Below are 42100 nucleotides of genomic sequence, written 5' to 3'. Positions count from 1 at the left end.
ATTTTAATGCAAAAGTTATCAAAGCCGGTGAAATTTTACTCGTCGTAAAATTTCACCGGCTTTTTCATGTCAGAGGTGGGTTTTGTCCCAACCTCGTTCAAATCGAGAAGTCTAGGTGGGGGATAACTGAAAGTCAAATGTCCGATTGGTTCGGGCCTACAGGATAAGGAAAGCTCCTTGAATCAACATCGCACGAAGAAAAAGTGCTCTTCTTTTTCGAGGACGTAGGTCACTCAAGTGTTGCGACAGGACGTCGCGCTTTTAGCTGGAGATCCTTTGTATGGGGGACGAGAGAAAATCCCCACTGATGGAAGTTTCACTTTATTTTAAGGGTTTTAAAAGATGATTTTGATTCTAGTGTTTTAGATAAAATTAATTTTTAAAAGTATTTTTAATGTCAGTAAAAAAAGAAGCAGAATTTTGTTTAGGGAGTATCAATCTGACGATTAATGTATATCATATGTATATACATTTTGTGAAAGGGGAGTTATAATTGGTTCAACAGAAAGGAAAGGACGTGAATATGATGACAACAGCAACAATCAGTAAATGGGGGAATAGCAGCGCAATTCGAATTCCAAGTCAATTTCTTAAACGTCTCAATCTAGAGGAAGGTGCGGAAGTGGAAATAATCGTTACTCCAGAAAATGAACTACTGCTGCGCCCGACAAAGAAGATAGAGTCAAATCAGGAGCTGCGTGCCCATTTGCAGCAGCTGCTTGCTCAAGTGAAGCCGGATACGCGTCATGAAGAAATTGACTTTGGCGTTAAAGGAGACGAATTGATTTGACCGTTCCAAAGCGCGGTGACTTGGTATGGCTTGACTTTGATCCACAAACTGGTCATGAACAAGCTGGCTGGCGTCCAGCTATTATACTGTCCGAATCAGATTTCAATAAATTAACGGGTTTTGCTGTTGTCAGTCCGATTACGAACCAAGTAAAAAATTACCCTTTTGAAGTTCCACTTCCAGAAGGACTTGCATTTTCCGGAGTTGTCCTTACTGATCAGTTCAAAAGCCTCGACGTAAAGAAGCGTAAAATAAAAATCGTGGATCATGTCAAGGTGGAATCGGAATTCATGAACGCTGTTCTTCGCAATACTCGATCTATCCTAGCATGAAACCAGATAGCCGCAATCTTAGGAATGAAGACTGCGGCGTTTCTTTTGTTGTAAGTAATTGATACCTTTAACAACCTTTCTTCCAACGTTTATTTCCTAAAAATCATTTATATTTATCTATACTTCCATTAGGGCGTAACTTTGCCGAGCGGTACTTTCCAATCGACATCATTCCTTTTTAATACCGTTGTACTCATCAAGGAAATTTGTTCAGGTATACTTTCTAAACCTTCCAAGAACAACACTTTTTGAAACTTATAATTTCCATTTGCATCCTTCTCTGGTTTCGAGAAATCCAAAAGGTCATTTTCACTTTCAGGTGAATATTGTTCTTCGTATTGTTTGTCGCCCGCTTGGACAACCCAAGACCCGTAATCAACCGTTTCTTTATCAAGCATTCCTTCCATTTCGATTAAGAGGCCTTTTTCTGAAATCAATCCTTGCCCATCGAATATTTCTTCTGGATTAAGATCTGTTTTCAAATGAACACTCTTGATTTTTAATGTTTTGCCATCCACCTCTTTTACCACCGGCTTGCTTGTCAAGCTTTTTGTATCTGCCGTCAAGTCTACTCGCATTGGTTCAGTCGTATAAAGAGCTTTTAATTCGAATGTTAAGTCTTGACCGACTTCGAAAGGTTTAAAGGAATATCCAAGGAACCTTCCCTCCGGATATATGTAATTAACAGATTCAATATCTAGCGAATCATATGCGGCTACGATCTGCCCTTGTTTGTTTTTTACCTGAAACATGCCATCAAAGAAAGAATGGTTCATATCCTCAATAAAGTCCCAGGCACGATTCCCAGGGAGCTTTCCGAATTCACGTTCCGCCTTTTCAGACAATTTCTTTAGCTCAGAATTCCATTTCTCAGTGGAAACAATATCAATAAAAAATTGCGATACTGTGCTATCCTTTTGCCAGGCTCTTAAATTCAAGATCAGTCCTTGCGGCGTCGTGAATTGTCTATTTACGTCGACTAGTTTGGCATTTTCTTTCAACTGTTTCACATTAAGTGGAGCGTTTAGTTTCCAATTGCCTTTTGTATCTCCAACCCTGTCGAACTCAAAATGGAAATTCAGCTGATCAGGAAGGTTTTTGTACTTCTCGTCATTCAGCAGGGTGCTGAATACGACTTCTACAGTTTCACCTTTTTCATTCGAAACCGATTCGTAACTATAACCGTCAAATATTTCTTTCCCGTTCTGGTCTGTGACATAGACTTTATTCGTTTCAGAACTTTGATCTTTCCCTTCACTGGACCTATCCAGCGTTACCGCTTGACCATCCTTCTCAAACCCGTATATCACAGAAATATAATACGGATTGATCGTAGCTTCCTTCACTTTCAAAGTAATGCCTCGATCCTGCGCTTCCTTTTGAATGGGCGTGGAAAACAGTGATTGAACATAAGATGCGAATGTTGGCGACGTACAATAGGCGGCTGCAGATAAGGCCAGTGTCAGGCTTGCGACGGTTACAATCACTTTTTTCTTTATACTGCTCCTCCAACATGAATTTAGGAAACGATCGAGCATTTTTCTTTTGTTATCTTCTTTACTTTCTGCAGTGCTCTGGAAGAGGGTGGACATCACTTCGTTAGTAAACGAGTCGGGCAGCGGCGGAACTTGAGACAACGTATCGAATGCCTGGAAATCTTTCTCCCAGTTTGCAAGTTTCGTACGGCAAGTTGAGCACAGTTCAAGGTGTTTGGCAACTTCAGCACGTTCCTGTTCACTATTTTCTTGATCTAAATAAGTCATCATTTGTTCAAACGTCAAGCATTTCATGCAGGCTTCCTCCTTCTTCGCTTGCCGCGATGATTTCTCGCAATTTTTTTCGAGCCCGATATAGACGAACCTGAACCGTATCGGGAGGAATATCGAGCACCTCACCGATTTGTTTGTAGCTAAGCTCCTGAGTGTGACGGAGCAGCAACACAGTTCGGTAGTTTTCTGGCAGGGTCATGACTTGTTTGTGTAGGAAAGTCGCTCGTTCTTTCGCCAGACAAATGTCTTCAGGCGATTCATCATCCGTGAACTCCATATCGTAGAGCGGGACGTGGACTGGCTTTCTGCGCCTTAGCTCGTCGATAGCGCGGTTATAAGCGATTCGATAGAGCCAGGTGGAAAATTGACTGGTGCCGTTAAATGTATTCAACTGGTAATATGCCTTAATGAATACTTCCTGTGTCAAGTCATGAGCGTCCTGCGCTTGATCAAGCATTCGCAGCAGAAAGATGTAGAGCCGGTTTTTATATTTGTTTACGAGTTCGGAGTAAGCTTCCTGTTCACCTTTCCGTACCTGTTCAATAAGCGTCAAATCTTCCTGCATAAGACATCCTCCAGTAACTTAAACATTGGAACACGGTTTCGATGTTTGACCTAGCTCCAATATAACTTTTGGTGATAAAAAAAATTCTCCGTCTTCGATTAAAAGCTGAATTTATTCTTTTTACAAAAAATAATGTGGAAAAATGGAAAACGATTTTAACTTATACGACGTAAACAATGGTAAAGTTATGCGCCATGGATAAAACGAGTATAAGCTTACGGGAAATTACTAGTTTTTCATCAAAAAGACGCGCTGCGCAGCGAAACGGCTTTTTGTTCGTTCATATAGTTAGACGGTAACTTTATGCAAATCTTACACGACAAAGAAAAAAATAGATTGCTTGGTGTTAGAAGTTTGCTAGTGAGAGGGAGAGGAGGGTCAGATTCGTTCAGATTGATTCTAGTTATTCCTCATCCAAAAGTGTACAATCGTATTACCATTTACGGGTAGAACCTATTGACAAGGAGGAAGAAAATAAATGAATATGTTGCAAACAGAAAGACTAACGTTACGTCCCCCTACGAGCGACGATGCAGAAAGCATAGAAGCGTTGGCGAGTGATGTCGATATAGCGAAAACAACATTAAACATCCCTCATCCGTATCCAAAAGGCTCAGCAAAGACGTTCGTTTCAACTGTTCTTGAAGCGGAGAAAGCGGGGAAGCTAGTAATCTATGCGATTGAAAAGAAAACAGATGGAGCGCTAATAGGCATGATCAATCTAAACATTCAATCATCTCATAAACGTGGAGAATTGGCTTATTGGATTGGGAAGCCATACTGGGGAAAAGGCTATGGAACAGAAGCGGCAGAAACCCTCATTAAATATGGTTTCGAAAAACTCCATTTAAATAAAATCTTTGCAGCGTCATTTACAAATAACCCAGGTTCATGGAAAATCATGGAGAAGATAGGGATGAAGTATGAAGGTACGCTGCGCCAACATGTGATGAAATGGGGAAGCTATGTGGACTTAGCTTATTATGGCATCTTAAAAGAAGAGTATGATCGACAAAATAGCAAGCAAAGAATTGACTGAACATCATGAGAATATAATGGCGCAGCAGTCAAGTCAGGATAAGAAGGCACAAATCATAAACTAGATCTGTCGGCTTCCCATCCATTTATCGGAATGAAATTCTTTGCTAAAGTTGCAAACGAAAAAATTACAATTCTCGTTGTAAACGCTTTGTTTCGAAATAAAAAACTTTGATAAATTTCTTTGTATTTACTCTAGGAGTGGGGGATGTTGTCCCTTTTTTTAATTCCTCCATTTTTTTGCTAACCGTTGTGAATTCAAAAAATTTGGACGCGTAGTTTTCAAACTTTAGACTTGAAAAATCGGTTAAACCGATTGAAGCTAGGTGATTAAGTGAATGATGAATGGCTCTGCGCACCCGTTGTTCAGATGCTTGGATTTCTTTAGTTAATGCTGATTCTGAGTACGTTTTCCCGCCTTTTTTTTCAGCAACTTTTCTAAAAATCGTTTTTAAAGGTGGGAATTCTTCTTCAAATGAATGCTCTTTTCTAAATTCGTCTAAGTATTCTACGATATTCAATAAATCTTTACTGCCTTTTTCACTTGCTATTCCGAGCTCTGATAATAGGAAGATTCCTGCTGTTTTTAATTTCTGTTCATGGATAGGCTGGTGATTGGATTGGCTGCTATCCAAATTTAATACATGGCTAAGTGTATGGTGAATGTCATGAATTGATTTTTCTAATTGAATTCGTTCGGTCACTTTCCGAATAACGGATAACACTTCATATTTATTAATTGGTTTTGTAATGTAGTATTCAATCCCATTTTGATACGCTTCTGCAATCATGTCTTTTGAATCTACTTGAGAAAGCATAATGATTTTTCCGTTAAATGAAGGTTTTATTTTTTTAATCGTTTCAATGCCATCTTGGTTAGGCATTAATAAATCGATAAATAATATGTCCACTTGTCTCATATTAAACGATTCATTTAAAAAGCTGCCATCTTCAGCCTCGCCAATAACCTCACCACTATCACTATCTTCAATGATTTGCGTCAACATGGAACGGATTGCTTCATCATCATCTATTATAAAAAAGTTCATCCTATCTCTCCTTTCGGACTAATGAATCTAATCGGTATTCGCATCGTAAAAATGGCACCACTTGCATCCATACGGTTTTGAAAGGATACAGTACCTCCATATTGTTCCACAACATTTTTTACATAAAACAAACCAATCCCTGTCGATGGATTGCCTGATTGATCATATTTAGAAGTGAATCCCGGTTTGAAAACCAAATCCTTTAACTTGGACGAGATGCCTGGCCCGTTGTCTTTAATTTTTATAATAACCGATTCGTGATCCCGATGAACACTCATTGTTATTTCACCTTCATCATTCACTGCTTCAATCGCATTCGCTACAATATTATTGATTAAAGAAAGGACAGAAAAAACATGGTAATCCGGATGATCACCATCAACAAAAACGTCGAACTTTATTTTTTTGTGTAGAAGCTCGGCATATTTTCGACTAGAATTGACAATAACAGTCAATAAATCGCCAATATCCATGTAGTTTGTATGACTTTCCCCTAATATAAGCTTTGAAAGACCTGCATAAATCCGTTGATTATCCTTTTTTATCTCGTGAATTTCACAGGCAATTGCTAAAGCATCCTGTTTAAAGTGTCCCATTTCTATATCTTTGTGAATGGATTCAAAGTTTTGTAATTCTTGATAGAGACTATATGCTTTTTTTGTAATGACTTCCGCATCGTGCAATGTCTTTTTTAAATGAATAGATTCTTCATATAAATTAGAAACCACCATTAACATATGCTCATTTTGCTTACGAATTTCTTTTTCTCTTAAACGGGCTTCATAAAGATTGATCATATTAAAAAAACCGACAACAAAAAAACTGCGGAAGATCGCGATAATACAAATTTTATTTAATTCAGACACTGTTATAACAGTGTCTTTTGTTATTATCTGTACACCTAGCTCCAACATATTGGAAACAATTTCAATAAACATCCCCAATAAACCCAATATCATCGTTTGTTGCTTAAAGCGCTTTACGCGCAATAGATCAAAGAGAATGCCGAACACAAGGTAAAAGATAAAAGCTGGATTGTAAAATAAGTCCCCATCAAATGCACCATATAAGAGAAAATGTACGATGATACGAAATCCATTAACAGAAAGACCAGTTAAAAATCCTGCTAAGGTTGCTGGAACATGACGAAGGAACAGAATAAAAAAGAAAAATAGCGGAGGACCTAAACTCATACGGAAGGTTCCACTAAATGGATAAAATTTCAATTCGCCCGCTAAGGGGATGATGACTACCAATAATGCAATAATATATACATCTTTTGTTAACAAACGCCTTGTTTTCAAAAGGTCCACTTCCTGATTCTATTTGAAAACAGTATACCAATTTGCAAAGATGTAATACAACTGAATGCCTAAGAGGAAGGTATTAAATTAATATTTTTACTTTTGAAAAAAAGAAATTTCGACTTTTTTTGTCTGTTTTTATCTTTTTTTGTAGATTGTCATGTAAGCTAGTAAATACGTTTTTGCGAGATTGCTATTTTTAGAAAATCCATAGCAAAAACATGACATTGTTTCCTGCTTCCCTTACTCCTTCGTTTTAACCCCCATCTTCAATTTTTTTAAAAAAATGAATGAGGTGATATATGAATGAAAAAGTTAGGCTTAGCTACACAAATATTTATAGGACTTGGTCTTGGAATTATCGTTGGTGCTCTTTTATATGGGAATCCAGCCGCTTCTACTTATCTCCAGCCAATTGGTGATATTTTTCTAAATCTAATTAAGATGATTGTCATACCTATTGTGATTTCCGCTCTTATCGTTGGTGTAGCCGGTGTTGGCGATGTGAAAAAGCTTGGAAAATTAGGCGGAAAAACGTTATTATATTTTGAGATTGTGACAACCATTGCGATTATTATAGGTCTTTTAGTAGGTAATATTTTTCAACCTGGACAAGGCGTTGATATGGGAGCTTTAGATAAGCAAGATATATCAAGCTATGTCCAATCTTCGGAAGAAGCGCAAGATCACGGCTTTATTGCAACAGTTGTGAATATTGTGCCAACAAATATTTTTGATTCTATTGTAAGAGGGGATATGCTCGCTATTATCTTTTTTTCCGTCTTTTTCGGTTTAGGAGTTGCTGCGATCGGAGAAAAAGGGAAGCCTGTATTAAGATTTTTCCAAGGCACAGCTGATGCGATGTTTTATGTAACAAATCAAATCATGAAATTTGCCCCATTTGGTGTATTTGCTTTAATAGGTGTAACGATTTCGAAATTTGGTTTGTCTTCGCTTATTCCTTTAAGCAAACTAATTTTTGTTGTATATGGAGCCATGATTGGTTTTACATTAATTGTGCTAGGGCTGATAGCTAAATTTGTAGGCGTTAACATTTTCCATTTGATTAAAATTTTAAAGGATGAATTAATCCTTGCCTATTCTACTTCAAGCTCAGAAACGGTATTGCCGAAAATCATGGAGAAAATGGAGAGATTCGGTTGCCCGAAAGCGATTACTTCTTTTGTCATTCCAACAGGATATTCGTTTAATTTAGATGGATCGACTCTTTACCAAGCAATCGCCGCCCTATTCATTGCGCAAATGTATGGCATCGATCTATCCATTGTAGATCAATTATCTCTCGTATTGGTATTAATGGTAACTTCAAAAGGGATTGCTGGAGTACCGGGGGTTTCTTTTGTCGTATTGCTAGCAACACTAGGAACAGTAGGAATCCCTGTCGAAGGCCTTGCTTTCATTGTTGGAATTGACAGGATTCTAGATATGATGCGTACAGTTGTCAATGTAATGGGCAATTCTTTAGCTGCAATTGTCATATCGAAATGGGAAGGACAATATGATGAGGAACAAGCCAAAAATTATTATGAGTCTATTGTTCTTGAAAAAGCCGCAGCGTAGCTATTGAATAGAGCAAAAAAAGAAATCAGTCAGTCAGCTGATTTCTTTTTTTGTTTCCCATCCATATATATCAGCAACATTATGGCTTGATTCGTATGCTCAAGCTATAGAAAATCATAAACTTTGTATGCAAGTTTTTACCCCACATCTAACTACTCTAGAGGTGAGTGATAAGAAGTGAGAAGTGGGAAGGGAACTCCTTTATCTCCTCTTCCTTCTATTTTAGTAAATGTCCGATTGGTTCGGGCCGACAGGATAAGGAAAGCTACTTGATTCAGCATCGCACGAAGAAAAGCGGTTTCCTTTTCGAGGACGTTGCGTCCTTAGCCTTTGTTCTACTTCCCATCAGTAGGGGATGATAGAAAACCCCCACTGATGGAAGTTTCACTTTATTTAATATTCAACTTTCTATAGTATTTCTCATGTAAATTGGAAAAAATGTCCAAGCAAAAGAAGCCTTGCTTTTTAATGGCTTGAAGACTTCTTATTTTTTTACATAAAACTTTATTATGTAAATCGCTTCTTTATATTTTGCATTACCCTTGATTATTACGGTTATTTGTACTAAAATAAGGTTAAAATAACAAAGGCGCAAGTGGTCGATACTTACGCCTTCGATAGTCGCTCGCTTGATAAGCGGCCAGCTTCTATGAATGATAAAAGTAATCACCCATTAGCCGGTACAGCTTACGGGGTGATTACTTTTTTATTTGAACAATCATGATTACAACCATGACTAGTGTTAAGACAAAAATGCCGAACCCTAGAATGACGTTTGCTACGTCTACTGTAATCATTGGCCTCACCTCCTTCCCTCTCCGGTCAGAAGGATCGGCCGCTCACCCCATTGCATGCAACTATACTTGTAATTATATCATTTTTTAGCAGATTTTTCATCATATTAATAGTCAATATTAATATTCGAAAAGAAAAATATGTCAATTCTTTCTGTCCATTTCGCAATGACTACTATTCAACATGCTTCCATGTTCTGTAAGAAAAAGCATCAGACACAATACTTCTGGACACTCCATACTCTTTAGCCAGTTTTCTCTGAGCATCGCTCTTCTTTTTTTCTTCTTCAATCAATAACGTATATTTCCTTCGTATCTCAATTACTTTTAAATCATTCAGTATCGCCTGAGCTGTTATAAACACGCCATTTTATAAATCTTAATCTGATGGTATTTTTCCTAGCGAAACGAATGAAATTCTTAACCAAAATCAATTTTAAAAGGAACAATTGCACCCTTGTTGATATTGGAAATAAAGTAATTTTTTTCTATAATTAGAACGACAAGAAAAATTTTACATAATTGTAACAAAAAACAGAAATAAGCTGAGGGAAAGAGTGGTATAAATGAGTGTAGAGGTTATAACAAAAGAAGACATCACGAAGCTGCTAAATGATTGGTATGTCGAAATGTGTTCACATCATGTGATTAAGGCAAGAAAATTGAAGGAGGAAATTGATAAAAAGATAAATAATATCGAACCAGATCAAGAAATCCTTATTTACTATTCTTTGTTAGAATTTCGATACAAAATCTTAATAGAGGATTTTGAACATCATTTAAACGAAGACTTAATTATTTCAGAGGAAACTGATAAATTTTTACAATTTTATTATCATTTTTTTAAATTCATCTATGCTATGGAGATTGGCAATTATAGTAACGCTAAAAAACATTGTGAATGTGCTGACAAACTATTAGAGTTCATTCCAGACGAAGCAGAAAAAGCAGAATTCAACTATAGAATTTCAGTATTTTATTACCACATTGGGCAGCGCGTGGAAGCTGTAAACTTCGCATCAAAAGCCAAACAATTTTTTTCTAAAAATCCTGGTTATGAAGTAAAGTTAGCTGCTTCTGAAAATATCTTAGGAATGGCGTATACTAGATTAAGAAAGTTCGAACTTGCAGAAAAACACCTCATTGCCTCCCTCAACATTTTCCAAGAACTAGATGAAAAATCATTAATTTTAAAAGTTAATCACAATTTAGGCATGTTATATGCAGATCAAAATTTCTCAGAACTAGCGATCCGATATCTCTCTGAGTCATTCAATGTAGGAGAAAAATATAAAACGTCGTTTTTACTTGCCCGAGAGCATTATAAAATAGGGAACAAAAAAGAAGCGACAACATATATTGAAAAAGGATTAAAAGCTTGCAATAAAGAATATATACATCATTTCAACATTCTGAAGGCGTTAAATGATCAGATACCTATTGATCAGTTAGAAGAAGTAATAAAAAATGCCATCGAGTATTTCAAAAGTGAAGACTTATGGAGTTTTGTAAAGGATTATGCGCAGGAATTGGCTATTCGACTTTTTGACATAAATAATTATAAAAAATCTAGTGAATACTTTATCCTTAGCTATAAAGCAGGGGAAAAATTATTAGAATGGGGGAAATTAAAACGATGAAAAAGGTAAAATTAATGCTAGTAGGATTCGTAGCTATAGGTGCTTTGGTTTTTGGAGTAGACGCAAAAGAAGCTTCTTTTAATATGGCATACACTGAATACAAAACTGGTAACATTTATATTGGATTCGATCACGGAATGCATATATAATTAGTAAGAAAATGGCTTCGGTAAACGAAGTCATTTTCTTATTTGTAGAGACTTTCTATCTTGTTGCATCACAGCAAATTCTTTTCAGAAAAAACTTTTCTTAAGCATCATTCACCAAAATTGATTTTGCTCCTTTCCCGCCTTTTTAGCTAATTTATAGATTAGCTGAATACTGCCTTGTAGTTATTTGTGAAAACCAATAAACATAGCTCGATAAACGTTCAATTGTGAAAAGTAAACCACTAGTTAAAAGAAATATAGAACTTAAGTAACCTTTTTTAAAATGTAATGTATATTTTGAATATTTAATGTATAATGTTTATAGTTGTTCAAATATCATTAGAAAAGAGAAGATTACAATTAAAAAAAGTTGTTTCAAAAATTATTAGGTAATTTAGCGTTAGTATTGCTGTTTTTAACACGCCTTCTATCAGCTCTGCGAACACACCATCACAACCTACAGAAGTTACACCTTCACATCCTACAGAAGAAGCAATACCATCACAGCCTATTTCAATAGACTAAAACAATCGTAAGCAACCACAACAATTATGGGAATATGGTTGGCTCGTAGATTCAACATCAGTATCTGGAAGTAAATGCTGAAAAAGACAGGGATAGTTAAAGTAATGGAAAGGAGAGCAATTTAGCTATTAGGAAAAAAATAAGTTTGGGATTTTTAACATTTTTATCAGCGATACTATTGTTCGGTAATTTTTCAGAGGTTCTTGCTTCATATAACCAGATTGACGCAAAGGAAAAAATAGCTTTATACAAACTTGATTTAATGCAAGACTTTTTAGAAGTCGGAGATAACGAAGTTACATATCATTGGAAGGACTCAGATGGTGTTGAACAAAGTGTAGACTTAATCGTTACTTTGGGTGATGTTGGAACTATTTCTTCTGCGAAGGAAAAAAACGTTTTCTCAGATAAACAACTAGAAGAGATACAAACATCTATTGAACAGAAGGATATGGGGAAATTCACAACAATGGCAGCTGATGTACCATATAAATTAAATGGTGGAATGACTTCATCTCAATTTGTAAATACACATGCTTATGATAGACATAAATATGAAAAAGGCGCTTCCTCTACTTGTAGCAGAACCAGATATGCTAAGGATGTAGGAGTGAAAAGTTTAAGAATATATACGATAAGAGATTATGATGATAAGTTTTCTAGAAGAGAAGGAGATAATTCTACATCAACATATTATCATAAGCAATATAAAAGCTCTATATCTCAGTCGGTAAGCCGTGATTATGTTAGTACTCAATGGCATCGTGTATTAAAAATTGATGGTGTTGAAACAACTCACCATCCACTCTGTATATAAAAGGAGTGTAGAATAATTCATATGCGTTTACAAAACCAGATTATTGTTGAATGGACAATTCGGAATTATTATAGCGATTTCTCCTTTGAAAAACGTCTTGCAGACGTAATAAAAGAACCTTACACACTTAAAAAAGGGGAAGCACTGGAAATTCATCAAGTCGTCTATGTGGGTGAATTTAATAATGATAAAGTATATTTAATTATTTTAAATATTGTACCCGAAAAAAATTGAGTAAATAGATTGGAGTATAACAAAGTAAAGCACCATTACATTGTGAAGTGATTGGCTTACAATGCGGGGTGTTAGCTTAATAAGACAAATTTTAAAAATCGGTTCCTTAACGTAAATGGAATCGATTTTTTAATGCTGTAATTTTTTCTTAATATACCTTTTCGGGGGATGGGCAAAATACAACTGTGTATTATGCAACACATTTGTTTATTGTTTTTAAAGGCTGATTGATTGATCTAAATCTACTTGATGAGCAAAAAACGCTGTATACTCTGGGGTCAATCCGAGAAACATTACTTCTGTCTCCTCAAGGCTTTTTCCTTCCAGCTCGCTAGACAGCTGTTTTGCCATATCCCTTGTCTGTTTGAAGCTACTTTCACGCATCGTACTTAACCAAACGGCATCCGTTATGTATATATGTGCCAATGTTTTAGAAATAGAAGGGAAGACATTTTGCATTTCTTGTTCGTATATGCTTTGCGGCAACGTTTTAAGATGCTGACATATTTTTGTGTTTGCCCAGACATGGTAGTCATATAATTGCAATGCGTGATGTTTCATTATTCATTCCTCCTCGTGACTTTTCGAATTTTTCATAAAATTGATTTTTTTATCTTAACATGAAATCCCTGTAAAAGGAATTCAATGGTGAAATAACGAATATAAAGGAAAGATTTAAAAAAGGCAGGTGGCATGTAAATGAAAAACGTACTAGGGGAAGAAGCAATTAAAAGATGGGAGATGCATGCAGAAACATTTACAGCAGGATATGGCGATCAAGGCGACCTTCATAGGGAAGTGGTACTAAATCCGACCTTATTCAAACTAATCGGTTCAGTACAACAAAAACACATTTTAGATGCTGGATGTGGAGAAGGATATTTAAGCAGAATGTTAGCCAAGTCTGGAGCGTCAGTCGTAGCAGTTGATTATTCTAAAAAAATGCTGGAATTGGCTAAAGAAAGAACACCAGAAGATGCAAGGATTCAGTATGAATATGGGAGTTGTGACAACCTTCATTTTCTAGATGAGAAAAGCTTCGACCTTATCATTTCGAATATGGTCATCCAAGACCTCGAAAATTATCAACAAGCCATTAAAGAGATGCACCGTCTATTAGTTGATGGCGGCTATTTTATTTTCTCCATTTTACATCCTTGTTTTATCACACCAGAGAGTGGTTGGGAAAGAACAAAAGATGGTGAAAGACTACATTGGAAAGTAGACAAATATCATCATGAAGGTGTTTATGAACAGGCATTACCCCCAGAACAGCCAAATAAATTACTCTTTTTCCATCGCACACTCACAAGCTATTTCAGCGCAATAACAGAAGCAGGCTTTATGATAGAAGAGTTGGTTGAACCAAAGCCCTCAGAAGACATGCTAAGCAAATACCCTTCATTTAGAGAGGATTTTAGAAAGAGTGACTTTATTGTATTTAAATTGAGGAAATAAGAATATGTGATTCTGATTCCTTCAATCAAGCTTGTGTGCACCATATACTAAATCCACTCACCTGGAAGAAATACGTAAAATAATGAATTAATTTAAACTTTTGTCGATCTTCTATAGTGTCAAAAATCTGAGATCGACGATTTTTTAAAGCAAAAAAATTGAACACCAATATGAGCATTAAATACGTTCGTGTTTGTATTGGTCTATGAGGGATTGGAAACTTTCTTGATTACAGTTTACATTTTTTAAAAACCAGATTCCCATGCTGTTCAAATAAATTCGTTTACCACGTCAAGATCAAGGTCTTGGCGTTTTTTTATTGAGAAAAAATCCGTCAAGGCGTTAATCTATCCGTCTACTGGTAGTAAGAAAAGGAAGAGAGAGGGTATCATGTCTTTTAAGTGAAATGACGTTGCTCTAACTAAAAAATATAGGTGAACGGTGCAGTTCATAAAATAAAAAGCAGAAAGGGGAATGAAAGTGCAGGCACAATCTGCAAAAACGCAGCATTTTGGTTTGTTTATTTTAACTGGCATGTTTCTTATTATTACCACGACTGGTTTTGCTCGAATGGCATATGGAATCGTGCTTCCTTTTATGCAGGAAGGATTGTCTCTTTCTACATCAAAGTCAGGATTATTAGGGACGATTTTATTTCTTGGTTATTTGTTGACAGTAGGAATGTCTGGTGTTTTCACTTTGCGTTTAGGAGCGAAGAGGGTTTTGCTTATTGGTGGTTTGTTCGTTTTCGTTGGGTTATTTGGGCTTGTCTTCGTACCTTCGTTTTGGTGGGCGGCGTTCTGTATGCTATTTGCAGGGGGCGGCAGTGCCTTGGTTTACACGCCTTTAATGTCTATTGCCATCAGCTGGTTTCCGGATAAAAAGGGGACAGTGATGGGGCTTTTATTAAGTGGAGCAGGAATTGGCATGCTTTTAAGCGGCTTTTTCGTCCCTTTCATGATTCAACAATTTCCAGCATATAGCTGGCGGGCAGTTTGGCTGCTTTTTTCTCTGATCACGCTAGCAGTTCTTTTACTAGCACTCGTCGCTTTGGTTGATCCTCATGAAAGCTCTGATCATCATAAAAAAGAAAAGACGTCAGTATGGAAAAACAAAACGTTATATTTGATCGCATGGCTTTATTTTGCTGTAGGTATAGTGTACTTAATCCCAAACATTTATCAAACAAGCTATATGATTTCTAATGGTATTTCCAGTGCTTTAGCTGGAACCGTTTATGCGGTTGCTGGTATCTTTTCGATTTGCGGCGGACCAGTATGGGGAATGGTCTCTGACCGCATTGGAGCAAAAAAGGCATTGATTGCGGCGCTATTGTTATCTGTTATTGGAGATATCATTCCGATTATATTCGGGAACGTCACAGGATTTATCCTATCGGCAATCATCTGGGGCTCTTCATTAGGAGGAGTGCTACTCTTAATTCAAGTGAAAGCTTCGCAGCAAGTGTCGCCAAAATATGTCTCCATGGCGATCGGCTTTATCTCTATCTTCTATGCGATCGGGCAAATGTTAGGTCCTGGATTGGCCGGCTGGCTTATTGAATATGCAGGAGGCTATGCAACTGCATATGGTTTTGGAGCGCTTGTCTTTTTAGTTTGTTTGTTTCTAGGACTCGGCTTGCAGTCAGATAAACAAACAGCTGTTAACGCACAGGCTGGAGCTAATTCTTAAAGGGGATCTATAGATCATATTCATGAAGGCGTATTGTCAGAAGAACGAATTGCAACGTCAAATCTAAGCAAGACGAGCATTTTGTTATCGTCAGCCATTTAACATACGTCCGAGTCGGAAAAAAGTGGCATTATGTATGCTTATTTGTCGACCTTTTCAATCGCGAAATCATTGGTATCAATTTTTCCTATATATAATTTGACGGAATAAATTGTCAAGGGGACCCCTTTTCCCGCTATTTTCCAGAATTGTTGCTAGTCCTAAAGATAAAATCCAGATTAAAATAGAGATTATTGCAGTACTTGTAACAGATGAGGAACCCCCTAATCCAATTGCTACAGGCGAAAATAGTATAACGAGTATTGCTTCATTAAACATAAAGAACGTAAGTGATCTTTTTCCTAGTGCAGTCATAGAATATGTCAGGAAATTCATATTTCCATCATTTACATAAATACCAATAATGCCAAACATAGCCGCATACGCTAACCCACCTGCTATACCAGTAAAAAGGTGTAAAGTTGAAAGTAAGCCTTCCATAATTGATGTAGGTTGCCATAGTGAAACACCCACTAATGTTAATGGAAGAGCACCTATTATAGAGATAACCATACCAATTATTGCAGTTCGTATTAAAAGCCTTTGGTGATGTTGGGGTTTGATCATTAATTCTTTTCGTGAAGCCCAAATTCCAATTAATATTGGTAACAGGATTGGTGTGGCTACATGCATCATAAAGGTTCCTGGGTATTTAATAAGACTTTCCTTCATTTGAGTTAAATATGTTATATCAGGAGAAATCGTTGGAAACCCAATACCTATTGCCATCGCCATCATGATATTCATGAATGGCACAATAATTAGGTATACACTAAAGATTATAAGAATAGTTCTCGTTAAAACTTGGTTTGACTTGAGTAAAACCCATCCAATTAGAATAGTGGAAGAACCATATATAGATAGTATATCTTGGCCACCAATAAAAATATTAAGAACAAAACCAAATAACATTAGAGTTAATGCACGACGTATTAGTGAACGTTTTATTTCTTTGTTTGGAATTGATTTTTTTATCTGGTTTTCAACGACCATACTTAAACCGTAACCAAATAAAAAAGCAAACAAAACTCTAGCACGATTATCTACAAACAATATTCCGAGAAAATTGATAATGTTATCCATCATATTTAATCCTTCTGGTCTATTCATCACTAAGGATTCTTGGTTAAACATTAAAATAGGTGCATGTGCAAGAACAATGAGTAATAGCATAAAACCTCTTGCTAGGTCAGGAGCAATGGAACGTTTATTTATAGAAACAGGACCAATGTTGGGTACTCTTTTAGTCATATAAATTACCTACTCTCTCCTTTTGTGCAACAAGTATAACTTGTTAAACTTATAGCATTTATGTTACTTAATTATTTCACGGCTGTCAATTAGAAATTGATGTTATATAATATTGTTTTTCGCTTATATAACTATTAGGATTGCTATATTCTAATAAAGGTCTTTCTGAATTAGAAATTAAATATCTATCTGATTCTTGCGAAGATAAAGAAAAAGATTATAAAACAATGTTTTTATTGGCGAGAGAGCATTTTAAATTGGGGAATATAAAAGATGCACAAGCTTACATTCAAAAGGGATTAAAAGTTTGTGATACAGAATATAGGCACCATTTCACAATCTAAAGCGGGAACCTTTGTATTTGGAGATATAAAAGAAGTTGATTCTTTTTCAAACTTTGATGTGAAACCGAATACTATCGTTGTATGTGATCATGGAATACTTTTTTAAACAATAAGTAAATGACTTCGGTAAAACCGAAGTCATTTTCTCTAATCTTAGGCTCTTCATTAGGAGGAGTGTTGCTCTTCATTCAATTGAAAGCTTCGCAGCAAGTATCGCAAAATATGTTTCCATGGCCATCTTAAAAAGCAGGGTTATCCTTAAAAACCCTGCTTTTTTGTCGAATAATTATGAAGCTTTTGTTGAAAGTTTCCATGCCGGGATCAGAGAGTGGAAACGAAATAGAGAACTCGCTGCTACATGTAAAATAACATAAACGACTAACGTTAAAGCATAAGTAAAAAACCAATGACTCAAGTTTACATTTAAAAACAAAAATAACAGTACCATGCCAACTGGGAATGGAGTAAGGATGATAAGCCACATCGGTGAATGTAACTTTTCTATAATCGCACCTAAAATAACGACACTAGCTCCAATAACAAGAGGATGCCACGCTAATAATCCATTCGTTAGGAACAAATCTCCTAAATAATAAGCAAGACTTGTAAGAAAGATTGCTGTAACTAAACTAATAAAATAATTCAATGTTCGTACTTCACTCCTTCCATGATCACTTTCTTTATCACATACGTAATCAATTCCAATATTCTACAACATACTCCTGCTTGGGTTTTTTAGTCTTTAATCATTCTAGGTCTTATAGTAGAAGTATTCTGTCTGTATAAAAAATATATCCCTAATTTTATTTTAATCATCTTGTTATTTAATCGGTATTCGAGTGCCATTAATAATGATAGCTGTAACTTTGGTAACATCTAGAGGTTCTTTCGTATCCCAACTTGATTCAAAGGTATGTTCATCAGAGTTTCGGCTTCCTCCACCACCTTCCAATGGGATAATACCGTCTACAGTTTCAACTTCAAGTAACATATCATCGACCATGCAATTCTCTCCTTTATAGGTACCGATTACTTGTAATCCTAAAGGACTGAGGGTTATATATTCAAATAAATGACCTTCAACGGAAACCTCATTTTTCCAAGTACGCAAATTGGACGTTGTATCACTTAAATTTGCCGCCACCTTCCAGTTGCCTTCAACCCCAGAAGAAACCGAACCAGTATAATGAAGGGTATATTTACTAAGATCTTCAAGGTTTACAGAAAATACGCTTTCTTCATATTTATATAGAACATCATCATAATCGATATTTTCATGATCAAGTATGCTATTTTCCCCATCACTGAGGAATGCCAAACTATAATCGTGAGATACGAAATTACCGTCTGGACCCTTTAGAGAAAGCGCGGCATCACTAGGGCCAAACTCTTTATTAAAAACTTGGCCTATCTGCACATGCAATTTTCCATCAATTATACCTATAGCTGAAACCCATTGATCTTTTTCACCGTGAGGCATATCAGCATAATTCCCTGGCGTAAGTATCTCTGTTAATGGATTTAGATCATCTGGCCTATTGGTGCCTCCCCACATCCAAATCTGTTCTTTCTTAACAGGTATCGTTTCTACTCCTTCAATTCCTGTAAGGGATACGGAAATGGGTTCGTCTGCATATTCTTTTCTGTCAAAAGATATAAGGAAACTGCCAAGCTCCAACGGATCTGCTAATGGTGAGTCTGGATCAGCCGTTATATTAAACTCATAATAAATGGTATTCGTATCTTTATCAAAATAAAGCATTTTTTGTTTCCATGACATGCTGGCCACTGAAGCCTCGTCTTCACCTCTGGCCCCCTCTTTTGTTCCTGAATGCACTTTCACACCGAATCCGTCTTTAAAATCAGTCTGTTCCGTCAACCTGTTTTGACCTGTTATATCCTGAAGAGATAGGTAAATAATTGCCCGATTATTATATTTCTGTGCACCTATAACCTCCATTCGGATTCCTTTGTCTTCACTATGGGCTTCAACTGGCTCAATAATATTACCAAAAGAAGGATTAAATCTCTCTATAAACCAATCGAAATTTCCTATAGCTGCAGCAGTTACACTAACAACTAACATGAACGACATCACGATAACTGCAACCGTTGGCTTTGCCCATCGTCTATGCTGTTTAGCAGGTATATGCGGACTTTCCTCATGCAATCTGCTTTTAACCTGTTCTGTAAGTGTACTTGAATCAACAGTGATTTTAGAAAGCATATCATAGATATTTTGTTCTTCCATATCAAATTTGCTCATATTTAGACTCCTTTCTACAATATTCGAAATTTAGATATTTAACCAATTTATCTTTAGCCCTCTGGTATTGCTTCCGTAAAGCAGCGGGGGAACTTCCTGTAAGCTGAGATAGTTCCTCGTAACTCCGCGTATCCATTATCCGCCCATATAACAAGGCACGCTCCTTTGGTTTAAGCTTCTGTAAGGCACGAAGCGTCTCATCACTTAAACCTTTATCTTTCTCTGGTAAAACTTCTGGTAAAATTTCACTACGAATTTCATGAAAATATAGGATCTTACGCTTTTTAAGCTGATTTAAACAGCGATTATATGTAATTTTGTAAAACCATGAGGAGAGGTTATTGCCATCAAAAGTATTCCGATTTTGATAGGCTGAGAGAAAGACTTCTTGTACAATATTTTCTGCTTCATGATAATCACATAGAATTGCCGTTGCATAGCGAAGGAGTTTTTCACCATAGAGATTGATTACCTCTTCCAGTTCATCTTCTCCGCCATTAACAAACCTTTTCCCAATGCCTATTTCTTCCATAGTCTCACCTCCTATTATTTATCCCACATCTAACTGGCAGTAAGACCCCCACCTCGGGGAGTTAGAGTAATCGAGAAGTCTAGGTGGGGGATAACTGAAAGTCAAATGTCCGATTGGTTCGGGCCGACAGGGATGTCGGTCACAAAGGCGTTGCAACAGGACAAGGAAAGCTTCGGCAGTGATACATCGCACGAAGAAAAAGCGGTTTCCTTTTTCGAGGACGTTGCGTCCTTAGCCTTTGTTCTACTTCCCATCAGTGGGGGATGAGAGAAAACCCCCACTGATGGAAGTTTCACTTTATCAGTCAACTGTACCCTTATAACAGTTCAAAGAGCTGTTTTGTGACATGATTTTTATTAAATCAATTTTTTAAAAATTAAAAATGAAAGTGAATAATGCAAGTCGATTATCACCACCAAGATTTAGCCCATGTCGGGTACATTAAAAATAGCCAACCCCTTGGTAGTAAAAGGGATTGGCTATTGAGTTTGAATGTTTATTAGTTTAACACATTGAACATTTTGTTAAACTAATAGATTTTTTTGTTTCGTAATAGCGACCTATTCTTAAGTAATTCTTTTTTGGGATTTTCTTTCTTAGTCTTTTTCTCATCCTTACCGACTTTTACTCCCAAAACAAAAACAGAGCCAATCCACCTGTCAAAAGACCGTAAGATCGAGCTCTGTTCCAGTTTCATTTTCTTCCTTCACTTGTTATACAACAGAAACTTGTCCATTCTCAACGATGATTTTTCCATCGATTGCGAGTTGTGGTTTTAGTGTTACGCAGTCGATGTGGACACCGGCATTGATCGTTCCGCCAAAGGTGATATTGGTACCGAAGGCAACGTGGACGGTTCCGTATGCTTTTTCGTCTTCAAGGATGTTGCCGGTGACGCGGGCGGTATGGTTTGTGCCGATTCCTAGTTCTCCGAGGAAGCGGCCATCGCCAGTTCCTAAGATAGCGAGTAATTGTTCGCCCGTATTGCCTTCTGCTTCAGTGAGGCGTCCGTCTTCAACGGTTAATATAATCGGCATTGAGAGTTTGCCGATGCCGGCGATGGAGCCGTCGATTAAGATTTTGCCGTTTGCTTTTCCTTTTACAGGGGCGATGTAGCTTTCGCCGGAAGGGAGGTTGCCGGAGTCGCCTTTCTGTTCAAATACGCCTGTACTGCTGATGCCGTTTTGGCCTTCGACGTCGATTGTTAGTTCATATTCTCCGTTTTCGCCTGTTTTGATCGTGACGCTTTTCCCTGCATCTAATATGTTTGTTACTTCATTCGTAAGTTGTTTGACTTGTCGATAGTCTGCTTTTAATGCGCCTTCGGTGAACATGTCTTCTGTAACGCCGGGCATTGTGATTACTTTTACGCCTTTAGCACTGGCAGCTTTGCGCGCTAATGTATGGGTTAAGGAATGTTCTGTGATGCAAAGGCAGATTGTAACTTGCTCCATGGCAGCGACGACGCTTGCCGGCGGTTCTTCACCTGATTTTGACCGTGTTTCCATGATAATGAATTCCGCGGAATAGTGATTATCAATGATCGCTTGATAAACGTTTCGTGCTAGTGTTTCTTTTTCGAAGTCAGCGACGACAAGGATGTGATCGTCTTGGGCAGCATATAAATTATGATCAAATAGATTTTTGATAATGCTTTTTAACATGTTTCCAGCTCCTTTTCTGTTTTCCTTTTGTTAAAAACATGATACTTGTTAACACGAGAACTAGTCCAGCGCCCATATTCCATGTAATCACTTCATCTAAAATGACAGCGCCTAATAAGAAAGTAACGCATGGCATGAGGAAAGTGACAAAGACTGCGAAGACGGGACCGCCTTCATGGACAAGATAATAAAATAATACATAGCCAATACCTGAACTTAGCATACCAAAAATAACGAAAATAAGGAGATGAACAGGCGAGAGGACGTGAACAATATGATCTGGCTGCACAATGAATGCAAGCAGCCCGCATATGACGACAGCGATCGTTAACGTCCAAACCGCTAATATGTAAGGTGAAACAGCTTGATGATATTTGTCCGTTAATAAGGAAGTCAACGAATAGCAGGCTGCTGCGCATAGAAGAATAACCGTGCCTACTATTTGATTAGAAGCCTCAAAGTGCTGCTGAAACAGAAAAATCATCATCATACCACTAAAGCCTATTCCTACACTTATCCATTCGGAGAAGTTCGCCTGTTTTTTAAATAGCAGGACAGATAGAATAATGGTCAAAATAGGACTAAGGGCGTTGATGATGCCGCTAATTGTTGTATCTAAATATTGTTGACTGTATGTCATCAGCGTCCATGGGATCGCGGCTCCGAGAGCAGCGGTAAATATAAGTGATTTTGTCGGTATTAATTGCTTTTGCAAGCCTTTCATAAAAATAATAGGCAAAAGCATGATTAAACCGAATAAACATCGATAAAAAACGATGGCGAACGGGTGGAAATCGACTAATAATATTTTGGTCCACAAAAATGTTGATCCCCATAGCAAACTGAGCACAAGCAAAGCAAAGATTCTCATAGCCGTTCACCGACCTTTCGAGTAAATGAGCATGGTTGAAAAAAAGTGATAGGTGTTTTTTTATAAGTCCTAAATAAAAAGGTGGGGAGAAAGTTTCCTCCCCTGTTTAATAATAGGCTTATAAGTCATACACCCCGGCTTATAACGCAATTGATAGCATGTCCTGCTGAATTTTAGGATAACGTCTTTCCGCTTTTATGCGAGTTCTGCTGCAACCCTCGCAACAATACTGCGTGATAGAATAACGGGCAGATTGCTTGCTTCTTGAACGATTTTTCGATGCTCCTCCGTATAACCCATACAATCTAGTACAATCATACTAGCGCCTGCTTTTCGCAATGTTTCGGCAGGAGCGATAAAATCATCATCTGCATAAGGAGAGGCGCTTTCGACAAGAACGGTGATCCCATCCCACTTTTGCTTCAAAGTTTCTTTTTGTTCAGGTAAAGGGACGATAATCCCTAACGTTTGTTTGTCGATTAATCCATTGACGACAGCACGTAAAATCCGGTCAGGATACAGGATTAATTTTTCATGTTGAAAAGAAGGGAAGTTGCCTGTGCACGCAATGATGATGCTAGTAACTTGCGGCTCGATTTCGGTTATTTTTTCTTGTAGTCTTTGCGTAACGAGCTTTTTTGAGAGTTTAACAGACTCGCCCGTTGTTAATCTTGAGACATAGGTTGCTTCTTCTTGTTGAGGAGCGAGTGCTGCGATTTCTTCTCTTGTTAAGTCGTCCAATGCGCCTGCCTCGACAATCTGGATATCGTTTCCGAGAATCGCCTGCATTTCAGGTGTCATATCGACTCGTGGAGATTGCCCGATCGTAATAAGTCCCACTTTCGTTTGCATCGATTATTATTCCTTCCCTAACGTTTGTAAAACTTTCATGGAGCCGTACAATTTAGTTAAAGTGGCAAATTCAGCTTCATCGTAAAAGCTTGCTTTTCCTGCTGTATATTCTTTGGCAGCTTCTACGACATATCGCGCTGCTAATGCAATATCTGTTTCATGGCTTGCGCCTGTTCCACATCCAGGTACTGCCGATTCCGCTGTAATCGCTAAACCAACGACAGGCACATCGGTTGCAACTGCTGGCTGAAGAATACTGTTAATGTGGTAGACATTGTTCCCGTATGGCGTAATATCTTGGGTCGTAATTGGAAACGTTACTGCTAATTGGCCTGAAACCATTTCTTTGATGCGAACGAGATCATCACTAATACGTAAAATATAGCCTTCCTTTACAGTAGGGGAGATGGCGATCCCTTTATGATTAATGACGCGATTTCCTTTCGTTGTATCGATCGAAATAACTGCATCCATTTCTGGCAAAACTTCATATTTGTTCATCGTTAAAATATCAACTGGAGAGCCCATGAAGTCAACAGGTTCGTGTGGTTCTGTCGGTGCATGTGGACAGATGTGAGTTGTAATTGCCACATCTCCTGCAAGGCGATCTCCTTTTGTAGACATGTCCGCTAATTTCAATGCAGCAGCAATGGCAGCAACGGCTCCATCAGCATCTGATACCATCCCAATGCGGCTTGGACGCGCCCCGATTCCTCCCAAACGGCCAATAATGCCAAACGTTGGGGCGTCACCATTGACGGATTTCCCGTTTTTCCCTTTAATGATTATTTTAATAAAATCTGTACTGCCTTTTTCTCCTTTGACTGTTTCAGAGGAAGCCTCGACGTGTTCGTAGTTTTGAAATAAGGCGACTACTTTTTCACCGTTCACATGGGCATCGTCTATTAAATCTATTGTTTGTAATGTATGTTTTAATGACATAACAATCTTCCTCTCTATCTAAGATGTTCGTTATTTTGTTAGTACACAATTTGTTTTTTTACGATGGTTTCAATTGTTTTAAGCAGTTTCGGATTGGACATCGTTGCGCTCAATAGGAGCGATTCTTTAGGAACAGCAAGCACAGCCACTTTTCTATTTTTGGTGATTTCAGCGCTTACGAGCGGCATACCTGTTTCAGCATCAAATGTCATGATGAGGTCAGGAAACGTTGCTTTTCGTTCACCATTCCATTCCGCAGTCATATATTCATTCCAAAAAGTGAGCTCTAAATCATCGACATAGACAGTCCCAGTATCAAAACCGCCTTCGGTCACAATGGTACAGTGCTGGACAGTGCCTACTTTGATGATTCTTCCTTGCAGCTTTTCAGCAACAACTTCAATGCGATTGATCGCTTCTTTCTCTTTTAAATATGCTTTTCCCAACGCAATCGCTTGTTGGATTCCGCCAACAGCTGCGTGTTCTTTTAAATAGCGGATCGAAATTGGATTACGGGCAACACCGACCATGCCGCCTGCTTCAACAGAAAGCGATCGGATGACATTGGACGTATAGTTGATATGACCGCTGACAAAAGCTTCGATGCTTCGCATCCCTTTCCCGCCCGCTGCTGCTTGATAGGAAACATAGTCAGGCAGTTCTGTTAAGTTCAGCGAACCCATTGAAGCAGTAGGGTGCGCTCGTCCATTGCAGGGAGCATCGATGACCGGGAGGCCGGTTAATGCTGATTGCAGCCAGCCGTTGATCGTCGTTGAAGCTCCATTTTCATTTGTGATCAAACCCGAGATTCTGCCAGGGTAATTTTTGTCCAGCAGCTCTACTGTTGAGAACAATTGGCTTGCATCTACATATTGCTCTTTCGCTGCCGGCGCCCCGACTAAGGCGACGCAGGCGGCGATATCATTATCGCTGCAAGCATCGACTGTTTTGAGGGTAGGGGCTCCGACTTCTAAGGCGAGCTTTCCTTTGCTCAATCCATCCTTTATCCAGCCGCCGCCGCCTCCACCAAGGATGGCACCGCCATACACTGCTTCTTGAACAGTTTGTTCATCTAGTGTTATTACTGTCATGATGCATCACCACTTCGTTATTTTTTGCTAGCGGGGAGCATGGATGCTTCAGCCAATGCTCCCTCTCTAGAGGGAAGGTCTTATAGACAGGAATTACTTATCTTGCTTTCCAGATCGATGTAAAGAAGCTATATAAAGCATCTCCAGCAATAAAGCCTGCTGCTGTTGTGTACATCGTATTTTCTGCTTCTGGTCCTCGTACTTTTAAGACGACGACACGGATAATTAAGCCGACGATCACTGCCCATCCGGCTAGTGGGTTGAAAATCAACAGCCCCGTTGCGAGTAAAATTCCCATTTGCCGCTTTGAGCCGCCGATTAGCTGAATAAGAGCACCTGGGATCGCCCATAGGAATAGCATTTTTGCCGTATTTCCTGATAAACCTGCTTCGATTGTTGTAGCATACACTCTATCAACAGGCGGCACTAAATCTTTTGCGAAAAAGACGTGATGGAAAGCAGCTACCATTACAATGGCAACGACAAAGCCGATCATAGCACTAATCAGCTGCATTTTTCTGCCGTAAAGCTCCATTTCTGTATTGGCTTGTCTAATCAAGACGCCGCTTTTAAAGTCATAGCCAAGGTCGGCGAATGCTGGCCCTGTTGCAGCGGTGTAGCCGACTAATAGTGCAAGGGCCAGCGGCGGAAATCCAAGCATCATGCCAATAATCAATGAAATAAGTGTAACGGCAAATGCAGGGAACCAACCAGAATGCATGGCGGCAATTCCGACAATAATTTCCGAAGCTAAAGCGGCAAAGGCTGCAAATAGGATAAATAGAATCAGCTTGCCAAATGATAATTCCGACATTAAGCCGCCGAGAAGCGCTAATAACACTGCTCCTCCAACGTAAGCTGCGAAACCGAGCCCGAAGCCTTGCCTTACATCTTTATCTGTTCTTGTATAAACATGGTTTTGTTTACTTTCATCTGTTTGACCATTGTCTTTTTTTCTCATCGCTAAAATGAATTGAATAAGCGCAATCATTCCGGCTCCAATCATCATGCCGTGCGGAATATAGTAGCTATCTAAGTTAATATTGAACATTGGTTCTGCGTAGCCTTTAATTAACAATCCAACGCCAAACATGGATAATGCCCATATATTACCAATAAATGCAACACCAAAAGCCGACATTGGGATGCCAGCCCACGAGCCAACCAACCCGCCTAATATACCGAATCCGAGAAACTTCGCCCTTGCTCCTCCTTGATCGCCTGCTTTTAATGCTTCGGCAGTGGCGACACCTGGCGGCCAAGTCTCATCAGCCCCAAACAGCTTCGAATCAAACACTTTATAAAGGATAAGCGCATCAATAATAAGTGCAACCCCAGAACCAATTAGCATAGGGATGATTAAATCTGATCTGCCTAATACGAAAGGAATCCCAATGGGAATCAACAAGCTGTTCGCAGCACCGAATGTGGCAGCAGATATCGTTGTTTGAACTAAGTTTTGGTTATCAATCGATTTATACTTGTAAAACATTTGCATTGGGATTTTAGCGATGACAATTGCAATTAAAGCCCCAATAATCGAAGTATTTGGCGTAATTCCTAATGTTGTGATAATTTGCATTCCAATAATGGCGCCAAGCACCGCAACAAGGATGGAAAAAATAACAAAAGAAAAATCAAATGTTTTTTGGTTCATACGCTTTCCCCCTCATCATCGTTATAGCCGCAAGCGCTTGAGCATCAACGAGATCAATAATCGGGACGTTGACATGTTGGCTTAACGTCTTAGATAAACCAATTGTTGAAAACCCTGTACACGCATATAAAATAGATGTTGCACCTGCATCGAGAAGTTCTTTGGCAGCTGCAACTGCATTTTCCGCAGCTTGTTCTGTTAATAAATCGGTCGTTTTAGAAACGCCTTTTGGTGTAAGATGCTTGATCATTTTGTCACCTAAATAGTTTGCTATCGCTTTCGGTGCATCTTGTGTAATGCCGAGTACCCCAACTTGTCCACTCATCATTAAAGCTGTTAATGCACCGCAGCTTCCTGCTCCTAATACAGGAATCGCTACCGCTTTTCTGCATTCTTCTAATGCAGGGTCGGCCGCACAGCTAATTGTGATAATAGAAACGCCATCCTCTATTTCCATCTTTTTAGCGAGTGCGACAATTTTAGGGATGGCTTGCTGTTCGGATGCAGCATCGTAAATGCCGTTTGGTTGATCATCAATACATCTTGTGATCGTTTCGATGCCATGGTTTTCTTTCATCAACCTGCCGTGTTCATAAAGGATATGTGGGTCTTCTGTTGTAAAAACGCGAATAATGCCAACCTTCACTTTCGGTCAACCCCTTTTTGATATATTATAAATTTTAGAAAAAGTATGTATATGCACAAAAGGGGTAAAAATATGAAGCTTTCATTACCCACTTTGTATATCCATGGGAGATATTTGTTTCTTGAGGAAATAAAGAAGGTGACTAAAAGTCACCTCGGAAAACAGTTGTTGCAACTTTAAGGATTGTTTAAATCATACAGTTTCATTGCAATGCCAATTAATAATCGTGTATCACTATCTTGCAAGTCTAAATTCATCATCTCTTCCATTTTATCTAGTCGGTATTTTAATGTTCTTCGATGGATAAATAGCTTTTCAGCTGTTCTTTTTTGATTCCCATTTTCCTGTAGAAATGTCTTTAGCGTCTTGTATAAATGCCGTTGATGCTGATCAGCATCATGCTGGAGAAGCGGATTTAACAGCGATGTTGTATACTCCAAAAGCTCCTCGTCATCTTTTAATTTCATTAAGTAGCGGTACACACCGAGATCTTCATATAAGGCAATTTGTTTCTTGCTTTTTAGATCTTTCCCAATTTGTAAGGCAAAAGAAGCTTCCTTAAAGGCAATTTTTAAATCTGGCAACTCGGAATGGATGTGACTGATCCCTGCAAAAAAAGGAAAAGAAAGCTTGTTCGATAATTGCTCCGTTATCTTTTCAATGATCGTGATCATGTTCGGCAGTTCCTTGTCTACAACTGAAAAGAACACGAACAGATTTCCATGGCGATAAAACGATAGATAATGATCCAAATAAAGTTCGATTATTTTGTATGCGTGCTGATAAGCAATATTTCTTATATCAATCATGTGATCAGTAGACTCGAACATTTCTAAATAATCATGAAAATTAATGACAAAGAAGCCGTGTTTTTTTTCCAAATCGATGCGCAGCACTTTTGCCTGCTTTGTCATGACTTCTATCGAAATAGCTTGCTCAAGAATACTGTGGAAAAATTCATACTCTTTTGCTTTCCGAAACTGTAATGCACCTTGATTTCTCGTAAGGATAAGCTTGATTTGCTCGCAAATTTGCAAAAAGACGGATTCATATTCCCGTTTTAACAGCTTCGTATCCTCCGTTAAAATGTGTAAATAAGCGAGTAAATGATGTTCATGGTAAATAGGTAAGATTAATCTAGGATGAAGCGGTTTTTCATTTAAAAACACAACAGTTGCACCGTCAGCGATTTTCTTTTTTAATGCTTCGTGCAAAGGGGTGAGCTTTTCTCTCGTAAGCAGTATAAATTTTGTTCGCCATTCATCCTTCACGACTTTTTCAGAATGAGCAAGCAAGCGAAATTTGGCATCCTCTAAAAACACCGGACTGCTTGTATAATTTGAAATAGCTTCCATTGCTTGATTTAAATCAATATTGTCCTTGCCAAACATAGATGAGAGCAATTGATAATGGCGCTGTTCGCCAATCGATTTTTCCTCGTAGATTTTTTCAAATAAAGCTGTGAGGATTTTCACAAATGATGTTTCTACTGGTATGGAAATAACAGGCAAGCTATATTCATCTGCTAGTTCATATATTTCTTCCGGCAGCTGATGAATATACCGGCCGATCTTAATAACAAGACCAGCTCCCTTTGCCTCAATCAATGCCTTAAAAACTTCGATCTGTTTTTCTGGACTATTGCGAATGGAATAGAAGGTTGTCACCAATAGAATTCCTTCTGTAAGCCATTCGCTAATATCCGGCACTTCCATTACTTCTACCGCATTGATTTCCCGTGTTTTCCCTTTGTGTCCGGCAATGATTGTTGCATTTTTCATTTCTCCGACTTTTAAAGCTTCTTCAATATTCATGGCTTACCTCCGTTCCTGTTTTGTACGAAGCAGCAATCATTATTGTCTTTATAAGATAGCTTAGACAAAAATGATTGTCACTATTGCATTTCTTTATTGGCTGATGCACAAAAACAAACGTATGTAAAAAACAATGCGTATTGAAAACGCAGCCATACAGCTAGCTTATCTAAAAAGCACTGGTATGAATAGAGCTGAAAAGGAGAGACAAAATAAACTGTTTAACACAATATGTGTGAAATATTGGAAAAAACACTCTTATTGTGTTGACTTTTTTTGAAACAAACTTTAAGATGAAATGCAAACATACAAAATGTGTGTTCGTGAAAGGAGGATCGAAAACGACATATTAGTTTTACTTGTGAAAAAAGGAGGAAAAAACGTTGGAATTTCAATCAAAGAGAGTGTCACAAATTCCGCCTTATATGTTTGCAGAAATAAAACAAATGAAAGAGAAGTTGGTGCAGTCAGGTGTCCATGTCATTGATTTAGGTATGGGCGATCCTGATTTGCCGACGCATGCCCATGTTGTTGAGAAACTGAAAGAGGAGCTGCAAGATCATCACAATTTTAAATACCCAAATTTTCGCGGCTGTCAGGAGTATCGAGAAGCAATTGCGCATTTTTACAAAAAACAATTCGATGTCGTACTTGATCCTGAAACGGAAATATTAGCGCTCATTGGCTGCAAGGAAGGGGTGGCTCACCTTATTCCTTCGTTAATTGATCCTGGCGACTATGTCATCATCCCAGATCCAAGCTATCCCGTCTATCGAATGGCGACATATTTAGCAAATGGAAATGAATATCGTTTGCCTCTAGTGGAGGAACATGGCTACAAGCCAGATTTTGCGGAAATACCGCAAGCTATACTCGCGCAGTCTAAGCTTATTTTTCTTAATTATCCTAATAATCCTACGACTGCAGCTGTGGATGTTTCCTTTTTTCAAGAAGCATGCGATTTTGCCCGCAGCCATGGCATTGCGATTGCAAACGATTCTGCCTACAACATGGTAACCTTCGATGGCTATCAAGCACCAAGCATTTTGCAAGCCGATGGAGCTAAGGATATTGCGGTGGAGCTTGGATCATTGTCAAAAACGTTTAATATGACTGGATTTCGCATCGGCTATATTGTCGGCAATAAAGATATTATCCAAGCCCTATCTATTTATAAAAGCAATACCGATACAGGCCAATTTACACCGATCCAAAAAGCTGCTGCCCATGCGCTCAAGAGCGGATATGAATGCATTGATCAATATAACGCCATCTACTACAAACGAATAAAGGAAGTTTCAGAAGCACTTGCTTCCATCGGAATTGAAGTGAAGGAGACCCCAAAAAGTACATACTTTGTTTGGGCAAAAGTGCCAGCTGGCTATACTTCGAAAGCATTTGCAACAGCTGTTCTTGAAAAAACAGGCGTCATTATTACACCAGGAAGTGCTTTCGGCCCTGGAGGAGAAGGCTATTTTAGGCTTGCGGTTTCTGTTGATGAAACCCAACTGCGAGAAGCAATCGAGCGGATGAAGCAGCATTTAAGCCTATAGAAACGCTAGCAAGTAAAGTATTTATACTGCAAGCAGATAATGGCTGTTTTTCAAATGAATTGTCTTGGAGGTGTTAAGTTGATTTTGAAAAGAGACGCCGCATTCGTTCAATGGATCATTACAGGTCTAGCGATCTGTTTGTCTTTTTTTGTGTTGTATTACGCTGTTTTTGGCTCAGTCATTGCCATGAAGCAGCGAGCGATTGTACTATTGCTGTCGTTCGTACTCTGTTTTCTGATCTATCCAGCTGTGAAAAAACAGCAGGAAAGACTCTCAATTGTTGATGTATTGTTGGTAATGCTCTCCGTTGCAGTGACAGTTTATATTGTGATTCACTTTGAGTCTTTCATTCTTCGGGCAGGTTCGACAACGACAATGGATATGATCATGGGGTCTGCAGCGATTTTCCTAGTGTTAGAGTCTGCGAGACGGACGATTGGGTGGGCGCTGCCGCTCATTGCTTTATTTTTTATGTTATATGCCACTTTTGGGCATTATTTGCCAGGGATGTTTGGACATAATGGGTATTCTTTTAGTCGCATGATTCATCATTTGTATTTAACGACAGAAGGTATTTTTGGCACTGCACTCGGTGTCGCAGCAACGTTTGTTTTTCTGTTTATTTTATTTGGCGCGTTTTTGGAACGATCAGGAGCGTCTAAATACTTTATGGACTTAGCCATTAGCCTTACTGGAAAATCAAAAGGGGGACCGGCAAAAATCTCAATTTTTGCAAGTGGCTTAATGGGGAGCATTTCTGGCAGTTCGATTGCCAATGTCGTCGGTACAGGAACATTTACGATTCCTTTAATGAAGAAAATTGGCTATAAACCAACGTATGCGGCTGCAGTTGAAGCGAGCGCTTCGACTGGTGGGCAAATTATGCCGCCGATTATGGGCGCTTCCGCTTTTATTATGGCGGAAATGCTCGGTGTTCCGTATATGGATATTGTCGTGGCAGCGATTTTGCCAGCTATTCTCTATTATTTGAGCCTGTATATGAATGTTCATTTAGAAGCAGCGAAAATCGGGCTGGAAGGGATTCCAGAAGCGCAAATTCCGAAATTTAGAAAGATATTTTTTCAAGGGCTTCCATTTCTTGCGCCAATGGCGATGATCTTTATTGTTCTCTTTACGGGAGCAAGCCCAATGAAAGCAGCGTATATCGGCATTTTTGTTCTTCTTGCAGCAAGCCTGATCAAAAAATCATCGAGAATGAATGTGAAAACACTCGTGTCCTCTTTAAAGGATGCTGCTGTTACATCGGTCAGTATTGTGAGTGCAACGGCGTGCGCTGGAATGATTATCGGTGTTGTATCGCTGACAGGATTAGGGCTAAAGTTCACAGATTTTGTGATTTCTTTTGCCCAAGGGCACATCCTTATCGGCTTAATCTTAACGATGGTTGCTTCCATTGTATTAGGGATGTCTTTGCCAACAGTGGCTACTTATATTGTGTTGTCTGTGTTAACAGCGCCAGCGTTGGAACAATTAGGCGTGCCGATCTTTGCCGCTCATCTTTTTATTTTGTATTTTGGCGTTTTCGCAGATATTACGCCGCCCGTTGCCTTGGCGTCGTATGCAGCTTCAGGAATCGCTAAATGCTCGCCAATGGCAGCTTCCTTTAAAACATTAAGGGTGGCACTTATAGGATTTCTGATTCCATTTTTATTTGTTTATTTCCCTGCCTTGCTCTGGCAAGGAAGTATTATCGAAATCATCATTGCAACCGTGACAGCTATATTAGCGATTATTGCGATTGCAGCAAGTTTGAATGGGTATTTTATTGCGAAAACAACATGGCTGCAAAGAATCTTGTTGCTGGCTAGCGGTGGCATGTTAATTGTTTCTGAATGGATTACTGATGTCATTGGACTCATAGTGCTTGTCTTTGTCTATGGATGGCAGCGCTATCAAAAAAATCATTAGAGAAAGGGTGACAACAAAATGCGTAAGTATTTATATGTGATCATGGCAGTTTTCCTTCTCTCGATCGTTAGTGGATGTGGAGAAGAAGAGAAGGATGTCACGAAAAAACGATCAAAAGAGCAAGTCGATAAGCTCTCTTTCGTGACTGCTGGCCAGGGAGGAACATTTTTCCCGCTCGGTGGAGGAATGGCAAAAGTAATAAATGATAAAGGAATTGCCCAAGTGACCGTCGAAACTTCCGGTGGCTCTGTTGAAAATGCCCGTTTGTTAGGGAGGGTGGATGCCGATTTGGGACTGCTTGAAACCGGCATCGCTTATTATGCCGCGGAAGGAATTGAAATGTTCGAAGGTGAAAAATATGAAAATCTTCGCGGCATCATGACAGTGTATCCGAATTTATTGCAAATGGTAGTGAAGGCAGATTCAGGCATCGAGTCATATGCCGATTTAAAAGGAAAAAAAGTCGTCGTCGGCCAGCCTGGCAGTTCTTCGATGTTGAATTTAGAGCTTGTCTTAAACGAATATGGACTATCAATAGATGACCTTAACGCTCAATATTCTGGGTTCGGTGAAGGAATTGACCTATTAAAAGACGGCCAAGTAGAGGCAACACTAGTAGATGTCGGTGTTCCCGCTCCCGCGATTATCGACATTGCGACTCAGCATCACATCAACATATTATCGATTGATGAAGAAGTGATCGAATCAATCGGTGAAAAATATGCTTACTTTTCAAATAAAGTAGTGATACCTGCTGGCACTTACAACAATCAAGATGAAGATATCATCACCGCAGGCGTTAAAGTCATGCTTGCAACACGTGCAGATTTGTCTGAAGAATTAGTCTATAATATGACAAAAACGATTTTTGAAGAAAAAGAATCCATTGCCAATATCCATTCCAGCGGAGAAAACATCAACATTGATGAGGCATTAGAAAGCATGTCGATTCCCCTTCATCCTGGGGCGCAAAAATATATAGAAGAACAACAAGCAAATTAATCATTGTAGAAACGGAGTGTACGAGAACATGTTAACAGAAATCAAACAACAATTAAAAGGATCGATTGCACCAGTGATCACACCATTTACAAAGACAGGTGACGTTGATTTAGAGAAAATGTCAGCGTTAATCCAATGGCAGCTTGAAAGCGGCAGCCATGGCATATCCGTAACCGGCACGTCAGGAGAGCCAAGCTCTTTAACGACAGAAGAGCGAATAAGAGTAATGGAAAATGCAATCAGAACAGTCAATAGCAGAGTTCCGGTCATACCAGCAACAGGCTCGACCAATCATCAAGAAACGATGTATTTAACGAAGTGTGCGCAAGACATGGGCGCAACAGCAGTCATGGTCATTGTGCCTTATTACAATCGTCCGAATCAACATGCATTGTACAAGCACTTCAAAACAGTCGCTGATTCGGTTGATATCCCAGTCATTATCTATAATATCCCTGGGCGGACAGCTGTTAACTTGGAAGTCGAGACGATTGGCCGCCTCGTTGACGATTGTCCAAACATTGTTGGCGCCAAAGAATCAAACAAAGACTTCGAACACATTAATCGGGTTATGCACAGATGTGGACAAGATTTTCTCTTATTCTCAGGAATCGAACTGCTTTGCTACCCAATGCTCACCATTGGAGGTGCAGGCTCCATTAGCGCCACAGCCAACGTCGCTCCAGCGCAAGTGGCAGAAATGCACAACGCTTGGTTCGAGGGCGACAGAGACAGAGCGTTGCAGCTCCACTATGAGCTGATGCCACTAAACGATGTCTTATTTAAAGACACAAACCCTGCCCCAGTCAAAGCAGCACTCGGCATGATGAACAAAATCGACCCAATCTTGCGCATGCCGATGGATATTCCATCTGAAGAGTTGCAAAAAGAAATCCGACCCACCCTTGAGGGATATGGAATGATTTAAACATAGATATGGAATGCTGTCGTCGTCAACATTTTGGAAACGGCGGCAGCATCAATTTAGAAAGGTTTATAATAGAAGAGACTCGTCCTGTTATCTATGAAAAATTGACATCCCTCGATCTAAATAGAAAACAGCTTTCTAAGGTTGTTAGAGCAAATAGGCGATAACAAGAGATATTCGCTATTGATAAGCTTTACAACGAAAGGTATCAAGGCTTGACAGCAGTATGCACTTTGTTAGAATGGCACTTAGATCAACGTTTTCTATTTTTTTATTTTCCTCTCAAACATTTTCCTCACTTCACCAATTACTGTTCTTATTTTTGCAAGAAAGACATCGCCCGATGCTCATTAACAGTTATTAACCATTAAAAATACGAACTATGTTACAAATATATAAATGTACATTACGCTCACGTGATGAATCGATATAGATCATCTTGGGAAGCATGTATGGACAAACCTTATGAACTCTACTGCAAGAGATATGAAGCATTGAAATAATGATGACATATATAGATGAAAAACAGAAAGGCAGGCAAAAAATCAATGGATGTTTTTCAACCACAACATGACATTAAATTAATTGCACTAGATATGGATGGAACGCTTTTAAACAGCAAACATGAAGTATCTCCTGGAAACCGCCAAGCCATTAAAGAGGCGATGGAAAAAGGGATTCACGTTGTATTAAGTACAGGCAGACCGTTGTCAAATTGTCGAGACTATGCCACTTCTCTTGAACTTTCCTCTTATTTAATTACTGTAAATGGCAGTGAAATTTGGGGAGAGAATGGTGAATTAGTGGAAAGACACGTCATTGACCCTGATATCATAGAGTGGCTGCAGCATCTTGCGCAAACACATGATACAATGTTTTGGGCTGTAAGTTCAGTAGGATATTGGCGAAGCAGCGTACCAAATGACATTCATCAATATAGCTGGCTTAAATTTGGATTTAATACAGAAGATGACGAAAAAAGAGCAAAAATTTGGCAACAACTCATGAACAATAAACGCCTGGAAGTATCCAATTCCAGTCCAACAAACATTGAAGTAAATGCAAAGGGTGTTAACAAAGCGCAGGCCATTAGAAACATATGTCGAAGACTAGGCATTTCCATGGAAGAAGTGATGACTGCTGGGGATAGTCTCAATGACTTGGCCATGATTACCGAGGCAGGCTGCGGAATTGCCATGGGCAACGCCCAAGAAACCGTAAAAAAAGCAGCAAACTGGGTAACAGCCACTAATGACGAAGATGGCGTCGCACTCGCTATCAAAAAATTTGCATTAAAATAAAGCTGTAACTTGAAAATCTTTTGATAGTAAATATGTACGGTCTTGCTTAAAAGAGTCTGGATAATTTGTTGTCGTCGAACCCATGCAGCTAGGGGGCGACGACAATTTATTTTTATTGAGAAAAAAACGAAGGATATTGGGTAAGGATTAGAAAGAACTTAAATAGCAGTGCAAACTTTGTAAAATGTGTATAGATATCAATGAATTTTTGGCTTTTATCTTACCCATGTGGGATTGAAACAAGGAAAATCATAATTCCATAACTAAGGCTTTCAGCCGTAGAACAAACCACCCGTTATCAAGGGTGGTTTTGATTTCTGTATCAAAATATCAATTAAAAATAAAACTTTTAAAATCTTGAACTAGTTGTTAACACATTCTCATTTAAAGTTGCCTTTACCCAGACACTTGAACCGCCCATCCCTCCAAGCCAAGAAGCGTTGGCTGAATATTTTGCTGTTTTATTTGAATATGTTAAAGAAGTATCTGATAGACTACCTCCTATCATCCAATGATCTGGATCATATGCTTTAGTAATCTTTGAATTATTTATATTTGATCTTGGGACATTTACATCTATATAAAAACTCATTCCCATCTTCAACGAAGTTACTGAAACTTTATAAGTAGATGTCCCATAAGGAAAATAATAATCACTGGAAAGGTTTACTCTCGGCTCTACAGCTTCTACACTTACTGTAATTTCTTCTCCATCCTTATTAAAATATGTGGCTTTTTGATTTTGATCTTTAGTTAAGTCAAGTCATTTCAAATTCATTACTTAATATTTATTCCGCATGTACTTCTAAGGAGTTGATATTGAAAAATAAAAGACCAGATACAACAAATAAAAAACTTAGCCATTTCAATTTTCCCATTTTTACAGCTCCTTTTTAATTGTATAAACAATACTACATCAATAATATACCATTAAATACAAAAAAAGGAAAGAATAAAAAATATAACCATTTTATTATATACTAATATTTATATAACCATATAAAAAAGGGAGGGATAAAATATGGGGGGGATTACCTTTCTACTTTTTTATTTAATTCCAATTATGTTCATAGTCTGGACTGTATTAAAAGTAATTAATTTACAAAAAGAAAGCAATGAACTTTTAAAAAAAATATATAACCAATTAAATAGTAAAGACGACTAATTTTATAGAATTTAGTAAAAAACCAACTTAAAAAATATAACGCGAATAAATAATTAATGTTATAAAATAAAATTTTAAAAAAAGAGAAAGGAATGGAATCCCTTCCTTTCTCGAATCACGCCCAATTTGCGAAATAGGCTTAACTTTGAAAATTCCTTTACTATATAACATTCTTAAGTATAAAGCTTGCTCTCTGTTTCACCCCTATTTTGGGTACCTCAATAAGCTCATAATCAAGTTGCTCATAAGTCCTAAACATGGCTTTATAAGTTGCGACGGCTTCTTCAAAAACTTGTTTTCTCTCATCATCAGTTTTGTATATGTCCTTCCAAGGGGGTAAAATAAATACCTTTTTGTTATACCTGTACCTTTTGACGGCAGATTCAAGTTGTTTCGAAACAGGAATGTTTATCAAATGTGTATAGGTAAGAGTATCTGGAATGCCCCGATCGAAAAATAGAAGTTGGCTTGAAGGGTTCGTTAATGCTGATAGATAGCTTTCTATGGATTGTTCTAACATTAGATCACGATATTTTGTTACATTCCCCCAAGGCAGGGCATCACCATTGGAAGAAATCTGTTTTTTAATAATTTCCCTTGCAACCTCAGGAACATACTTATAATTATTTTTCTGTAATTCATCTAACAGGGTCGTTTTACCAGAGCCAGGTCCGCCGGTAATAATTATAAAGTCATCCCTTAATAAATTTCCATCTTCCATTTTTGAATTCTCCTTCATTTTTTTGTCTCGAAGAGGTTCTTAAGCAAATCATATTTATGCTCTCTAAAACCAACCATTCGCAATCATCTTCACTACCAATTCAACCACGCTATTTCTTTGCTACATATGTAGATATTTTTCCCGATATTCATTTTCTAACATACTCATGATAATGAGGTCGTAATAGCGGTGGTTATTATATAAGTACTCTCTTAGAACGCCTTCTTTTTTAAAGCCAAGCTTTTCATAGACGTGGATGCCGCGCTTGTTATGATCATAGACGCTGAGTTCTATTCTATGTAAGTTGAGTTTGCCGAATCCATAATCCAACATTAATTTCATTGCTTCTGTTCCATAACCTTTGTTTAAAAGTTTTTCTTCAAAAAGGCAGATTCGGATATTGGCATTTCGATTTGCTATTTCGTTTAACACTACTTCTCCTACAGGTGAATGGTTTTCTTGGCATACGATAATAAAATCCACCCTTGAGTCATCACCACTCATGATTTTTTCCACATATTCATCAATTTGTTTTCTTGTAAATGGTTTCGTATTTCCAGTTAATGAACTAATTACTTCAGAACAGACAGCTTGATACAATAACTCCTTATCCTCTTCCGTTCCATAAGGTCTTAAATAGACTTTTTTTCCTTCAATATACTTTATTGACAAGAGAATCTCCTCCCTGGGAATAAACAATACTCCATGGATTCAAACATGAATAAACATTGTAATAATAGTTTAGAAGGTTATGATATATATGTAAATAGCGAGAAAAATAATTATTTTCATAAAAATAAAGGGTAGCGATAGGCAATGGAAATAAAAACTTAAAGAAATAGCCGATTATGTTCCAAAAGATTGTGGTGAAGATGGGATTGAATATGCATTAAAAAACTTAAATTAATCTAATGGAAGGTGGAACTGGAATGTTAACGGAGTTATTTCAATATAATTGGCAAATAAGAGATGAATGGATGCAATGGTGCAGAGAAATTTCATATGAGGAATTAGTCAAAAAGAGAATTGGTGGGATGGGAAGCTTCCTTCATACATTATTTCATGTAATTGATTGTGAGCAGCTATGGGTCAATCAAATGTGGGGAAAATCTGTTATTGTTAAAGACATAGAGACAATAAAAAGCTTAGATGATGTAAAATTGTATGCTTCTGCTACGTGTGCCAATACTATGCTCTTTTTAGATGAGCATAGAGAGAATTTCGAAGATAAAACTTTACTAATTAAAACTAGAAATGGTGATAAACTTATATTGCCTCATAAAAAAATTCTTCAACACATTATTACACATGAAGTTCATCATATTGGTCAATTATCGATTTGGGCGAGAGAGTTAGGCGTAGCACCTGTTCATTCAGATTTGCTGACCAGAGATTTATAAAAGGAGGCGGATTATTGGACTATTCGCCTTCCTAATTAAATGTAGTGTAGTGTTTATCAAAATAAACTATAATCATTAAAGATAGAAAAATCCCTGATTTCGATCAAAAAACAGGGATTTTTGGCATTTTAATGGACTTAAGGAAATGAATAAACTATTGGTTCTTATTCAAGAAAATCCCCTGTTAGCTAGGTACAATTATTCACAATCTTTTATTAATTACTGTAATTTACTTATTGTAATAATGTTTTTTGGTTATTGTAAAAATTTTATTATTTTTCCTATATTAATCTCTTTAGCTTTCTTGAACACCTGCCAAGCCCCAGCTAAATCCTGAAATGGCAACCCCACCATTCCATAGATCGTTATTTGTTCTTCATTCGTTCTTCCTAGTTTAGGGTTTTCGATTATTTCCCCTATTTCACAATTTATTACGCTTTTATCTAGCCCCACACCACCAGCGGCGCCCATACTTACTGCTAGTTCTTTATCATCACATACAAAAATAGCCTGTTTTAATAATTCTGCATCTACCTCTGCTTTATAAGGTTCATCTGGACCGAGAGTCGTGATGTGAGTGCCTTTTTTAATTAAGTGAGGGAAAAGAAACGGCTTTTTAGACCAGGTTGCTGTTATTATTATGTCTGCATCTGCCACTGCTTCTTCGAGGCATTGGCATACGTGCCAATTTGCCTTGATTTCATTTTTTAATTCATTAACCATAGTAATAGCATTTAATTCGAAAGTATCGAAGATAAATATGTCAGAGAAATCTCTTAAATAGCTCAATGACTGTATTTGTAACTTCCCTTGGGCACCTGCTCCAATTAATGCCACTTTTTGAGCTTCTTTTCGAGCCAAAAGGTGAGTACCAATAGCCCCAGCTAAGCCAGTTCGGACAGCTGTGATATAAGAGGATTCCATTATGGCCAGCAGTTCTCCTGTATTTAAATCAAAAAGGTTAATTATCCCTTTAATCGCAGGTTTTTCACTAGGAAATTTTGCGTGGTTTTTTATGGTAAAAGCAGGGATATCATTAATTAATCCTGGGAAAAGAATCATAGCACTTGAATTATCATTTTTTAAAGTTGAACGAATACGAACACCAGAAGACGAATTCCTTATTGAATAATTCCTAAAGCCACTTATTAACTCTGAATGTAACTCTTTTACATCCAAGAGCTGCTGTACTTCGCTTTTAGTAAGTATTAAAGTGTCCATCCTAATTAACCTACTTTCGTAATACGTATTTCTATTATTTGGTAAGAACGCCCTTTATTTCCTTATAGAAATAAAATCTATATAACTGCAATATTAACCTTTTTTATTCCTAACCTCCCTGTTAGTTCAATTACACTGGCTCTTGTTTTTCTTCTAATTCATATACTTCATTTGCTAACATCATCATAGACATCTGATAAAGTACCCGACGTGCATCTCGAACACCACTATATGTCTATTTTGCTGAGCGTACTGAAGTACCAGATTGAGAGTTTTCAGCTGATACACCTAGGTATTTCTTAAATTCTTTGTATGTATTAAAGCGATCTATATCACCAATAACACCGATTAGAGTACAAGCAATATTTTCGCTTACAAAAGGAAAAGAAAGAAGTAACTCCGTATATAGGATGAGGTTCAATTCCTTTTTCGGGATCTCCTCTAAAAAGAGAATGGATTTCCACATCAATCAGTTGAATGCTTTCCTCAAGCCTCAAGGCTTCTTCAATGACCCATTTCTGCCTTCCAACTAGATGTTCTACCGGTACAGCCACAGTATGTGGCATAATTTCAGATAATGTTTTAGCTGCTTTTTCGCTACATTCTTAGCACCTGCTTACATTGGTTCTTATTAAATTATATATTAATTATTCTCCTTATTCATTATTATTCATCTTACAACTATAAACTATAGACATAATTCAGTAGCATGTATTTCATTAAAACAATACTTTCATTTCTTTAAACACTACAGAAACAACTTTATTGTTCTTCGATATAATCATTTTAAGCAATAAAAAAACTTAAACAACTTTAGTAGCCGACTATCGCCTTGAAAGATAGTCGGCTACTTCATTTTTGATGATAAAATGAAACGGCTTTATTATCAGTACACAGTTATACAATTCGATTACAGGATCATAGATGAAGGAAAGGAAAAAGGGATTTCATATAAATGTCAACTAAATTATGTACACAATCGCTCACTTAATGATGCACAAAATCACTCAGAATCTTTGGCTAAATGATCCTTCAAACGATATGAATCACCTACAATTGTGATTACTGTTGCGTGATGTAGAATCCGGTCGAGAATCGCATTGGCTAGTTTCGG

Annotated in this window: 39 protein-coding genes and 2 pseudogenes; 18 read left to right on the top strand and 23 right to left on the bottom strand. The window is 37.9% G+C overall.

The window, feature by feature from the left end; translation table 11 throughout:
• Positions 1 to 493 precede the first annotated feature (493 nt).
• Both J2S08_RS20095 and J2S08_RS20090 read left to right on the top strand, forming a co-directional pair.
• The gene (locus J2S08_RS20095; protein WP_307232744.1) at positions 494 to 790 is read left to right on the top strand and encodes an AbrB/MazE/SpoVT family DNA-binding domain-containing protein; all 297 of its coding nucleotides are present in this window, start codon (positions 494 to 496) and stop codon (positions 788 to 790) included.
• The gene (locus tag J2S08_RS20090; protein WP_307232742.1) at positions 787 to 1122 is read left to right on the top strand and encodes a type II toxin-antitoxin system PemK/MazF family toxin; all 336 of its coding nucleotides are present in this window, start codon (positions 787 to 789) and stop codon (positions 1120 to 1122) included. The genes J2S08_RS20095 and J2S08_RS20090 overlap by 4 nt, the downstream gene beginning before the upstream one ends.
• A 128-nt stretch (positions 1123 to 1250) precedes the next feature.
• On the opposite strand, the gene J2S08_RS20085 is transcribed toward J2S08_RS20090, so the two are convergent.
• A complete protein-coding gene (locus J2S08_RS20085; RefSeq protein WP_307232740.1) occupies positions 1251 to 2912 on the bottom strand; it encodes a DUF4179 domain-containing protein in 1662 nt (553 codons plus the stop codon).
• Positions 2893 to 3456: an RNA polymerase sigma factor gene (locus J2S08_RS20080; RefSeq protein WP_307232738.1), complete on the bottom strand. Its 564-nt coding sequence runs from the start codon at positions 3454 to 3456 to the stop codon at positions 2893 to 2895. Before J2S08_RS20080 ends, J2S08_RS20085 begins: the two co-directional genes overlap by 20 nt.
• A 478-nt stretch (positions 3457 to 3934) precedes the next feature.
• Here J2S08_RS20080 and J2S08_RS20075 point away from each other — a divergent pair, with 478 nt between their 5' ends.
• Entirely contained in the window at positions 3935 to 4495 is a 561-nt protein-coding gene (locus J2S08_RS20075; RefSeq protein ID WP_307232736.1) for a GNAT family N-acetyltransferase, read from the top strand.
• 127 nt (positions 4496 to 4622) lie between these two features.
• On the opposite strand, the gene J2S08_RS20070 is transcribed toward J2S08_RS20075, so the two are convergent.
• Positions 4623 to 5543: a response regulator gene (locus tag J2S08_RS20070; protein WP_307232734.1), complete on the bottom strand. Its 921-nt coding sequence runs from the start codon at positions 5541 to 5543 to the stop codon at positions 4623 to 4625.
• Positions 5540 to 6856 carry a sensor histidine kinase gene (locus J2S08_RS20065; RefSeq protein ID WP_370875727.1) on the bottom strand — a complete coding sequence of 439 codons (1317 nt, stop codon included), beginning with the start codon at positions 6854 to 6856 and terminating at the stop codon, positions 5540 to 5542. Before J2S08_RS20065 ends, J2S08_RS20070 begins: the two co-directional genes overlap by 4 nt.
• A gap of 297 nt (positions 6857 to 7153) precedes the next feature.
• Here J2S08_RS20065 and J2S08_RS20060 point away from each other — a divergent pair, with 297 nt between their 5' ends.
• The 5 genes from J2S08_RS20060 (at position 7154) to J2S08_RS20040 (ending at position 12587) form a co-directional block, all read left to right on the top strand.
• Positions 7154 to 8428, top strand: coding sequence for a cation:dicarboxylate symporter family transporter (locus tag J2S08_RS20060; RefSeq protein WP_307232731.1), 1275 nt, complete (start codon positions 7154 to 7156; stop codon positions 8426 to 8428).
• Positions 8429 to 9788: 1360 nt separating this feature from the next.
• Entirely contained in the window at positions 9789 to 10862 is a 1074-nt protein-coding gene (locus J2S08_RS20055) for a Rap family tetratricopeptide repeat protein (RefSeq protein ID WP_307232729.1), read from the top strand.
• Complete coding sequence (locus J2S08_RS20050) at positions 10859 to 11011, top strand: hypothetical protein (RefSeq protein WP_307232727.1); 153 nt, start codon at positions 10859 to 10861, stop codon at positions 11009 to 11011. The genes J2S08_RS20055 and J2S08_RS20050 overlap by 4 nt, the downstream gene beginning before the upstream one ends.
• A 670-nt stretch (positions 11012 to 11681) precedes the next feature.
• The gene (locus tag J2S08_RS20045; protein ID WP_307232725.1) at positions 11682 to 12353 is read left to right on the top strand and encodes a hypothetical protein; all 672 of its coding nucleotides are present in this window, start codon (positions 11682 to 11684) and stop codon (positions 12351 to 12353) included.
• Positions 12354 to 12374: 21 nt separating this feature from the next.
• Positions 12375 to 12587, top strand: a complete 213-nt coding sequence (locus tag J2S08_RS20040; RefSeq protein WP_307232723.1) for a hypothetical protein — start codon at positions 12375 to 12377, stop codon at positions 12585 to 12587.
• Between the two features lie 216 nt (positions 12588 to 12803).
• Here J2S08_RS20040 and J2S08_RS20035 read toward each other — a convergent pair whose 3' ends face one another.
• On the bottom strand, positions 12804 to 13148 hold the full coding sequence (locus tag J2S08_RS20035; RefSeq protein WP_307232721.1) for a DinB family protein: 345 nt from the start codon (positions 13146 to 13148) through the stop codon (positions 12804 to 12806).
• 138 nt (positions 13149 to 13286) lie between these two features.
• Here J2S08_RS20035 and J2S08_RS20030 point away from each other — a divergent pair, with 138 nt between their 5' ends.
• Together J2S08_RS20030 and J2S08_RS20025 are read left to right on the top strand one after the other, a co-directional pair.
• Positions 13287 to 14045, top strand: coding sequence for a class I SAM-dependent methyltransferase (locus J2S08_RS20030; protein ID WP_307232720.1), 759 nt, complete (start codon positions 13287 to 13289; stop codon positions 14043 to 14045).
• Between the two features lie 474 nt (positions 14046 to 14519).
• On the top strand, positions 14520 to 15737 hold the full coding sequence (locus J2S08_RS20025) for an MFS transporter (protein ID WP_307232718.1): 1218 nt from the start codon (positions 14520 to 14522) through the stop codon (positions 15735 to 15737).
• 177 nt (positions 15738 to 15914) lie between these two features.
• Here J2S08_RS20025 and J2S08_RS22670 read toward each other — a convergent pair whose 3' ends face one another.
• On the bottom strand, positions 15915 to 17087 hold the full coding sequence (locus J2S08_RS22670; RefSeq protein WP_370875726.1) for a DUF418 domain-containing protein: 1173 nt from the start codon (positions 17085 to 17087) through the stop codon (positions 15915 to 15917).
• A 227-nt stretch (positions 17088 to 17314) separates the two neighbouring features.
• Here J2S08_RS22670 and J2S08_RS22665 point away from each other — a divergent pair, with 227 nt between their 5' ends.
• Complete coding sequence (locus J2S08_RS22665) at positions 17315 to 17431, top strand: hypothetical protein (protein WP_370875725.1); 117 nt, start codon at positions 17315 to 17317, stop codon at positions 17429 to 17431.
• Between the two features lie 286 nt (positions 17432 to 17717).
• Here the strand turns inward: J2S08_RS22665 and J2S08_RS20015 are convergent, their stop codons facing one another.
• The 11 genes from J2S08_RS20015 to J2S08_RS19965 all read right to left on the bottom strand — a co-directional run bounded on the left by J2S08_RS20015 (position 17718) and on the right by J2S08_RS19965 (position 29766).
• Positions 17718 to 18077, bottom strand: a complete 360-nt coding sequence (locus J2S08_RS20015; protein ID WP_307232715.1) for a hypothetical protein — start codon at positions 18075 to 18077, stop codon at positions 17718 to 17720.
• 174 nt (positions 18078 to 18251) lie between these two features.
• A complete protein-coding gene (locus J2S08_RS20010; RefSeq protein WP_307232713.1) occupies positions 18252 to 19697 on the bottom strand; it encodes a hypothetical protein in 1446 nt (481 codons plus the stop codon).
• Positions 19684 to 20229, bottom strand: coding sequence for an RNA polymerase sigma factor (locus tag J2S08_RS20005; protein ID WP_307232711.1), 546 nt, complete (start codon positions 20227 to 20229; stop codon positions 19684 to 19686). The genes J2S08_RS20010 and J2S08_RS20005 overlap by 14 nt, the downstream gene beginning before the upstream one ends.
• Positions 20230 to 20942: 713 nt before the next feature.
• Positions 20943 to 21893 (bottom strand): aminopeptidase, encoded by a 951-nt coding sequence (locus tag J2S08_RS20000; protein WP_307232710.1) that lies wholly within the window; start codon positions 21891 to 21893, stop codon positions 20943 to 20945.
• On the bottom strand, positions 21862 to 22764 hold the full coding sequence (locus tag J2S08_RS19995; RefSeq protein ID WP_307232709.1) for a DMT family transporter: 903 nt from the start codon (positions 22762 to 22764) through the stop codon (positions 21862 to 21864). The genes J2S08_RS20000 and J2S08_RS19995 overlap by 32 nt, the downstream gene beginning before the upstream one ends.
• A 195-nt stretch (positions 22765 to 22959) precedes the next feature.
• The gene (locus tag J2S08_RS19990) at positions 22960 to 23616 is read right to left on the bottom strand and encodes an AroM family protein (protein ID WP_307232706.1); all 657 of its coding nucleotides are present in this window, start codon (positions 23614 to 23616) and stop codon (positions 22960 to 22962) included.
• A 6-nt stretch (positions 23617 to 23622) separates the two neighbouring features.
• Entirely contained in the window at positions 23623 to 24558 is a 936-nt protein-coding gene (locus J2S08_RS19985; protein WP_307232704.1) for a DUF1177 domain-containing protein, read from the bottom strand.
• A gap of 38 nt (positions 24559 to 24596) precedes the next feature.
• Positions 24597 to 25649, bottom strand: coding sequence for an S-methyl thiohydantoin desulfurase domain-containing protein (locus J2S08_RS19980; protein ID WP_307232702.1), 1053 nt, complete (start codon positions 25647 to 25649; stop codon positions 24597 to 24599).
• Positions 25650 to 25746: 97 nt separating this feature from the next.
• A complete protein-coding gene (locus J2S08_RS19975) occupies positions 25747 to 27306 on the bottom strand; it encodes an OPT/YSL family transporter (RefSeq protein ID WP_307232700.1) in 1560 nt (519 codons plus the stop codon).
• Positions 27287 to 27952: an aspartate/glutamate racemase family protein gene (locus J2S08_RS19970; protein ID WP_307232698.1), complete on the bottom strand. Its 666-nt coding sequence runs from the start codon at positions 27950 to 27952 to the stop codon at positions 27287 to 27289. The genes J2S08_RS19975 and J2S08_RS19970 overlap by 20 nt, the downstream gene beginning before the upstream one ends.
• Positions 27953 to 28128: 176 nt before the next feature.
• Positions 28129 to 29766 (bottom strand): PucR family transcriptional regulator, encoded by a 1638-nt coding sequence (locus tag J2S08_RS19965; protein ID WP_307232696.1) that lies wholly within the window; start codon positions 29764 to 29766, stop codon positions 28129 to 28131.
• 383 nt (positions 29767 to 30149) lie between these two features.
• Here J2S08_RS19965 and J2S08_RS19960 point away from each other — a divergent pair, with 383 nt between their 5' ends.
• The 5 genes from J2S08_RS19960 (at position 30150) to J2S08_RS19940 (ending at position 36479) form a co-directional block, all read left to right on the top strand.
• Positions 30150 to 31319, top strand: coding sequence for an LL-diaminopimelate aminotransferase (locus J2S08_RS19960; RefSeq protein WP_307232694.1), 1170 nt, complete (start codon positions 30150 to 30152; stop codon positions 31317 to 31319).
• Positions 31320 to 31397: 78 nt separating this feature from the next.
• Entirely contained in the window at positions 31398 to 33248 is a 1851-nt protein-coding gene (locus tag J2S08_RS19955) for a TRAP transporter permease (RefSeq protein WP_307232692.1), read from the top strand.
• An 18-nt stretch (positions 33249 to 33266) separates the two neighbouring features.
• On the top strand, positions 33267 to 34250 hold the full coding sequence (locus tag J2S08_RS19950) for a TAXI family TRAP transporter solute-binding subunit (protein WP_307232690.1): 984 nt from the start codon (positions 33267 to 33269) through the stop codon (positions 34248 to 34250).
• A gap of 28 nt (positions 34251 to 34278) precedes the next feature.
• Positions 34279 to 35178, top strand: coding sequence for a 2,4-dihydroxyhept-2-ene-1,7-dioic acid aldolase (gene hpaI, locus J2S08_RS19945; RefSeq protein ID WP_307232687.1), 900 nt, complete (start codon positions 34279 to 34281; stop codon positions 35176 to 35178).
• Between the two features lie 518 nt (positions 35179 to 35696).
• The gene (locus J2S08_RS19940; protein ID WP_307232685.1) at positions 35697 to 36479 is read left to right on the top strand and encodes a Cof-type HAD-IIB family hydrolase; all 783 of its coding nucleotides are present in this window, start codon (positions 35697 to 35699) and stop codon (positions 36477 to 36479) included.
• Positions 36480 to 36828: 349 nt separating this feature from the next.
• Here J2S08_RS19940 and J2S08_RS19935 read toward each other — a convergent pair.
• Positions 36829 to 37227, bottom strand: a pseudogene (locus tag J2S08_RS19935) (DUF5626 family protein); the annotation flags it as partial.
• Positions 37228 to 37500: 273 nt separating this feature from the next.
• On the opposite strand from J2S08_RS19935, the gene J2S08_RS19930 reads away from it, so the two are divergent.
• The gene (locus tag J2S08_RS19930) at positions 37501 to 37644 is read left to right on the top strand and encodes a hypothetical protein (RefSeq protein ID WP_307232683.1); all 144 of its coding nucleotides are present in this window, start codon (positions 37501 to 37503) and stop codon (positions 37642 to 37644) included.
• Positions 37645 to 37804: 160 nt separating this feature from the next.
• Here the strand turns inward: J2S08_RS19930 and J2S08_RS19925 are convergent, their stop codons facing one another.
• Complete coding sequence (locus tag J2S08_RS19925; RefSeq protein WP_307232681.1) at positions 37805 to 38365, bottom strand: AAA family ATPase; 561 nt, start codon at positions 38363 to 38365, stop codon at positions 37805 to 37807.
• 120 nt (positions 38366 to 38485) lie between these two features.
• Positions 38486 to 39037, bottom strand: a complete 552-nt coding sequence (locus J2S08_RS19920; RefSeq protein ID WP_307232680.1) for a GNAT family N-acetyltransferase — start codon at positions 39035 to 39037, stop codon at positions 38486 to 38488.
• A 257-nt stretch (positions 39038 to 39294) separates the two neighbouring features.
• Between J2S08_RS19920 and J2S08_RS19915 the strand changes: the two genes are divergently transcribed.
• A complete protein-coding gene (locus tag J2S08_RS19915; RefSeq protein WP_307232678.1) occupies positions 39295 to 39765 on the top strand; it encodes a DinB family protein in 471 nt (156 codons plus the stop codon).
• 255 nt (positions 39766 to 40020) lie between these two features.
• Here J2S08_RS19915 and J2S08_RS19910 read toward each other — a convergent pair whose 3' ends face one another.
• The 3 genes and pseudogenes from J2S08_RS19910 to J2S08_RS19900 form a co-directional block, all read right to left on the bottom strand.
• Complete coding sequence (locus J2S08_RS19910; protein ID WP_307232675.1) at positions 40021 to 40986, bottom strand: ornithine cyclodeaminase family protein; 966 nt, start codon at positions 40984 to 40986, stop codon at positions 40021 to 40023.
• A gap of 169 nt (positions 40987 to 41155) precedes the next feature.
• Positions 41156 to 41602 (bottom strand): annotated as a pseudogene (locus J2S08_RS22785) (transposase); the annotation flags it as partial.
• A 387-nt stretch (positions 41603 to 41989) separates the two neighbouring features.
• Positions 41990 to 42100, bottom strand: a 111-nt coding sequence (locus J2S08_RS19900) for an ATP-binding protein (protein ID WP_307232746.1), incomplete at its 5' end; no start/stop codon positions are given.

Source organism: Bacillus chungangensis (assembly GCF_030812995.1).
Lineage (GTDB): Bacteria > Bacillota > Bacilli > Bacillales > Bacillaceae_C > Bacillus_CF > Bacillus_CF chungangensis.
The sequence above is the reverse complement of the archived record's forward strand: the minus strand, read 5'-3'. Positions and strand labels throughout refer to the sequence as shown.

Coding starts and splice junctions, on each gene's coding strand:
- J2S08_RS19965 (WP_307232696.1), bottom strand. CDS start 29,766: ATGAATATTGAAGAAGCTTTAAAAGTCGGAGAAATGAAAAATGCAACA.
- J2S08_RS20075 (WP_307232736.1), top strand. CDS start 3,935: ATGAATATGTTGCAAACAGAAAGACTAACGTTACGTCCCCCTACGAGC.
- J2S08_RS20040 (WP_307232723.1), top strand. CDS start 12,375: ATGCGTTTACAAAACCAGATTATTGTTGAATGGACAATTCGGAATTAT.
- J2S08_RS20035 (WP_307232721.1), bottom strand. CDS start 13,148: ATGAAACATCACGCATTGCAATTATATGACTACCATGTCTGGGCAAAC.
- J2S08_RS19915 (WP_307232678.1), top strand. CDS start 39,295: ATGTTAACGGAGTTATTTCAATATAATTGGCAAATAAGAGATGAATGG.
- J2S08_RS20055 (WP_307232729.1), top strand. CDS start 9,789: ATGAGTGTAGAGGTTATAACAAAAGAAGACATCACGAAGCTGCTAAAT.
- J2S08_RS22670 (WP_370875726.1), bottom strand. CDS start 17,087: ATGACTAAAAGAGTACCCAACATTGGTCCTGTTTCTATAAATAAACGT.
- J2S08_RS20080 (WP_307232738.1), bottom strand. CDS start 3,456: ATGCAGGAAGATTTGACGCTTATTGAACAGGTACGGAAAGGTGAACAG.
- J2S08_RS19930 (WP_307232683.1), top strand. CDS start 37,501: ATGGGGGGGATTACCTTTCTACTTTTTTATTTAATTCCAATTATGTTC.
- hpaI (WP_307232687.1), top strand. CDS start 34,279: ATGTTAACAGAAATCAAACAACAATTAAAAGGATCGATTGCACCAGTG.
- J2S08_RS20010 (WP_307232713.1), bottom strand. CDS start 19,697: ATGAGCAAATTTGATATGGAAGAACAAAATATCTATGATATGCTTTCT.
- J2S08_RS20070 (WP_307232734.1), bottom strand. CDS start 5,543: ATGAACTTTTTTATAATAGATGATGATGAAGCAATCCGTTCCATGTTG.
- J2S08_RS19985 (WP_307232704.1), bottom strand. CDS start 24,558: ATGTCATTAAAACATACATTACAAACAATAGATTTAATAGACGATGCC.
- J2S08_RS19925 (WP_307232681.1), bottom strand. CDS start 38,365: ATGGAAGATGGAAATTTATTAAGGGATGACTTTATAATTATTACCGGC.
- J2S08_RS19940 (WP_307232685.1), top strand. CDS start 35,697: ATGAAAAACAGAAAGGCAGGCAAAAAATCAATGGATGTTTTTCAACCA.
- J2S08_RS20060 (WP_307232731.1), top strand. CDS start 7,154: ATGAAAAAGTTAGGCTTAGCTACACAAATATTTATAGGACTTGGTCTT.
- J2S08_RS20030 (WP_307232720.1), top strand. CDS start 13,287: ATGAAAAACGTACTAGGGGAAGAAGCAATTAAAAGATGGGAGATGCAT.
- J2S08_RS20050 (WP_307232727.1), top strand. CDS start 10,859: ATGAAAAAGGTAAAATTAATGCTAGTAGGATTCGTAGCTATAGGTGCT.
- J2S08_RS20085 (WP_307232740.1), bottom strand. CDS start 2,912: ATGAAATGCTTGACGTTTGAACAAATGATGACTTATTTAGATCAAGAA.
- J2S08_RS19980 (WP_307232702.1), bottom strand. CDS start 25,649: ATGACAGTAATAACACTAGATGAACAAACTGTTCAAGAAGCAGTGTAT.
- J2S08_RS19910 (WP_307232675.1), bottom strand. CDS start 40,986: ATGGACACTTTAATACTTACTAAAAGCGAAGTACAGCAGCTCTTGGAT.
- J2S08_RS19950 (WP_307232690.1), top strand. CDS start 33,267: ATGCGTAAGTATTTATATGTGATCATGGCAGTTTTCCTTCTCTCGATC.
- J2S08_RS19995 (WP_307232709.1), bottom strand. CDS start 22,764: ATGAGAATCTTTGCTTTGCTTGTGCTCAGTTTGCTATGGGGATCAACA.
- J2S08_RS22665 (WP_370875725.1), top strand. CDS start 17,315: ATGTTTTTATTGGCGAGAGAGCATTTTAAATTGGGGAATATAAAAGAT.
- J2S08_RS19975 (WP_307232700.1), bottom strand. CDS start 27,306: ATGAACCAAAAAACATTTGATTTTTCTTTTGTTATTTTTTCCATCCTT.
- J2S08_RS19990 (WP_307232706.1), bottom strand. CDS start 23,616: ATGCAAACGAAAGTGGGACTTATTACGATCGGGCAATCTCCACGAGTC.
- J2S08_RS20005 (WP_307232711.1), bottom strand. CDS start 20,229: ATGGAAGAAATAGGCATTGGGAAAAGGTTTGTTAATGGCGGAGAAGAT.
- J2S08_RS20000 (WP_307232710.1), bottom strand. CDS start 21,893: ATGTTAAAAAGCATTATCAAAAATCTATTTGATCATAATTTATATGCT.
- J2S08_RS20025 (WP_307232718.1), top strand. CDS start 14,520: ATGAAAGTGCAGGCACAATCTGCAAAAACGCAGCATTTTGGTTTGTTT.